The following is a 56587-nucleotide window of genomic DNA, read 5'->3' on the forward strand; positions in this document are numbered from 1 at the left end:
GGAACAGGTAGCCTGGAAACGCCCATGCAGCCGTAGCCAGATGCCGCTCGTCACTGTTCTCGACCACCAGCACCTGAAACATGCGCGGAAGGCAGATCACTGCGGTTGCAGAAAGGAAGGTCAGGGTCACCCAGCGTGGCGTGAACACAGTGTCTTCCAAGTGTGCGTACGTAGACAGTTCACTGCTGTCAGGCATCGCTTTCAGGCCCCAAACGACAAAAATGCCGACCGCAAGTACCGCGACGAGTTTGATCACCGCTTCCACGGCGATAGCGGTCACGACCCCGTGGTGCCGTTCGTTGGCGTCGATGCTGCGGGTTCCGAACAGGATGGCGAAGATGGCAAGGCCGAGGGCCAGCCAGAAGGCCGTCAGGCGCACGGCGTCGCTCGTTTCCGTTGTCGGGGTGGCCGTCAAGACCGAGATGGACAGGGTAAGTGATTGAAGCTGAAGGGCGATATACGGCGTTGTTGCGATCACCGCGAGCAGGGTGACGATAACGCCGAGTGTCGCGCTTTTCCCGTAGCGGGAGGAGATGAGATCGGCGATGGATGTGATCCGCTGCGTCTGGCCGATGCGCACGAGTTTGCGAAGAAGGGCCCACCACGCGAAGAAGACGAGCGACGGCCCGGTGTAGATCGTTACAAATTCCAGACCGTTGCGTGCTGCGGAGCCTACAGCACCATAGAATGTCCAGCCGGTGCAATAGACGGAGAGTGACAAGGTATAGACTGTCGGAGAGCGGATCCAGCCAAGCCGCCCCGCCGCCGCACGGCGTTCCGCCCAGAAAGCGATGGCGAACAGGAAGATCGCGTAGGCGAGGCAGACGGCCGCCAGCCCGTTCCACGTGAGCACTGGTCAGCGTCCGCCGGATCGTGGGGGGGTGCGCGAAAACCGGATCGTCAACAGGATAAGCAGTGCCCACGAAGTGAAAATGTAGACATAGTTCACCGGTACGCCCGCAATGGCTTCCAACCCGGTCAGGGCATTCATGACAGGCGAGGCGAGAAGGAACACGCCAAGAACCGGTATGGCGCGGGCGCGGTCTTCCCGTTTGCGTCGCGTAGCCTGTTCCGACTTCGGTGGTTGTGACATTTTACGCCTCAACCAGCTTGCGGACGGTCTCAATGACAGCCGCGTTCGAGAAAGGCTTGGTCATGAAGGCAGTGACGCCAAGTTCTTCCGCCGTCTTTCTGTCCTGCGACTGGCCCTTCGCGGTCAGCATCAGGACTGGGAGGCTCTGGAAAGCGCCCGCGCGCATGTCGCGAAGGATGTCGAAGCCGGAGCGATTTGGCAGCATGACGTCCAGGATAACCAGATCGGCGCGGCTTTTTGAAATTCGGCTGATAGCATTGGCACCATCTGCCTCCAATTCAACGTCGAAGCCGGCGTGCCCCAGAAGAAACTCCAATGCACTCGCGATATTGGGTTCGTCCTCGACAATAAGAACCCGCCTGTTCACTCCACACTCTCCCTTTTCCTGCGGCTATTCTGCCGCATGGTTGCTGAACGATAGCGATTGAGGTGCAGGTTTGTCACGGTTTTTCACGCCTTGATCAATTGGGCGGAAATGCGGGACTGGCAGTTGGTTCTGGTGCAGATACGGCATGCTGTGCCGACCGATCGGGAACTGGCGGGAAGTGTTCCGAATGGATTGTTCTCGGCGCTGACGAGAAGCATGGAAGATATGAGATCGCCGGGTCCCCCCAGGGTGCTGCTCGGGCGCGGCGAAGCATGGGTGATTGCCACGAACGTCTGGCCGTTGTCATGAGCAATTGTGGAGGCCTGAACCTGACCTGTCTGGGCGAAGGCCGCGAAAATCGGCCAAAGCGGGCAGGCATTGCCGTGGCGTGGCATGGCAAATCCGGGCAGAGGTTGCCGAAACAGCGGATAGCCGGAAGCACTGACCGTAAGCAGTCCGAAACGCGGCGCCCCTATCCATGTCCGCCGGAGACATGCCAGCCGCCTGAATACGGCATGCAGCGGTGCATTGAACCGCATCGACAGCGAAAGCGGATCATAGGCGCATTCCGCCGCCGCCGCCGCAAATACCTGCAGTGGCATGGTGTGTGCATCGACAGCATATGTGCGCAGGAACGAGACGGCGAGGTCATGGGAAATGTCCGTCAGACCCGGCTCCTCGACCATCATTGCGGAGATGGCGACATCCAGTTCCGCGGCTGCCGTCGTTGCGTTTTTCTCTGTCAGCGCTTCGGCGGCCTCGTCCAGCGCCTCGAATGTGAAGGCATTTCTCGTCAGGAATTGGTCCACCGCCTCCTCAGCTGTGGCAGCACCGGCGACGCCGGAGCCTGCACGCGCAAGATAGTCTGCAAGATCCTCGGCCGTTGCTGACAGCCGGATGCTTTCGGCATGCAGGTTTGCGTAAAAACTTTTCCGCTGATCCTCCGGAATGGTATCAACTTGCGTCAGGATCGCAGCTGTGGACCGGATGGCCGTAACGTTGGAAAGTATTCCGTGCACGGTTTCCGAGAGGAAGGGATCGTGGGTGAGCCGGTCCGACAGCGCGGTGATCACGGCCTCCTGATCACGAATTCGGCGGGTGAGTTCGGTAACGTGCTCTGCCCAGACTGGAAAGCGTGCCGCCAGATCTTCTGGCGGTTCCAGCGTCTGTGAGGACGCGGACACGGTCTCCTGCAATTCGGTCAGCAGCCCGGGGTTTCCACCTTCTGCCAGCGCCGAGGAACGGGTTTCCAGCGCCTCGGCGATCGCATTGAGAATCTGGCCGCCGATGGAGCGCTTGTTGTGTTCGATGAGGTTGAGGTAGGACGGCGAAATACCCACCGCATGCGCCAGAGCGGTCTGGCTCATTCCGGAACGACGCCGGACTTCCCGAATTCTACTACCTACGAGCGAGTTTGCCACGAGCGATTTACTCAATCAAAACAAGGCGAAATTCTGACAATTGTGCGGCGCAAGGTAAAAAATTTACATTTTTGCATTGCGATATGGAAAAATATTTACAAAAAAAATTAGTATTTGCAATGGTTTATTGCGAAATTTACGTTTTGCCGCCATCCTATCCATGGGTAAAAATGCCCGCGCCTTCGGGTGAATAGACTTTTCCTTGGGAGGACCCATATGTCTGATTTCAAACTGAACCGTCGTGGCTTGCTCAAGTCCGGCGCCGTTATGGGCGCTGGTCTCGCAATGCCCACGGTGTTTGCAGGCCGCCTTGCCGCAGACAGCCATGCTTATTTGAACGCGCCGACGGGAAACACCGTGACGCTCGGTTTCAACGTTCCGCAATCCGGCCCATATGCCGATGAGGGCGCTGACGAACTCCGCGCCTACCAGCTCGCAGTCAAACACCTGAATGGTGAAGGCGACGGCGGCATGATGAGTACGTTCTCTTCGAAAGCCCTGAAGGGCAACGGTGTTCTCGGCAAGAAGGTCGAGTACGTCACGGGTGACACGCAAACCAAATCAGATGCGGCCCGTGCTTCCGCCAAATCCATGATCGAAAAAGACGGCGCCATCATGATCACCGGCGGTTCGTCGTCCGGCGTGGCTGTTGCCGTTCAGGGGCTTTGCCAGGAAGCCGGCGTGATCTTCATGGCCGGTCTTACGCACTCCAACGACACGACGGGCAAGGACAAGAAGGCGAACGGTTTCCGTCACTTCTTCAACGCCTACATGTCCGCAGCCGCACTGGCCCCCGTGCTTGCCAGCCGCTACGGCACCGATCGCAAGGCCTATCACCTGACGGCTGACTACACCTGGGGCTGGACTCAGCAGGAGTCGATCGCTGCTGCGACCGAAGAGACTGGCTGGGAAACGGTCAACAACGTACTGACGCCGCTGACCGCGACGGACTTCTCTTCCTACATTGCGCCGGTCCTGAACTCGGGTGCCGATGTGCTGGTTCTGAACCACTACGGCGGGAACATGGTGAACTCTCTCACCAACGCCGTACAGTTCGGTCTCCGCGGCAAGCAGGTTAACGGCAAGAACTTCGAGATCGTCGTTCCGCTGTACTCGCGTTTGATGGCACGTGGTGCCGGCGCTGCGGTCAAGGGCATCCTTGGTTCCACCAACTGGCACTGGTCGCTTACGGATGAGGGCTCTCAGGCCTTCGTGAAATCCTTCGGCACCGAGTACGGCTTCCCGCCGTCACAGGCGGCGCACACCTGCTACGTGCAGACGCTGCTCTATGCGGATGCGGCGGAACGTGCGGGCACGTTCAACCCGTGCGGCATCGGCGAAGCGCTCGAAGGCTTCACCTTCGATGGCCTCGGCAACGGTCCGACCGAGTATCGCGCCGAAGACCACCAGTGCTTCAAGGATGTTCTGGTTGTGCAGGGTAAGGAAAACCCGACCTCGGAGTTCGACGTTCTCGAAGTCGTCGAAGTCACCCCGCGTGCACAGGTCGAGTACCCGGCCGATCACCCGATGTTCGCCGGTGGCGATCTCGGTAGCTGCAACCCGGGCGCTTGATCACAGAGATCTGAAACATGGAACCCGGCCAGTCTTCTGGCCGGGTTTCTGAACCATATAATAATCGGTTGGAGGAAGAGACATGGACGCGGTCCTGTTGCAGGTACTGAACGGGCTCGACAAAGGCAGCGCCTATGCGCTTATCGCGCTTGGTCTGACCCTGATTTTTGGCACGCTCGGCGTGGTCAACTTCGCCCATGGGGCACTCTTCATGATCGGTGCCTTCTGCGCCGTCACATTGAACCGCATCCTGAATATCAACTCGATCACACTGGATCCAGAGAGAACGGACTTCCTCGGCAATCCACTTCAGATCAAGACACCTTATGTCGAGAAGTGGTTTGGCAGTTTCGGATCGTGGATGATCGAGTATTCGGTACCGCTCGCAATTCTTCTGGCCATACCTGTAATGCTCATCGCCGGCATGGTGATGGAGCGTGGGTTGATCAAGCACTTCTACAAGAGGCCACATGCGGATCAGATCCTCGTAACCTTCGGTCTGGCCATTGTCCTTCAGGAGATCGTCAAGTCGTACTTCGGCGCGAATCCCATCAGCCAGGCAGCGCCGTCTGCGGTCGCCGGATCGATGGACCTGGGTGTCCTCATTGGATTTGCCGAAAACGCAATCATCTATCCCTACTGGCGCCTGATCTACTTTGCATTTGCAGCCACTCTGATCGGAGGCGTGTTCTGTTTCCTGCAGTTCACCACGTTCGGAATGGTTGTCCGTGCCGGCATGGCAGATCGAGAAACGGTCGGACTGCTCGGCATCAACATCGATAAACGGTTCACATGGATGTTTGGCCTTGCCGCTGTCGTCACGGGTGCTGCCGGGGTGATGTACACGCCGATCCTGCCACCCAACTACCATCAGGGCATGGATTTCCTCGTGCTCAGCTTCGTCGTGGTCGTCGTCGGCGGCATGGGCTCTCTGCCCGGTGCTGTACTTGCCGGTTTCATGCTGGGAATCCTTGAGAGTTTCGCATCCATGCCGGAGGTCAAGGGCTTCTTCGAGGCGATCTTCCTGCCATCGATCGACCAGATTATCATTTATCTCGCGGCCGTGTTCGTGCTGCTTACCCGTCCCCGCGGCCTGCTTGGTCGCAAAGGTGTGATGGAGGACTGAGACATGTTTTCATCGAAACGCAACGACACGATCCTGATGATCGTTTTCACGATCATGGTTCTCGCTGGTCCGCTGATCCTCGCACCCTTTGGTGCGGGCTACCCGGATCTTCTGCAACGGTTCGCGATCTACGGCATCTTCGCTGTGGGCTTCAACATCCTCTTTGGCCTAACCGGTTATCTCTCGTTCGGCCACGCGGCGTTCCTCGGTGTCGGTTCCTACGCGGCGGTGTGGATGTTCAAGCTATTGAACTACAACGTCATCCCCGCCCTGATCCTTGGAGTGCTGGTTTCGGCTGTGTTCGCGCTGATCATAGGCTACATTTCGCTGCGTCGTTCAGGCATCTACTTCTCGATTTTGACGCTGGCGTTCGCGCAGATGAGCTATGCCATGGCCTACTCTGTCCTGACGCCAATCACCAACGGCGAAACCGGGCTTCAGGTTTACACTTCGGATCCACAATATCTCATGAGCGAAGGCAGCAAGCAGGTTCCGAACCTCTTCGGTCTGGCGATGAACAGCACCCAGAAGGTCGAGTTCCTTGGCATGACGCTCCAGTTCAATGTCGGCTTCTACTTCGCCTCGTTCTTTCTGATCGCTTCTTTCTATCTGGCGATGCGAATATTCCGTTCGCCGTTTGGAATGATGTTGCGCGCAATCAAGACGAACCAGAATCGTCTGAACTACACCGGCGTCAACACCAAGCCGTACACACTGGCGGCCTTCGTCATCTCCGGCATGTATGCCGGCCTTGCCGGAGCACTGCTGGCATGCATGGATCCTCTTGCCGGGGCGGAACGGATGCAGTGGACGGCCTCAGGCGAGGTGGTGCTGATGGTGATCCTTGGCGGCGCGGGTACATTGCTTGGCCCGGTACTCGGCGCTGGGTTCATCAAGTATTTCGAAAAGATCTTCTCGCGTATCGGTGACAACGTCCTTGAAGGCTGGTTTGCCTTTCTGCCGGAACCCATCGCCAACGCATTGGTCTGGCTTCTGGGCAACTTTGTCGGCGAAGGCTGGCACCTGACCCTGGGCTTGTTGTTCATGCTGATCGTGATCTTCCTGCCCGGCGGCCTGATCGACGGTGCTGCACGTCTCTGGCGGTATGCCACCGGGAAGTCGAAGTCGTCCAAATCCGCGGCGGATGGTTCCGCACCGGCGCCGGCAGAGTAAGGAGACAGGACAATGGGAATTCTCGAAGTCCAGAACGTCAACAAGCGTTTCGGCGGCTTGCAGGCGCTGAACAACGTCAACCTCAACGTTGAGGAAGGCAGCGTTCATGCCATCATCGGCCCGAACGGTGCGGGCAAGTCGACCTTGCTCAACTGTTTTGTGGGCCGTCTGACGCCCGACACCGGCAGTGTGATGTTCAACGGCCAGAGCCTGCTTGGCATCAAGCCGCATGAAATCAACCAGACGGGCGTTTCCCGTGTTTTCCAGACACCCGAAATCTTCACGGATCTTACCGTGCTGGAAAACGTCATGATCCCGGCGTTCGCCAAACGCGATGGCGCCTACAAGCTTAACCCATTCAAGCGCGTCCGCGAGGAAGCCGAAGTCCGCGATGCCGCAGAGGAAGTGCTGGTGGATGTCGGACTTCAGGACAAGAAAAACATGACGGCCGCAGAGATGAGCCGGGGAGACAAAAGGCGGCTGGAAATGGCCATGTGTCTCGTGCAGGATCCCAAACTCCTGCTTCTTGATGAACCAACTGCCGGGATGGCGCGGGCAGATACCAACCGCACCATCGACCTGTTGAAACACATCGGCGAGACGCGTGGCATTACCAAAGTCGTCATTGAGCATGACATGCATGTTGTCTTTTCTCTGGCCGACAAGATCAGCGTGCTGGCGCAGGGGACTGTGCTGGTCGAAGACAAACCGGAAAACATCAAGGGCCATCCAAAGGTCCGCGAAGCCTACCTCGGGGAGGCACAGGTATGAGCATAGTGGAAGACGAGTTCGCAACGGCCCGCACGGACAGGCTTGAAAGGCAGGAGCCTGCCTACTTCTCCATTCACGACGTACACTCGTACTACGGTGAGAGCTATATCGTTCAGGGCGTGACGTTCAACGTTCACGAAGGTGAAATTCTTGCCCTTCTGGGGCGCAACGGTGCAGGCAAGACGTCCACACTTCGTTCCATTGCCAGAGTGGACAGCCCCCTCGTCACCAGAGGTGAAATCTGGTTGGATCACAAGCCGCTGCACGAAATGAAGGCTTATCAGGCAAGTCAGGAAGGCGTGGCCCTCGTACCGGAAGACCGGCGGATCATTGCGGGCCTGACCGTAGAGGAAAATATCGAGCTTGCGCAGATCGCCCCGCCAAAGGGCTGGTCGGTGGAGCGAATCTACGAATTGTTCCCCCGGCTCGGCGAGCGCCGCAAGCAGGAGGGCGTGACGCTTTCCGGCGGTGAGCAGCAGATGCTTGCGATCGGTCGCGCCCTGGCGAGAGATGTCAAACTCCTGCTGCTCGATGAACCCTATGAGGGATTGGCTCCTGTGATCGTGCAGGAAATCGAACGGACGTTGGCGGAAATCAAGAAGCTGGGCATGACGACGATCATCGTCGAGCAGAACGCCGTCGCAGCGTTGAAACTTGCAGACAGGGCCGTCATTCTTGACATGGGGCAGGTGGTATTTGACGGAACGGCACAGGAAGTGCTCGATAACAAGGAATTGCGCGAGGAATACCTCGCCATCTGACAATCGGAAGATCGGCCCCGGCCCTGCCGGGGCATTCGAACAGACAAGAGCGAAAGCGCTCGCAAGATCTAGGGGGAAAGAATGCCCGATACAGCCCAAGCACCCGCCTGGCACGTCGATGCCGCCAAATACGAAGAGATGTACAAGGCATCTATCGCTGACCCGGAGGCATTCTGGGGCGAGGAAGGCAAACGACTGGACTGGATCAAGCCCTATTCAAAGGTAAAGAACGTCGATTTCGGCTACCCGGATGTCTCGATCAAGTGGTACGAGGACGGCACACTCAATGTTGCTTCCAACTGCGTGGATCGGCACCTCGAAAAACGCGGAGACCAGACGGCGATCATATGGGAACCGGACGATCCGTCTGCGCCTGCCCAGCATATCCGCTACAGCGAGTTGCACGAAAATGTTTGCCGCATGGCAAACGTGCTCAAGGCACAGGGCGTGGGCAAGGGCGACCGCGTGGTTATTTACCTGCCGATGATCCCGGAGGCTGCCTATGCCATGCTCGCGACAGCCCGCATCGGCGCCGTCCACTCGATCGTGTTCGCGGGTTTTTCACCGGATGCGCTCGCCAACCGGATCAATGATTGCGACGCCAAGGTGGTGATCACTGCCGATGAGGCCCCGCGCGGCGGACGCAAGACTGCGCTCAAATCCAACACGGATGCGGCCCTATTGCACTGCAAGGACAGGGTGAAGTGTCTCGTCGTCAAGCACACCGGGGGCCAGACAACCTGGACGGAAGGGCGTGACATCGATGTGAAGGCGGAAATGGCCGCTGCGTCAACCGACTGCGCACCGGAGGAAGTCGGCGCCGAAGACCCGCTGTTCATTCTTTATACCTCGGGCTCCACCGGTAAACCGAAGGGCGTCGTTCATACATCGGGTGGCTATCTCGTCTACGCGGCGATGACACATCAGTACACCTTCGACTACCATGACGGCGATATCTTCTGGTGTACGGCCGATGTCGGCTGGGTGACCGGCCACAGCTACATAATTTACGGGCCGCTCGCCAATGGCGCGACAACACTGATGTTCGAGGGCGTGCCGACTTACCCGGATGCCAGCCGGTTCTGGCAGGTTTGCGAAAAGCACAAGGTCAACCAGTTCTACACAGCGCCGACTGCCATTCGTGCGCTGATGGGGCAGGGCAGTGAGTTCGTTGAGAAGTGCGATCTGTCATCACTGCGCCTTCTCGGTACAGTTGGTGAGCCAATCAACCCCGAGGCATGGAACTGGTACAATGATGTCGTTGGGAAGGGCAAATGCCCGATCGTCGACACATGGTGGCAGACCGAGACCGGGGGCCACCTCATCACGCCGCTGCCCGGCGCGATTGAGACAAAGCCCGGCTCCGCCACCAAACCGTTCTTCGGTGTTCACCCGGTCATTCTCGACCCGACTTCGGGCGAGGAAATCACCGAGACGGAAGCCGAGGGCGTACTCTGCATCAAGGACAGCTGGCCCGGCCAGATGCGCACCGTTTACGGCGATCACGAGCGCTTTGTCAGCACTTATTTCGAGCAGTACAAGGGCTACTATTTCTCGGGCGATGGATGTCGCCGCGATGCCGATGGCTACTACTGGATCACCGGGCGCGTTGATGACGTAATCAACGTCTCGGGCCACCGTATGGGCACTGCTGAGGTGGAAAGTGCGCTTGTCGCCCACTCATCCGTCGCCGAAGCGGCTGTTGTCGGTTATCCGCATGACATCAAAGGGCAGGGGATCTATGCCTATGTCACCCTCATGAACGGGATCGAACCGACAGAGGACCTCCGCAAGGAACTTGAAAAATGGGTCCGCTCCGAAATCGGCCCCATCGCCAAGCCGGATCTCATTCAGTGGGCACCCGGACTGCCGAAGACCCGCTCCGGCAAGATCATGCGCCGCATCCTGAGAAAGATCGCGGAGGACGATTTCGGCGCGCTTGGCGATACCTCGACCCTCGCTGAACCCGCGGTAGTCGAAGACCTTATCGACAACCGGATGAACCGCAAGGGCTGACCACGGGTTCTTGACCGCCTACCGCGCGCCGCATACTGCTGGCAAAACGGCGCGCGGGGAGGGCGCTTTGATGCAGCCTTCTATGTGGCGCGCAATCGGCCTGATGGCGCTTTCCATGAGCCTGATTCCGGCGGGGGACGGGGTCGGCAAACTGATGATGGAGGACTACGGCGTCGCGCCGTTCTTCATCGCCTGGTCGCGTTTCTCGATCGGGGTGATCCTGGTTCTGCCGTTTCTTAACCAGCGCAACTTTGCCCCGCGTGCTCTGATGGACTGGCGGGTGCTGCTGCGCGGCGCGCTGATCGGAGGCACCGTTGCGCTTATCCTCACCGGTGCTCGAACCGAGGGACTGGCCACTGTCTTCGGTGCGTTCTTCATCGGGCCGATTCTTTCCTATTTCTTGTCTGCCCTCTTCCTGAAAGAGCCGATCCGCCCGGCACAGACAGCCTTGTTGTTCATCGGGTTCGTTGGTGTTCTGCTGGTCATCAAGCCCGGTTTCGGGATGACGCCGGGCATTGCTTTCGCCGCACTGGCTGGCGTCGGCTACGGGATGTATCTCGTCACCGGCCGCTGGCTTGCCAATGCGGCCCCGGCTATGACGCTGCTGTTTGCGCAAGTTGGCGTCGCAGCTATTGTTCTGATTCCCTTCGGTATTTCGGACATTCCACCGATGCGGGGATATCTGCCGATGTTGCTGCTGATCAGCGCCTTCACCTCTACCCTCGCCAACTTCCTTTTGCTCTTTGCCTATCGGGAGGTTCAGGCCACCCGCCTGGCCCCCTTTGTCTACCTGCAACTGGTGGCGGCCACGCTCTACGGCTTCCTGCTGTTCGGCGACATCCCCGACCTGCTGACTATTGCAGGATTGCTGCTGTTGGTGAGTTCCGGTTTCAGCTCCCTTGCGCTGAAACGCGGCCCGTGATTCACTCCGGACAACAAACGATAAAAATATCGAATTGAGCGAGAGCAGGAGACTGAAAATGGGACGGATCATTCCCTTCGTCTTGACGGCGTTGGTCATGGTGAGTTGCAGCAAGTCGGAAGAGGTTGAAGCCCCCGAACCTGTGAATGAGTGCGGAGCGCTGGAGGCTCAGGAGCTTGTTGGCAAGACGGTGGAAGACCTCGCCGCGATGACCTTTGCCGCCGAAGTTACACGCTTCATCAATCCCGGTGACGTGATCACTCAGGATTTCCGGCCGGAGCGGATGAATATCGTCTTCGATGAAGACGGAGCGATCACCCGCGTTTACTGCGGCTGAGCCTGTTCAGGCGAAACGCATCATGCAGAACAGGGAGGCCATGGCAAAGACGATGCCGAGGCCTTCCCGCGGTGTCAGCTTCTCGCCGAAGACGGCGACTCCCAGAAATGTCATGAACAATATCGTCAGCACGGCATAGAGCACGCCGACCGAGGCGAGTGTCATGTGGCGCATGGCAAAGAAGAAGCCGATGCCGGAAAGCATGTACATCATCATGCCGCCGGCGAGTTGAGCGCCGCCTTGCGCGCCCGGCTGCATGGACGCGAGTTTCAGGAACCAGTCACCGATGATGGTGACGACGACAATGCCGATCATGGCCAATGCGGGTGCGACGGACATTTCATTCTCCCTTTTGAATGCTATCCTGCCGAAGCCTTGCAGTCCGCGCTGTGCCGTTTGCTACATTTCCTGCGTGTCCTCCGCCCGCCAGCCGGGGGTGAGATACTGGCGTAACAGTGCCATGGGGTGCGCGCGCAATGTCATGCGCATGGCGGAGTAATCCTCGACGACCTCCTCTCCCTCACTCATCCGAGGCAGGCTTACGGGTGGCTCGACGATGCCCTCGCCATCGATGTCCTGCGCGAACAGTGGTAGAGGTTCGGCACTGCGCAGCGCCTGCGTCTGCCACTGTGCCTCGCGCCGGTTGTGGCCGAGACTGGCGAAGACATCGGCTTCCGCCAGAATGGTCAGCACCCGCGCCGGCGTACCGGCACGTCGCCATACATCCTCCACCGCGCGGTAGCCGTTGCCACGGGCGGAAGTGATCCAGATCGCCTCGTCCTCGCGCATCGACTTGATCTGGCGGAAGCCCAGCCGCAGCGCCAGCCCACCGCGCCCGTCCGGCTCCATCACATTGTTCCAGTAGCTGGCATTGATGTCGATGGGCCGCACCTCCACCCCGTGCTGGCGGGCATCGCGCACGATCTGGGCGGGGGAGTAGAAACCCATAGGCTGGGAATTGAGCAAGGCGCAGGCGAAGATACCGGGGTGGTGACGCTTGATCCATGCGGAGGCATAGACCAGCAACGCGAAACTGGCTGCGTGGCTCTCGGGAAAGCCGTATTCGCCGAAACCCTCGATCTGATTGAAACATCGTTCCGCGAAATCGGCCGGATGACCGTTGCGGGCCATGCCCTCCAGAAATCGTTCCCGGAACAGATGAATGGTACCGTTTTTCTTGAAGGTGGCCAGCGCACGCCGCAGCCTGTCCGCCTCCTCCGGAGAGAAACCCGCGCCGATGATGGCAATCTGCATCGCCTGCTCCTGGAACAGCGGCACTCCCAGGGTTTTGCCCAGCACATCGCCGAGCGCGTCGGACGGAAAGTCCACCTTCTCCTCTCCCCTGCGTCTGCGAATATAGGGATGGACCATGTCGCCCTGAATGGGGCCGGGACGGATGATGGCGACCTCGATCACCAGATCGTAGAAATTGCGCGGGCGCATCCGGGGCAGGAAGTTCATCTGCGCCCGGCTTTCCACCTGGAAGACACCGATTGAATCGGCAACACAGAGCATGTCGTACACCTTCGGATCCTCCGCCGGCAGCGTGGCGAGGGTGTAGTCCAGGCCGTGATGCGCCTCCAGCAACTCGAAGGCCTTGCGGATACAGGTGAGCATGCCGAGCGCCAGCACGTCGACCTTGAGGATGCCGAGCGCGTCGATATCGTCCTTGTCCCAACAGATGACGGTGCGGTCCTCCATCGCCGCGTTCTCGATCGGCACCAGCGCATCTAGCCGCCCCTCCGTCATGATGAAACCGCCGACGTGCTGCGACAGGTGACGGGGGAAGCCGCGGATCTCCTCAACCAGCGCGATGGTCTGCTGCAGACGTCTGTCACCAGGGTCGAGCCCGATTTCGCGCAGGCGCTCCTCGGTGATGCCGCCGCCGCCCCAGCCCCAGAGCTGCGAGGACATGGCGGCGATCGTGTCCTCCGACAGGCCCATCGCGTGGCCAACCTCCCGGATCGCGCGCTTGCCGCGATAGTGAATCACCGTGGCGCAGAGCCCGGCCCGGTGACGCCCGTAACGCTGATAGATATACTGGATCACTTCCTCGCGGCGCTCATGCTCGAAGTCGACGTCGATGTCCGGCGGCTCGTCGCGGGCCTCGGAGACAAACCTCTCGAACACCATGGTGCCGATCTCCGGACTGACGGAAGTGATGCCGAGAGCGAAGCAGACGACGGAGTTGGCCGCCGAGCCGCGGCCCTGACAGAGAATGCCGCGGGAACGGGCGAAGCGAACGGTATCCTCCACCGTCAGGAAATAGGGGGCGTAGGCCAGCCGGCCGATGAGAGCGAGTTCATGTCCGGCCTGTTTGCGCACCTTTTCAGGCGCACCCTCCGGGTAGCGCCAACGCAGGCCCTCGTGCGTCAGGCGTTCCAGCCGTGCCTGCGGGGCCTCGCCCTCCGTCACCTCGGAAGGATATTCGTAGCGTAATTCCTCCAGCGAGAAGCGACATCGTCCGGCGATGCGCCCCGTTTCTGCAATCGCCTCCGCGTAGCCGGGGAAAAGATGAACCATTTCGTCCTCCGAGCGCAGCCTCTGCTCCGCATTGGCCTGGGCCTGACGGCCAAGCGTGTCGATGCGCCGCCCCTCGCGGATGCAAGTGAGTACATCGACAAGCCGCCGCCGCGCCCCGTGGTGCATGACGGGTGCTGCAGTGAGGGCAAGAGGAACGCGAAGGCTTTTGGCAAGTCGGCGGCAGACGTGGAAGCGCGCATCATCGAGACCATCATACCTGGGGCTGGCCAAAAGGGTGCACTGGGTCTCGTAGCGCCGCGACAACTGCCGTGCCTCCTGCAGCCACGAGCCCGCGGCGGCATCGGCGGGCAGCGACCTTGGCGGGTGCAGCAGCAGTTCCTGCCCGGCACCATGGTCCAGCAGGTCGTCCATGTGCAACTCGCACTCTCCCTTTGCCGCCCTTCGCCGCCCGAGAGTGAGAAGCTGACACAGCCGTCCCCATGCGGCCCTGTCACGTGGCAGTACCGTCACTTCCGTGCCGGACGTGAGGCAGACACGCGCGCCGGGCAACAGCCGGGGGGCGACGGTGCCATGGGGGAGGTCGAGGCCGAGGGTGGAGAGCGTTTGCGCATCGCCTGCCTGCCGTGCCTCAATGGCGCGGGCAATCTCGCGCAGTTTCACATGGGCCCGGACGATGCCGGAGACGGAATTGCGATCCGTCACTGCTATGGCGGGCAGACCGAAGAGTGCTGCCCGCAACGCATATTCCTCCGCGTGGCTGCCGCCGGTGAGGAAGGTGAAGTTGGTGGTGACCGCAAGTTCCGCAAAGGCCATGAGCGCCTGCCGTGTTGGCTCGACCCGCTGTGGGGCGACTCAAAAGTTCATGATTTGTTCCATGATATGGAGCCTCTCGTAAAGAGTCAAAGAGGCCATGGACGCGATTGCGGCCATGGCCTCTTGTCATGTCGCGATCAGTTGACGAGCGCGAAGACCTGTGATGAGCAGCCCTTGCACTCGACCTCCGCCTTGGCGAGGGAGACCTTGCCGAAGCGGGTTTCGATGACAATCTTCGTCGCATCCTCTTCCACGACCCGGCCGACGAATACGACCGGGCTGTTCGTTACGGAGACTGTGACAACGTCCGCGGCGACTGCCGTAGAGAAGAATGTGAGAGAGAACGCCAGCACTGCCATCCGGCAGATTTTTTTCTGGAGGGAAACCATTGTTGTGTCCTTCGTTACAAGTCTCAATCGTTACACGTTGCCTGTGCGCTTTCCCGCGAACATCCGGGAGACAGGCCAACAATGAGTACGTATCAAGTTTTGTTCGAGTTTTATCCTAATACGTACATTACATTCTTGCAGCTAAAAGCTTTCTGTTTGGTTAACAGACATCAACCAAGATATTGTTCTTAAGGTGACAGAAAATGGCAACTAATTGAACGTGCCCTGAATGTACCAGTTTTGCCACGCCTGTTTGTCCGGCGTCCGGAAAATCCACAGCCGCGTTCCGTCCACCGTCTCAATCCGCCAATAATCACGTACCCCGCTGCGCCAGGCGGGATCGTCCAGCCACCATTCCGGTGCAATCCGCTCCGGCCCGGCGGCATTGGCCAGTTCGAATGCCCGCCGCCGCCAGCGAAAACGGCGGGGTGGCGTGTGATTGTCGCCGCCCGTCAGCGGTTCAGGTGTGAACAGACGCAGCGGCCGCGGGCTCGCGGGCAGGGGCCAGTCGGGTGCGGGCGGAGAGAAGGCCGCGGCCATCACCGTGCCGGCCTTCTCCGGGATGTGGCTGTCCGCCGGGTGCAATCGAGTCATAGCCTCGGTGCCCAGACGCGCACCGATCCTGTCCATCAGCGCGTGAAGGGCAGTATCCTCCGGCATGTCCTGACGGCTGCGGGCCGCGCCTGTCGCTTCCATGTGGCCCATGTGCTGAATGGCGGCCAGCGGCTCTGTCACATGCGCTTGCAGGCGCAACCGCTCGATCCCGAAACCGGCCTCGATCCGGCCGGCCTGCAAAGCAAGCAGGGGACGGATACGCTCCGCGTCATGGGTGGCGCTGGCCAGTCCCACCTCTACCGTCTGGCTGCTGTGATCCGTGCGTGTGGCGCTGAGCCGCAGCCGCCGCGCCCCGCGCCCGGCCGCTTCCAGCCGTGCGGTCAGCGGCGGCAGCAACCGCTCCAGTCCCGCAAGGATATCCGCCTCCAGCCCGATCGGCTCCGGCAGGCTGATCCGGGTGGCGAAATGCAACGGCGGACCTTGGGGCGAGATCGGCTCTGGCTCCGCACCGAAGGCCTGATCCAGCCGGCGCATCACCTCTATGCCGAAGCGGCGGGCCAGAGCCGCTCGCGGTAGGCCGGCCAGATCCTCTACCCGCCGCAGACCGAGACGGGCAAGGCCCGCCGTGGTTTCTGCATCCAGGCGCAACGCGGCGACGGGCAGCGGCCCCAGCGCCCGGCGCGTGCCGTTCGGCGGAACGATCCGCACCGACTGCTGCTGCGGCTCCGGTACTGCCGCCCGCCGCCGTTTCACCGCGCGGGAACGCGTGGCCCGCGCCTCCTGGTCTATTGCATCTCCACTGCGCAGGCTCTGGCCGCCGCCAGCCGTGTAGCGTGCCGCCGCCCAGGCTGCGCCCCGGGTGTTGGCAATGCCGATCTGTACGGAAAGCCCGAAATCGGCGCAGTCGAGACAAAGCTCTTCGGCCAGCGCCGCCTCGCCGCCGAAGAGATGTGCACAGCCTGTCAGATCCACCAGCAGTGCCGCTTCGCCGTCGATGGCGACCCAGGGGGAAAATCGTCCGGCCCAGCGGCACAGCGCGGTAAGGAAACCGGCCTGCCTTGCCACATCCGCACCGCGTGTCACCAGGTCGGGGCACATCGCCCGCGCATCCGTGACGCCCATTCCGGCCGTCAGCCCCGCTTCGCTCGCCATTGCCGAAAGGCTGGTCAGCACCTGCCGGCCCATCCGGTCTTCTGTTACAGCAAAGACGGTTTCCGCCAACTCCGGCTCCCGCCGCAGGGCGATGTCTGCGGCAAGGCGTGGAAACCAGAGTGAAAGGGCACGGCGCTGGGAAATATTGGACCTCGGGACTCATGTGTTCACTTTTTGTTCTAAAATACTCCGTGAACGTGCGGAGTCGAGTCCCAAAGCCACCGGGTTCAGTCGCCGGTTTCCTCTTCGATAAGGGTGATCTTTCCGACCTTGGCCATCTCCTGAATCTGGCGGACGACATCCTGCTGGGCCGACTCACCATCCCTCTGGGAGACCTCCGGCATCGCCTCCAATTCCTCGCCCAGACGCTCGGACAGACGCTTGGAGATATTCTCCAGAATGAACTCCGCCGAGGTGTTTTTGGTCTGCTGAGCGAATTTCAGGGCCTGCAGAAGCAACGGTTCGTCGATCTCCTTCGGCAGCGTCGCCACGTCGCGGGCTTCCACCCGATGGCGAATATCGGCAAAGGTGAACATCGTGCGCACCACCTCCGCGGCAAGGGCGCCGTTATGCTCCTCCAACTGGCTGAGGAATTTCTCGCGCGTGTCTGAAGTGAGGTTGTTGAGCAACCCGGCGATAACGTCCGACGGCTTGCGGGAGCGTTTCGTGCTCTGGATCGCGGAAAGGAAGTCGCGCGTGATCACGCGTTCCACCATCTCGGCGACATCCGTATCCAGCGCGGGAACCCGCGAAAGACGGAAGATCGAAAGCTGTGCAAACTCGCTGTCCAGTCGCTCTATCACCCGAGCAGCCTTGTCCGGCCGCAACTCGGAGAGGACGACAGCGGCCGTTTGTGGATGCTCTGCCCCTATGAATCCAGCAAGCTGCGCCGGGGTGCATTCGTTCAGTTTCTTCCAGGCAGCACGGGAATCGCCGCCCTCCACGTCAAACATGATTTTCTCGACCGCGTTGTCGTCCAGCACTTGGGAAAGCAGCGTCCGGGCGGTGTTGATACCGCCGAGAATTTCCTCGTCCGTACCGATGGAGAGCAGGAACTCCGCGATCACCGCGTCAAGTTCTTCTTCCGGAATCCGGTCGAGCTGCGATATTGCCATAGCCATACGGGTCAACGTCGTCTCGTTGAGATCCTTCAGGAAGTCCCCGGCCATTTCCGGGCCGATCGCCGTCAGGATAATCGCGGCCTTGTGCAGCGGGGACATGTCAACGGAGTTGCGGGACAGGTTGGTTTTCGCCGCCTCCCACTGTTGGGCAGAGTCCCCGCTGTCGGCCACCTGAGGCAAGCCCGTTCCATCCGTTTCCAGGTTCATGCCCCGTAACTCCGAACCATTGCTCCCGCCAGCAGTGTCCACCCATCAGCGAGCACGAAGAAGGCGAGTTTGAAAGGCAGGGCAACCACGGCGGGAGGAACCATCATCATCCCCATCGACATCAGGATTGCCGCTATCACCAGGTCGATAATCAGGAATGGTAAAAAAACCAGAAATCCCACCTCAAACCCACGCTGAATTTCCGACAGCAGGAAAGACGGTACAAGCACGGAGAGCGGCGCAGCCTCACCTTCGCCGCCGCGTTCCGGGGCCATTTCGCTCAACATGGCATAAGTATCCGGATCGACGCGACCTTCCATGAACACACGGAATGGCTCGAGCGTTGCCGTGAACGCGGTTTCCGGCTCCATCTCACCATCCAGCATGGGCTGCACCCCAGCCGTCCAGGCCTCACGAAAGACCGGTTCCATCACGAAATACGTAAGAAACATCGCCAGGCTGACGATCATCATGTTGGGAGGGGCCTGCTGCACGCCGATCGCCTGTCGCAGGATTGAAAGAACCGTTACCATGAAAGGAAAGCAGGTGATCATGATGGCGAGGCCGGGCGCCAGGCTCAGCAGAGTGAGCAACACGAATATCTGCACAGTCCGCAAGGTAAGGGAGCCGCCGTCGCCGAAGGAGACGGAAACCTCCTGCGCAAAGCTGGCGTCAGGTGCCATCAGTGCGACTAAGGCCAGCGCCCATATGATCCCCCGGAAGGAGATGTCAGACTCCGTTGGAAAGGTCGGCAACTTCCGTCAGCCGAACACCCAACTGCCCGGAACCGTCGTCCATCTCCTGCAGTTCCCCGCGTGCGATCAGCCGTTCTCCGATATAGAGTTCCACAGGGTCGTCTATCCGGCTGTCCAGTGTCAGCACGCTATCGCGGCGAAGCTGGACAAGTTCGCTGACAAGGGGTTTTGCGCGCCCGACGGAAATCATCACGTCGATCGGCACGCCCATGAACGCGGCCTGACGTCTAGAAAGGCCGCCGCCGGTTTCGGTCAATTCTCCTTCCCGGGCTGTCAAAGCCTCGTCGATGGGTGTGAGATCCGATGGTTCGGCTTCATCCGACATCCAATTGCTCCTCTTTCGTGGGGGTTTCCGCCGTCACCGACCTGAATTCGTCGATCTGCAGGGTGATGGCTTCGAGGCATGACGTGAAGTCGATCCGATCGAAGCCGTCGTCCCAGGCAAGCCGGGCCTCCAACGGAGTCAGCCGCGGGTCGGGCCGCAGGGTAAATTCTCCGCTCATGCCAGTCAGCGTTGTACGGATCCCGCTTTCCAGTTCCGGCGCGCAGGTGATCACGGGTTCTAGGTCCGGTCGGCTTGCCAGCACGTCGCGCAGCCTGCTTTCGACCTCGTGCAGCAGACCGGCCTCGGCCAGATGCGGTGCCAGCGTTTTCAGAAATGTTTCGATCAATGGAAACACACTCTGCAGCACATGTTGTTGCGCGGCGACCTGTTGCAACTGCGCATCCCTGAGCGCTTCGATGAACTGCAGGCGCAACTGATCCTGTGCTTCCGCATGTTCTCGCGCGGATTGCTCTGCCCCCTGCGCGAAACCGCGGGCCTGTCCCTCCCGATACGCCTCGGCCACCTTCTGGGCGAGATTTTCCCGTTTGGCCATCGCCGCCTCGGAACCGGGTGAGAAAACTTCCAGCTGAACGCGACTCATGATGTGCTCTGCCTTGTGTTTTCAGGAGCTTCTATCCACCGGCGCAGAACCGCTGCCGATTCCTCGCTGCGATCCGAGATCACATTGCGCAGGTTCTTCAGTTTGCTTCGCTCAGCGTCCTCGATCTCTTCGTTCGCCGCCATTTCGATATCGGCAGTGACGTCAGCCCCTTCCGCGAGGATCTCCACCTGTTGTCCTGCCAGTTCCGGTTCGCTCATCTCCGGGGCCTTCGACAGCAGCGGCCGCACCACGAATAGGCCGAGGATGATTGCAACCAAGCCCAGCACCGCGGTCTGCAACAGCCGGATCATGTCGCCCGATAGAAATCCGCCGGAACCGTCGCTCATCAGCGTGCCCTCTCCGCCTGTTTCGGGGAATTTGAGAGTTTCGAGTGTCACCACGTCGCCACGCGCCGGATCGAAGCCGACGGCGCTCTCCACCAGTGCGCGCAGGGCGGTCAGTTCCTCCTCCGGGCGCGGTTTCCAGGTTTTGCTACCGTCTGCCGCCGTTTCAGATATTCCGTCGACGATGACAGCAACGCTGATCTTGCGGATCTGGCCCGGCAACGTCACTCTCTCCCTGCGTGTTTCGCTCACTTCGAAATTGAGCCGTTCGCGGGTCAGCGCTGAACTGGAGTTGGAACTGCCACCAGTTGCGTCCGTGTCGCCGTCCGGCAGGTTGCTGGCGACGGTCACACCTCCGCTGCCGGAGCCGCTGGAACTGTCGGATTTCTCCTCGGTATCGCTGCTAACGGTCACCCGGCTTGTCGGGTCCACGATCCTCTCTGAAATGGTCTCACTGTCCATGTCGGCGTCAATGTTCACCTCAACCACCGCTCGCCCGGGTCCGACGCGCGCCGCCAACAACCGTTCGATATTCGACTTCATCGTTTCCGCACGTGCCATTGTGGCATTTTGCGCGGCGAGCCCTGCAACCTCCGACTCCCCCGCCCCGAGGATCACGCCCGCCTCGCTGTCGATCACGGCGACTGAGCGGGGCGGAAGGCCGGAAACGGCGGCGGAAACCAGGTGGCGGATTGCTTCCGCCTGTTGGCCGGAAAGCTGACCGCGCGCCATGGTCACGGTGATGGAAGCGGATGGTTCCTCCTTCCGGCTGAAAGGCTGATTCTGCGGATTTGCGATGTGAACGCGTGCGGCCCGGATCTCGCGTGAGGCTAGGATTGTCCGAGCCAGTTCGCCTTCCTTCGCACGCCAGTACGCGGCATCGAACATCTGGCTCGTCGTGCCGAATCCGGTCATTGAATCGAGCAGTTCATAGCCGACGCCTCCGGCCGTCGGCAGGCCTTGTCCCGCCAGCGTTAGTCGTGTCTGGTCCCGATCCGTGCTGGGCGTAAAAATCGCGTTTCCCCGCACTTCGTACATTGTGCCCTGCTGTTCGAGCGCGGCAATCACCTCACCGGCGCTGGCCGGATCGAGACCGCCATAGAGCAGCGCCATGTCTGGCTGACTCGCGATGCGGCCGATGCCGACCATGGCCAGAATCGCGGCGGCAACGGAAAGGACGATCACCAGTTTCCGGCGCCCGTCGAGCGCATCCCAGTTGGACAAAATCTGAGTCACTGCAAGCCTCTTGTCATTCACCGAGCCCTTCTGGCGCCGGTGTTTGTCGACGTGATGAATGCGCTGTCAGGCTTAAGAATTGGTTAGCCCTGCTGTGGTTAAAACGCTGTCATCGAAAGAATTTCATGAGTTGGTTATCCGATGGCAGAGATCACCGATCCGGACGCAGAAGCGCAGGAACAACCACCAAAATCTGGGCTGAAGGGCCTTGTCGTCGCGCTCGTGGGCGCTGTCGTAGCGGGGGGGATCGGGTTCGGTGCCAGCTATGCAGGCCTACTTGACGGTTTGCTCGGCGGCGGAGCGGATTCGCATGTGGTGGTCATGGAGACCGATCACGAGTTCGTTCCGTTGGAGCCGATCATCGTCAGTCTTGGCCCCAGAGCCCGCGCCGGGTCTCTCAAATTCACCGCACAGCTGGAAGTTGAGTCGGACTACACGGAAAATGTCGTCAGCATGATTCCCCGGATACAGGATGTGCTGAACACCTTCCTTCGCGCCGTAGAGGAATCTGAACTGGAGGATCCGGGTGCCCTTCCGCTCCTGCGGGCACAGATGCTGCGTCGTATCCAGATCGTTCTGGGGGAAGGGCAGGTGCGCGACCTGTTGATCACCGAATTCATTCTCAACTAGGAGGCCTGAACATGGAACTTATTGCCGATGGATTGCTGATTGCCGCTGCAGGAACCGCGGCCTTGTACTGCTACGTCCTTTCGCGCCGTCTGTCGGCGCTGAAGGATCTGGACAAGGGGTTGGGCAACGCCATCGCCGGCTTGTCTGCGCAGGTCGACGAAACCCGCAAGTCGCTCGCCTCCGCCAAGTCATCCGCCGCCACACAATCTCGGGAGATGCGCACTCTGACCGAAAGAGCCGAGGCCGCGGCCGCGCGTTTGGACATGATGCTCGCGGCCTTGCCGGAACACCGCGAGAGGCCACACCGACGGCCTGCGGCGACCCCGCAAACACCGGCGAAGCCCGAACGTCTCCGAACTTCGAAAGTACCGGACCCGCGCATTGCTCCGGCTGATTCGGTGTGGGACAACGGACCGTCGGCTGGCATCGAGACCGACACGCAGGAAAAGCGGGCGACGGCGGGTGGAACCGAGATCAAATCGGCACTCATCGCCCGCCTGCGCGGCCTCGCACAGGCCTCGGCGACATGACACACCGCCGCATTGTCCTGCGCACGCCGCCACGCACACATACGCTGACGATCATTGTCGCCTGTTTTGCTGTTTCCGGCCTGCTTCGCCTTTCCATCGCCGGTGTGGCCTTTGGTCAGCAACTCGGCCAGACGCAACTGGCGCAGGCAGAAAGCGCAGCACCGACGCCGGACACAACGCGAGACGAACTTCTCACCGCGATACAGGAGCGGGACGGCCAGTTGCGAGATAGGGAAAAGCGGCTGGAGGAAAGGCTGGCGCTGCTGCGCATCGCCGAGGAGGAGTTCGAAAAGCGCCGTCAGGCCCTGATCGACGCGGAGGAACGCCTCGCCGCCACCCTCGCACTCGCTGACGACGCTGCGGAAAAGGACATTCAGCAACTCACCGCTGTCTACCAGAACATGAAACCGAAGAAGGCGGCCGAAGTGTTCAACACGATGGACCCGACCTTCGCAGCGGGCTTTCTCATCCGCATGGCACCGGAGGCCGCTGCGGACATACTGACGGCCATGGATACCGGTCCGGCCTATACTGTCAGTGTCCTCATGGCGTCCCGCAACATGAATGCGCCTACTGAATGAGGCAACGTTCGAGAAATGTTAAGAGCTCTCCCGCTAATCCGTAGGCAACTCCGCGTGCAAACGGCTCGCTGCGCCCGTCTCTCTCGCCCGTGATGCAGGGAGCCACGCGAGAAACGCTGAATTGGAACAACCGGTCTCATCTGAGGTGAACGAACGAGATGTTTGGATTTCTGGGTATTGGCATCGTGTTCGTCATGGTCTTCGGCGGCTACATCATCGCCGGGGGCAAGATCGGCATCATTCTCGCCAGTCTGCCGTTCGAAATGATCATGATCGGCGGTGCGGCGCTCGGCGCTTTCGTGATCTCCAATGACTCCCACAGCGCGAAGCAGACGATGAAGGATATTGGCAAGGTCTTCAAAGGTCCGGCCTGGAAGGCCCAGGACTACGAGGATCTTCTCGTACTCCTCTTCCGTCTGATCCGTATTGCCCGCCAGAACCCGCTGGAACTGGAAGGGCATATAGAAACCCCCGGGGAGAGTGACATCTTCGCGGAGTTTCCGCGCATCCTCGCGGATCATGAGGCCATAGACCTGATCTGTGACACCTTCCGTTCCGCGTCGATGAACTACGACGATCCCCATCAGGTCGAAGAATTGCTCGATAAGCGGATGGAAGCACAACAACATCATGCGGAACACTCCTCCCATGCCCTTCAGGCGATTGCCGACGGATTGCCGGCGCTGGGCATCGTCGCGGCCGTGCTCGGTGTGATCAAGACGATGGCTTCCATCGACCAGCCGCCGGAAGTGCTGGGCAAGATGATCGGCGGCGCTCTCGTTGGCACCTTTCTGGGTGTCTTCCTCGCCTACGGTCTGGTCGGTCCGTTCTCCGCTCGCGTGGCGGCTGTCGTTGCCGAAGACCAGCATTTCTACAGCCTCATTCGCGAGGTGCTGGTCGCGAATCTCCACAAACATCCGCCAAACATCTGTGTCGAGGTGGGCCGGCAGAACACACCGCACGATCGCCGCCCCAGCTTCAACCAGTTGGAAGAAGCCCTGCGCAGCGGAAAGAAGGAGGCGGCATGAGACTTGTTTTATGGCTCTTCGCCTGGCTTACATTTCTCTTCTCGACCGTTGCCCATGCCCAGGACACCATGCTCGTCCGCTCGGCCGAACATCCAGAGTATTCGCGTCTCCTCGTCACCGTACCCTCGGGCAGCAGCTGGGCGCTGGTTCGGGAGGGACGAACCGCCACCGTGAGTTTCCCCGGAATACGCGCCGGTTTTGCTCTTGGTGCGATCTTCGACAGGATGCCGCGCACCCGCATCGTCGCGGTTGAGGGGCGGGACGCCGTTCTCGGCTCTGCGCTCGACATTACACTTGCCTGCTCATGTGATGTGGAAATTTCTCGCTTGGGAAATCGCTTCATCGCCATCGATGTTCGCCGCGCCGCGAAGGAGACTGCGGCTCCTTCCACACGACGCTTGCTGTCAGGGAACGCCGGAACGAAGGTTTCGGAAGCGGCCACGGAGCCGCTCGAGAAGGAAGACCCATCTGCCCGTCCTGCGCAAATGGCGGCCGAGCCTGCTGACTCCTCCATGGAACGCCCCGATACAACATCGGCACCAGCGAAAGATGAACTGGTACCAGCTCGGCCTTCCGGTCGGTCGGATGATCAGGACATGGCAGAGCCGATAACAGATTCGCCCCAGATCGCCGCGCTTGAAGCGGCGCGGGAAAGTCTGGTCACACAGTTGAACCGCGCGGCTGAAGAGGGATTACTCGACCTTGCCGATCCTCCGGCGCCGGAGTTCTTCGTACCCACAACGCCGAATGTGACCACCCGAGAAGAGGCTCACGCAGACCTCGAGATGATGCCAGCCAATCAGGATGGCTCGCCCATCTCCGACCAGGACTTGCCTCAGGTGAAAGCCGAACCTTCGGAAAGAGAAAAACAGAAAAGTGCTTTGGCGCCACCCGGCCCAGGCCATGCGAAAGCTGAAAAAGTGGCGACCGAACCAGCGGAAAGCAGTGCGAAGCGAAACCCACAGCCGGAAATGGTGCCTACCCCCCCGACGGGATCCGCGGGTGCTCCCGTCAACCCGGATGACCAGATGGAGATCCGTACACCAATCCAGGATGTCGCGGAGGAGAATCGGCAGCGCGCTGCCGCCCGCGCCTGCCCGAACGACGCAGTACTCGATGTCCGGAGCTGGCAGGCGGAAACCGCTGTGTCCGAAGAAATCGGTCGTCTGCGTCGACTGATGGTTTCCGACTACGGAACGCTGGATGCGGCCGTCGTTCGTGACCTCGCCCGCTTCTACATCAGCCTCGGGTTCGGGCGGGAGGCCGAGTACGTCACCCGTCTGCTGCCGAGCCCTTCGGCAGAGGAAGCAGACCTGCTGATGGAAATCGCCCGCATCATCGAAGGCCGCCCACATACGGATGATGGTGTACTCGCCAAGGGGGCAGATTGCCATGGTCGCTTCACTCTCTGGAGGGCCGTGGCCGGGTTGGAGCATCTTGAGCCCGGAGAAGACAGGACGGAGGCCATCATAGGTGCCTTTGCCGAACTGCCCGCCGGCCTCCGCCGTCTCGCCGGAGCGGAGATTATCCGCCATGCCCTCGCCAACGACGGTGCTGAACATGCCGAACTCATCACACGTATCCTCGACCGCACACCTGGAGAGCAGAGCGCTAGCGAGAAAGTCGTCCGGGCCCAGGTCACTGCCGAATTGGGCCAAGCTGCAAAGGCTGTTGCCAACCTGGATCTCAGCCCCACGGAGGCCGGCGCGGAGGCGGAGCGTCTGAACGTCATGATGCTCCGTGCCCGGTCGCATATCGAGAGCGGTAACACCGTGTCAGAAGAACTGATCGCCGATTTCGAAAGCCTGCGCCGCCAATATCGTGGAACCGCGTCCGCGACGGATATTGACCTTACGCTTGCCCGTCTGGAATTTCTGTCGCGGCATCCCGACCGCGGATTCAAGCGGTTGCGGGCTATCGTCGATGCCAATCCGGATCAGGCAGAGGAACTGCGGCAAATCGGCCGCGATGGCTTGCACTTTCTTGACGAGGAGATGATGCGACCAAGTGAATATCTCTCGCTCGTCCTCGCCAATGCTGACATGCTGGACGGTGGCGCAGAAAGTCTCGCTCTGCGCAATGCGCTCGTGCGCAAATTGATGGACATGTCGCTTCCCAACGCTGCGCTCGACCTTCTCGAAGCGGAGCCGGTGTTGCCCCGAAAAGCCGATCGGCTCCTCCATGCCGAGGCGCTTATCGATACCGGACGCGCCGCTGATGCATTGTCAGTACTCGATGGTGTTTCAGACCAGGCAGCAGCCCGCTTGCGCGCCGACGCATACCTCCAGCTTGGTGCCCTCGAAAGCGCATATGCCTCTCTCGAGCCGTTGCCCGAGGAGGACCGTGATCGCAATACACTGGCCCTCCTGACCCGCGATGGCGCCGGCGTCTCCGAGATCGGCCTTGATCAGGCACTGGCGCCCCTGTCCGCGGCCCTGTTCTATACCGACGACGCTGCCGCTGCGACCGTTCCCACGTCAGAGTCCGATGCCGCCGATGCCTTGCTGACCTTGGCAAAGATGCAACGGCAGCTTCGGGAATCCTCAATGCTGCGTGAAGCTCTGAATAGCGCCGAAACCGTTTTGCCAACGCTTCCCTGACGACTTCCCGAGCCATCGGTTCATCTGCATTTCCGGGGACTGAAGGCGACAGCCAGTTTGGCGGCAGGCGGAGGATCCGCGATCCCTGCGCATCGCTTCCAAAGCATGCCAACAGGCCTGCAGTTGCCAAACTACGCCGTGGCCATGGACGAAAATTCCCCGATGAAACAATCGGGCGGATTTTTGCTGTGTTCGGATTTCGGGCAGAACTGTCCGAAACTGGTGCGGTAGGCACCACTTTTCGCCATGTTCCATCATTCTTCCGAAGTTTCAGCCTTTTACCTGCACTAGAATCCTGCCTACACTCGGTTCAAGTGAAGCAAGAGGTGGCATCATCACAGTCTTCAATGAAATGTTCAGCGGAAAGGATATCCGCGACACCTACAAGGTTCTGGCCGAATGGTCGGAAAAAATGGGGCCGGAAGACCTCGAACTCAAGAAGGCCGAGGCCGAGGCTATGTTCCGTCGCATCGGCATCACTTTCGCCGTCTATGGCGAAGGTGGAGACACGGAGCGGCTAATCCCGTTTGATCTCGTTCCGCGCCTGTTCACATCTTACGAGTGGTCGCGGCTGGAGCGTGGTGTCAAACAACGGGCCGAGGCGCTGAACTGCTTTCTGCGCGATGTCTACCACCGTGCCGAAATCGTTCGTGCCGGCCGAATCCCCGCTGAACTCGTGTTCCGTAACGCGGCTTTCGAACCTTCCGTCGTTGGCTTCAACCCACCCGAAGGTGTTTTCAGCCATATCGTCGGCATAGATCTCGTGCGCACCTCCGCCGACGAATTCTTCGTTCTGGAGGACAACTGCCGTACGCCCTCCGGCGTATCTTACATGTTGGAAAATCGCGAGATCATGATGCGCATGTTCCCCGATCTCTTCCGCACCATGCGAGTCGCACCGGTGGAGGATTATCCTGACCAGTTGCGCCGCACGCTGGCATCCGTCGCGCCGCAGAAATGTACTGGCGATCCCAACATAGTCGTTCTCACCCCCGGATCCATGAACTCCGCCTACTATGAGCACTCTTTCCTGGCCGACCAGATGGGCGTGGAACTGGTCGAGGGTCAGGATCTGTTCGTTGAGGGCGACTTGCTGTTCATGCGCACGACCCGTGGCCCGCAGCGCGTCGACGTCATCTATCGACGCATAGACGACCCCTTCCTCGACCCGCTGCACTTCCGGCCCGACAGCATGCTTGGCATTCCCGGCCTGATGAACGTTTATCTAACCGGCGGCGTCTCCATCTGCTCTGCCCCCGGTGCGGGGGTCGCAGATGACAAGGCGATCTACACCTACGTCCCCGACATGATCCGTTTCTACCTCGGCGAGGAACCGATCCTGAAAAATGTGCCGACATGGCGGTGCGGCATTCCGGAGGATCTCAAGTATGTTCTCGCCCATCTGCCAGAACTGGTTGTGAAGGAAGTTCACGGTTCCGGCGGCTACGGAATGCTGGTCGGCCCAGCCTCCACGAAGGAGCAGATCGCCGCCTACGCGGAGCGGATCAAGGCCAACCCGGCCGAATTCATCGCCCAACCGACGCTCAGCCTGTCCACATGCCCGACTTTCGTGGATCAGGGGCTAGCCCCGCGCCATGTGGATCTGCGGCCCTATTGCCTTGTCGGCAAACAGGTTACGCTCGTCCCAGGTGGGCTGACACGTGTCGCCCTGCGCGAGGGGTCGCTTGTCGTCAACTCGAGCCAGGGTGGTGGCGTAAAGGACACCTGGGTCATAGCCGATTGAGGAGGCACCATGCTGAGCCGCACGGCTGAAAACCTGTTCTGGGTCACCCGATACATGGAGCGCGCCGAAACCATGGCGCGCCTTCTGGAGGTGGGTTACCGCATCGCACTCATGCCCTCGACTGGCGAGGGCAATCGCAGCGATTGGGAATCGATCATCGCTGCATCTGGCGACGAGGGGGCCTTCGCCGAGGCCCATGGCGTGGCCGATGAGAAATCCGTCGAACACTACCTGATGTTCGATTCCGAGAATCCGTCATCCATAGCCAGTTGCATCGCACGTGCGCGGGACAACGCCCGCATCGTCCGCACCGCCGTGACCAGCGAGGTATGGGATGCCTTGAACTCCACATTCCAGGAGTTCAAGCAACTGCGCCCGGGCAACCTGCCAGAATTGTGTGACTGGACGAAGAAACGCGCAGCCTCCGTCCGCGGAAGTATCGAGAGCACACAATTGCAGCATGATGGCTACGACTTCATGAATCTCGGCTACTATCTGGAACGGGCAGACAACACGGCCCGTCTGCTCGATGTGAAATACTACGTGCTGCTGCCGACGACCCAGCGCGTTGGCGGCAGTGTCGACAACTACCAGTGGATCACGCTCCTGCGCTCGCTTTCGGCATTGCGATCCTTCCACTGGACCTACGGCGGCGACTACAGCCCTAACAAGATCGCGCACTTCCTCATTCTCAACAAGACCAACCCGCGTTCGCTGCTTCATTGCGTGGAAGAAGCGTCCTATCACCTCAACCGTCTCGCCCGAGCGTATGGCCAGTCCACACGCGCGCAAACGCAGGCAAATGCCCGTCTTGCCCGCCTCGCGGAGGCCCGCGTCGATGACGTCATCGCCGATGGTCTTCACGAATTTCTTGGCGAGTTCATCGCCGAAAACGCCATTCTCGGCCAGTCCGTGGCGGACGGCTACCTGTTCGGATCGAACTGATGCATCTCAAGATAGAACACCAGTCAAAGTACCGCTTCGAGGAACCAATTCGTTACGTGGTACAAAGCCATCGTCTTTACGCCAGCAATTTCGAAGGGCAATCCGTCGTCGCTTGGGACGTTGCCGTCGAGGGTGCCATCTTCGGCCAGTATTTCACGGACTCGGCCGGCGATCAGGTGCGCACCATGACCTTGCAGGGTCCCGTCGACGAGATCGCCATCAGCGTCACCGGCGAAGTCATCACGACCGACCTCAGCGGAGTGTTGCGCAACCACGTCGAACGGGTGCCGCCGCTGGCCTACCTGCGGGCCACTACCCTGACAAAGGCCGACAACGCCATTGCCGAACTTGCCAGATCTGTATCAGGAACGGGAAGTCAACTGGACACGGCACACGCGCTTTCTACGGCCATTTCCGAGGCAATCACCTACACGCCGGGTGTCACCTATTCGCACACGAGTGCCGCCGAGGCGCTGGATCAGGGGCAAGGTGTCTGCCAGGATCACGCCCACGCCCTCATTGCTGCCGCCCGGACGCTTGATCTACCGGCCCGCTACGTCTCCGGCTACCTCTATGCCACCGCGGATGGCAAACAGCACGAGGCTGGCCACGCATGGGCGGAAATCCATGTCGATGGTTTTGGCTGGATCGGCTTCGATGCCGCCAATGCGTGTTGTCCGGATGAAAACTATGTCCGTCTGGGTTCCGGCCTCGATGCCAACCATGCCGCCCCGATCCGTGGCGTCACCCATGGTCTTTCTGAGGCGGAGCTTGAAGTCACTGTTGCGGTTGCCGCAGCGCAGCAGTAGCTTGGCGCGTATTTTCTGATTTCAGAGCCCCCGATGACATACTGTGTAGGCCTCCTTCTCAATGAAGGTATTGTTCTCCTCTCCGACACCCGCACCAACGCGGGCATCGACAATATATCTAGCTACCGCAAGACGTTCCTGTTCGAGGAACCGGGCGAGCGCGCCATCGCGATCCTGACGGCAGGCAGTCTGTCCGTCACCCAAACGACGATTGCCCGACTGCGCCATGCAATAGAAACGCCGGAAGGCGAGGGCAAGGACCGTTCGATTCTTCGCGCAGATACCATGCTCGAAGTGGCGGAAATCGTTGGTGAAACGCTGAGTCAGGTCTCGACGGACATCAGCCAGAAGATGTCCCGCATGGGTCAGGCGGCATCTGCCACCATGCTTGTGGCAGGCCAGCGCAAGGGTGGGGCGATGCGGCTTTTCCTCCTTTACCCTGAAGGCAATTTCATCGAGGCCACGGAAGATACCCCTTATCTTCAGATTGGCGAACACAAGTACGGCAAGCCGATTCTCGACCGCGTCGTAACGATGGAGACGACACTATCGGATGCGAAAAAGGCCGTGCTTCTGTCGATGGACTCGACCCTGCGGTCGAATCTCTCCGTCGGCATGCCCCTCGACCTGACCGTGATCCACAAGGATACGTGCCGGATCGACGAATCCGTCCGCATCGAAGCCGGTGACGAAGTCTTCAACGCCATGTCGGAAGCTTGGAGCCAGGCCTTGCGCAATGGGTTCACCGCCATTGATATCTGACCTCGCCGACGCTGGCGTGAAGATTAAATAAACAGCACCACCCTGAGCAATTGGCTAAAAATTCCGCAACGCGGCGGAATTGCGATGCCTGCCTGCGCGATTTCTTTGCCTCCCGCGCCTCCACTGCCGGAAATGGCGATGCACAACGTGGCCGATGGAGCGGCTATCCCGTGCTTGAGGGCCGGGGGGTTCTCATTAAATCGCAACAACAAGCTGCGCCGCAGTCAGTGGTGTCGGGCCAATTGGTCAAGGCCCGGACCGGCAAGCGCAGCGCAAATCAGGGATACAGTAAATGTCATTCAAGAAATCCATGATCGCAGGGCTCGGCCTTGCCGCCATGCTCAGCGGCACATCCGCGCTCGCTCAGGAAACCATCAAAGTCGGTATCTTGCACTCACTCTCCGGCACGATGGCAATTTCCGAAACCACGCTAAAGGACGCCATGCTGATGCTCATCGAAGAGCAGAACAAGAAGGGCGGCGTAAACGGCCAGATGCTGGAAGCAGTCGTTGTCGATCCGGCGTCCGACTGGCCCCTGTTTGCCGAAAAGGCCCGCGAACTGATCGAAGGTGAAGGCGTCGCTGCCGTCTTTGGCTGCTGGACATCCGTCTCCCGCAAGTCAGTCCTGCCGGTCTTCGAGGAACTCAACTCGCTGCTCTTCTACCCCGTCCAGTACGAGGGTGAGGAAAGCCAGCGCAATGTCTTCTACACCGGCGCCGCCCCCAACCAGCAGGCCATTCCCGCCGTCGACTACCTGATGGAGAACGAGGGCGTCGAGCGCTGGGTTCTGGCCGGCACCGACTACGTGTATCCGCGCACCACCAACAAGATCCTTGAAGCCTATCTCAAGGGGCTCGGTGTCGCTGAAGAAGACATCATGATCAACTACACGCCCTTCGGCCATTCCGACTGGCAGACCATCGTCTCCGACATCAAGACTTTCGGCTCCGCCGGCAAGAAGACGGCCGTTGTCTCCACCATCAACGGCGATGCCAACGTGCCGTTCTACAAGGAACTCGGCAACCAGGGTATCTCCGCCGAGGATATCCCCGTCGTCGCCTTTTCCGTGGGTGAGGAGGAACTCGCAGGTCTCGACACCGAACCGCTGGTCGGCCACCTCGCCGCGTGGAACTACTTCATGAGCGTCGAAAGCGATGCCAATGATGAGTTCATCGAAGCATGGCAGGCCTTCATCGGCGATGAGGACCGCGTGACCAACGACCCGATGGAAGCCCACTACATCGGCTTCAATATGTGGGTCGAAGCGGTCGAAAAGGCCGGCACCACGGATGCGGATGCCGTGATCGACGCCATCGTGGGGATCTCCGTGCCGAACCTCTCGGGCGGCTATTCCGCGATGATGCCGAACCACCACATCACCAAGCCGGTGCTGGTTGGCGAGATCCAGGATGACGGCCAGTTCGACATCGTTTGGGAAACCTCCGGTCTGGTTGTCGGTGACGAATGGTCCGACTACCTGCCCGAGTCCGCGGTGCTGATCTCCGACTGGCGCGCGCCGATGTCTTGCGGAAACTTCAATACCGAAACCGGCCAGTGCGGCGGGTCCACGAACTGATCTGATCCGATCATACGGGCGCGCGGGATCATCCGCGCGCCCATTCAGGGGATACCTATGCTCTTCCGCGCTCTCATCCTGTGCTTTGCCTTCTGCGCATCCATTGCCAGCGCCCAGTCATTTTCCGAACTGGCGGCGCAACTGCCCGAAGGGGATTACGATGATCGCGCTGCCGTCATCGCCGATATCGCCGCGACGGGTGACCCTGCAGCGGTGCCATTGTTGGAGGCCCTCGCCGAAGGCGACTTGCAGACACTGAAGGCAGACGGCCGCCTTGTGCGCGTCACCAAGGAAAACAAGGACACAATTGCCTTCGATGCCGTCACAGGTGAACGCATCGGCGAAATTGGCCGGCGAGACGGCTCCAAGGTGCGCGTCAACAACAGCCTGCGCCGCTCTATCCGCGCGGCGCTCGGCATTCTCACGCTGCGGGATGCCAACCCCTTCAAACGCCTTGAGGCCGCCAATGCCGCCTTCAAGGCCGCGGATCCGGAGCAGCTCGAAGCCCTTCGTGCCGCCCGCGAGGCCGAGGAAAATCCCGGCGTCGCCAGTGCCCTCGACAGCGCCATCGCAGCGGTGACTCTTGTCTCCGATGAGCCGACGGAGGCGAAGATCGAGGCCATCGCCCTCATGCGCACCAAAGGCGATCAGGACGCACTCTCCGTTCTTACGCCGCTGATGGCAGATGACGAACTGGGCGATGCCGCCACCAAGGCTGTCACCGCCATCGAGCGCGCCCAGCAATTCTGGACCGTTGGCCAGAACGTCTGGTACGGCCTCTCGCTCGGCTCCGTCCTCTTGCTCGCGGCCATCGGCCTTGCCATCACCTTCGGCGTGATGGGGGTCATCAACATGGCGCATGGCGAACTGGTGATGCTTGGTGCCTATACCACCTTCTTCGTGCAGGAAATCATCCGCAATTCCGCACCCGAACTCTTCGGCTATTCGCTTGCCATCGCCGCCCCCCTCGCCTTCCTCGTGGCCGGCGGTGTCGGCGTCGGTATCGAGCGTGGAGTGGTCCGCTTCCTCTACGGCCGCCCGCTGGAAACACTGCTGGCGACATGGGGTATCTCTCTCATCCTCCAGCAGACCGTGCGTTCGATCTTCGGCCCGAACAACCGCGAGGTCGGCAACCCGCAATGGATGTCCGGCGCGTTCGAGGTCGGCCAGCTCACCATCACCTACAACCGCCTCTGGATCCTCGTCTTCGCGCTCATCGTCTTCTTCGGCCTGCTGCTGGTGCTGAAGCGCACGCCGCTCGGCCTGCAGATGCGGGCGGTGACGCAGAACCGGGCGATGGCCGCGAACATGGGCATCCGCACCGGCTGGGTGGACGCGATGACCTTCGGCCTCGGCGCCGGCATCGCCGGGCTGGCGGGCGTGGCGCTCTCTCAGATCGACAACGTCTCCCCCAACCTCGGCCAGTCCTACATCGTCGACAGCTTCATGGTCGTGGTCTTCGGCGGCGCGGGCAACCTCTGGGGCGCACTGGCGGGGGCGTTCAGCCTCGGCATCGCCAACAAGTTCCTCGAACCCTACACCGGCGCGGTGCTGGCGAAGATTCTCGTGCTGGTGGCGATCATCCTCTTCATCCAGAAGCGGCCGCGTGGGCTCTTCGCGGTGCGCGGACGGGCGGTGGAAGCATGACCTCGGTCGCGCCGTTTGAGGCATTTCAAAACGAGGGGCCGGCCCATCGTTGTCATTGGTCCTCGGATCAATGGCACACCAATGACGATCCCCGGGATATTTTTGGAAAAATGAAGGGGCGCGCATGTTGGGTCTAATCGACAAGCGGATGGGGATCTTCCTCGCCGGCCTTTTCGTGCTGACGGTGGCGATCCCCGTCGGCAACCTCGTGCTGGCGGGCCAGCCGGTGCCATCCTATGTCGTCTCGCTGCTCGGCAAGTACCTCTGCTATGCCCTGCTCGCCGTCGCGCTCGATCTCGTGTGGGGCTATTGCGGCATCCTCTCGCTCGGCCACGGCGCATTCTTCGCGCTCGGCGGTTACGCGATGGGCATGCACCTGATGCGCGAGATCGGCGACCGCGGCGTCTATGCCAACCCGCTGCTGCCCGACTTCATGGTGTTCCTGAACTACCAGGAACTGCCGTGGTTCTGGTACGGGTTCGACAGTTTCCTTTTCGCCTGCCTGATGGTGCTGCTGGTGCCGGGCCTTCTGGCCTTCGTCTTCGGCTGGTTCGCCTTCCGCTCCCGCGTTACCGGCGTCTACCTCTCGATCATTACCCAAGCGCTGACCTACGCCCTGATGCTCGCCTTCTTCCGCAACGAAATGGGCCTGGGCGGCAACAACGGGCTGACCGACTTCAAGGACGTGCTCGGCTTCAACCTGCAATCGGACACCACGCGCGCGGGGCTGTTCATCCTCACGGCGATCGCCCTCGCCGCCGGGCTGCTGATCTCCAAGGCGATCACCTCCTCTAAGCTCGGCAAGATCCTCGTCGCGATCCGCGATGCCGAAAGCCGCACCCGTTTCATCGGCTACCGGGTGGAGGAGTACAAGCTGTTCGTCTTCGTCGTCTCCGCCATGATGGCCGGTGTGGCGGGCGCGCTCTACACCCCGCAGGTCGGCATCATCAACCCCGGCGAATTTTCGCCCGCCAACTCCATCGAAATCGTCATCTGGGTGGCGCTCGGCGGGCGCGGCACGCTGGTGGGGGCCGCCATCGGTGCGATCCTCGTGGCGCTGGCCAAGACGCTGCTGACGGGCTGGCTGCCGGAAATCTGGCTCTTCGCACTCGGCGCGCTCTTCGTCTTCGTCACCATCTTCATGCCGAAGGGCGTGCTCGGCGTGATCGAGAACCTCAAGCCCGCGGCCAAGCCGCAACCCGTACCGCAGGAGGCCGAGGCATGACCAGCCAGATTTATCTCGATGGCGTCAACCGCTCCTTCGACGGCTTCAAGGCGATCAACAACCTCTCGCTCACGGTCGACAAGGGCGAGCTGCGTGCGATCATCGGCCCCAACGGTGCCGGCAAGACCACGATGATGGACATTATCACCGGCAAGACGCGCCCCGACTCGGGCGAGGTGTTCTGGAACGAAAAGGTCGACCTCACCCGCATCGACGAGGCCGGCTCCGCCCGGCTCGGCATCGGCCGCAAGTTCCAGAAACCCACCGTGTTCGAGACGCTGACGGTGGAAGACAACATCGCGCTGGCGCTGAAGGATGATCGCTCCGTCTTCGCCACGCTGTTCCACCGCCAAACCGCGGCGGACGCCACCAAGATCACCGAACTGCTGGAACTGGTGAAGCTGGAGCCCGAACGCGCCCGCCTCGCCGCCGACCTTTCTCATGGCCAGAAGCAATGGCTGGAAATCGGCATGCTGCTGGCGCAGGACCCGGAGCTTCTGCTGGTGGATGAACCCGCCGCCGGCATGACCGATGCCGAAACCATGCGCACCGCCGACCTGCTGAAGGATATCGCGGGCCAGCACACCGTGATCGTGGTGGAACACGATATGGAGTTCGTCCGCGCGCTCGACTGCAAGGTCACCGTGCTGCATCAGGGCCACGTGCTGGCCGAAGGCAACCTCGATCATGTCTCCGCCAATCCGGAAGTGATCGAAGTGTATCTGGGCCGATAGACCATGCTGAACATTTCCAATCTCAACCTTCATTACGGCGCCGCGCAGGCCCTGAAGACCGTTTCGCTCACCGCGAAACCCGGCGAGGTGACCGCCGTGCTCGGCCGCAACGGCGTGGGCAAGACTTCGCTGATGCGCGCCATCACCGGCCGCCACCCGATCAGCGGCGGCTCCATCGAGTGGCAGGGCGCCGATATCTCGCGCCTGCGGTCCGACCGCCGGGCACAGGCCGGCATCGCCTCGGTGCCGCAGGGCCGCGAGGTGTTCCCGCTGCTGACGGTGCGCGAAAACCTCGAAACCGGCTTTGCCACCCTGCCGCGCACAGAGCGCCGGATCCCCGACGACGTGTTCAACCTCTTCCCGGTGCTGCGCGACATGCTCCGCCGTCGCGGCGGCGATCTCTCCGGTGGCCAGCAGCAGCAGCTCGCCATCGGCCGGGCGATGGTGACGCGGCCCAAGCTCTTAGTGCTCGACGAGCCGACCGAAGGCATCCAGCCCTCGATCATCAAGGATATCGGCCGCGCCATCGACTTCCTGCGCGAGCAGGGCGACATCGCCATCATCCTCGTCGAGCAGTATTTTGAGTTTGCCCGCGACCTCTGCGACACCTACGCTGTGATGGACAGGGGCGAGGTGGTACTCACGGGCCGCCGCGAAGACATGAACGAGGAAGATGTTCGACGCTGGCTTACAGTCTGATCTTCAGCGCGCCCGGGGACGGGGCTTCGTCGGCTGGCGGGCGGCGAATGGCCGCACGAAACTGGCTGATCTCCATCAGTCCGGCTGCGCCAAGATCCTCCTGCCCCAGACTTATGGAGCCCCGCCGGAAGCCGTAATCATCAACACCTCCGGCGGCATCACCGGCGGCGACAGGCTGACCTACGGGGCCGAGGTTGGGGCAGGGGCCAGCGCCACCGTCACCACCCAGGCGGCAGAGCGGATCTACCGCGCGAGCCACGGCACAGCCCGGATCGACACGCATTTGCGCATCGGCGCGGGCGCCAGCCTCCACTGGCTACCGCAGGAAACCATCCTCTTCGAGGGCGCCGCGCTGGCCCGCACGCTCACGGTCGAGATGGCCGAAGACGCCACCGCCCTTCTGCTGGAAACGGTGGTTCTCGGCCGCGAGGCGATGGGCGAAACCCTCGCGCAGGCCAGCCTGACGGAGACATGGCGCATCACCCGCGATGGCCGCCTCGCCCATGCCGAAGCCCTGCGCCTCGGCCCCGAGATGGCGGCACTGCAAGGCGCGGCCACGCTCAACGGCCACCGCGCGCTGGCAACCCTCGTCTATCTCGCTCCGGATGCGGAGAACAGGCTGGAGGAGGCCCGCGCCCTCCTGCCGGAAGGCGCCGCCGCCTCCGCCTGGGGCGGCCGGCTTGTCTGCCGCTTTCTCGGCGCACCCGCGATGCTGAAACCCGCAATCGCCCAGTTTCTCACCCGTTTCCGCGCCGCACCGCTGCCGCGCGTCTGGCACTTGTAAGGAGGCCCCATGAACCTCACCCCCCGTGAAAAGGACAAGCTGCTTGTCTCCCTCGCCGCGATGGTCGCCCGCGGACGGCTGGAGCGCGGCGTCAAGCTGAACCACCCCGAGGCCATCGCGCTCATCACCGATTATGTTGTCGAGGGCGCGCGCGACGGCCGCTCCGTCGCCGAGCTTATGGAAGCCGGTGCGCATGTCATCACGGCCGAGCAGTGCATGGACGGAATCGCCGAGATGATTCACGATGTGCAGGTAGAGGCGACCTTCCCCGACGGCACCAAGCTCGTCACTGTCCACGCGCCTATTCGCTGAAGCCCGACCGAAACATTCGCAATACCGAACCCGCCCGAAAACCATACCGTTTCCAGCCTCTCATATTTCCTCAAATATCCCCGCCGGAGGCATCCGACGCCAGCAACAGGAGACACGCATGATCCCCGGAGAACTGATGCCCGCCGCGGGCGATATCACGCTGAACGAAGGCGCCGACCAGATCACTCTCACCGTCGCCAACACCGGCGACCGCCCGGTGCAGGTCGGCTCCCACTACCATTTCGCGGAGACGAACCCGGCCCTAGACTTTGACCGTACCGCCGCCCATGGCATGCGCCTCGACATCGCCGCCGGCACCGCTATCCGGTTTGAGCCGGGCCAGTCGCGCGACGTGCCGCTGGTGCCCTATGGCGGCGCGCGCCGGGTCTTCGGCTTCAACCAGAAGGTCATGGGCGACCTCTGACCCTCAGCAACAGGAGAGACTGACATGTGTGATGCCTGCGTGATGAATGCCGTCCGCGACCGGATGCTGAGCCGCCGCGATCTCTTCCGCGGCAGTGCCGCCGCCACGGCCGCCGCGGCGCTGGCCACCGTCGCCGCCCCGCCCGCGCTCGCCGCCGGGCACGGCGGCGTGGCGGACATGACCCATGCCTATGACGAGAGTTTTCCAACCTTCTCCGGTGCGCCCGGCATCACTTACGACAAGAAATATGACATCGGTTCAGATGGTTACAACCTCTATGTCCTCTCGATAGACGAGCATACCGGCACCCATATCGACGCGCCGCTGCACTTCTCCGCCGATGGCGCAAGCGTCGATCAACTCCCCGTTGCCGATCTGGTCGTGCCGCTTGCCGTCGTCGATATCCGCGAAAAGGCCGCCGCCGACCCGGATGCGCAGGTAACCCCCGACGATCTGAAAGCCTGGATCGAGGCCAACGGCGCGATCCCGGAAAGGGCCTGCGTCGCCATGCTGTCTGGCTGGGCCGAGAAGGTCGGCACCGACGGCTTCCGCAACGCCGACGACAGCGGCGCCATGCACTTCCCCGGCTTCCACCCAGAAGCCGCGCAGATGCTGCTGGACGAAACCACCGCCGCCGCCATCGCAGTCGACACGCTGTCGCTCGACCACGGCATTTCGGCCGATTTCGCAACGCACTACCTCTGGCTGCCGGCGGGCCGCTACGGCATCGAATGCCTCGCGGGCCTCGACGCCATGCCAGCCACCGGCGCCACGCTCATGGTCGGCGCGCCGAAGCACAGGCGCGGCACCGGCGGTCCCGCCCGCATCTTCGCGTTGTCGTGATGCGCAACGGAACGCCCTTCGATTTCTTCCGCCTCGGCGTCGCACAGGCGAAGATGATGGGCGAGGCGCAGGCCGTCATCGCCATGCGCCTCGCCGGCATGGCGGGTATCTGGTCCGTCCTGCCGTCCGAAAACATGCGCATGATCACCGAGAAACAGGCCGCCTTCACCCGCGCGTGGTTCGCCGCGGCGGGCAGCGCTTCCAAGGGCCAGTCCTCGACCCAGATCGCCACCGCCGCACTCCGGCCGGTGGCGAAGACGGCGAGCGCCAACCGCAAGCGCCTCGCCCGCCGAGGGCTGAAATGATCGCCGTGCGCGAACTTACCCTCACAACCGTCCGCACGGCCGAGGACATCGCCGATGTCACACGCCTGACATGGGCGTTCTTCGACTACATTGTCACGCGATACCCCGCCAAGAAGGCGATGATCGACAACTACATCGCCCTGCAGGACGTGGCCGGCAAGCTTCGTGACTTCGCCACGTACTTCAACCCGCCCGCCGGCGAATGCCTATTGGCGCGGCTGGATGGCACCGCCGCCGGCATCGTCATGCTGCGCCCTGAGGGGCCGGGCCTGTGCGAACTCAACCGTATGTACGTCACCCCCGAGGAGCGCGGCAATGGCGTCGCCCGCGCTTTGTGCCTGCGCCTGATGGCGGAGGCCCGCATGCTCGGCTACTCCGAGATGCGCCTCGACGCGGTGGACGAAACCGTCGAGGCCGTGCCGCTCTACCGCAAGCTCGGTTTCGAGCAGGATTGGGATCCACCCGAGTGGGTAAAAATGGATCCGGACATCGTCTCTCTCAGGCAAAGGCTCTGAATGTCTGCATCGGCCTTCACATCACCCCCCATCCGCCAGCGGTGGCAGGCTCCTCAGATAGAGGATGATCGCCGCAAGATCGTCGGCGCTCATCTGCGACAGGTAGCCATATGGCATCGGCGGCGCCATTGGGCTGCCATCGGGGCGCACGCCCTTCACGATCATGTCCGCAATCTCGGCATCTGTGTAGTCCGCCAGTCCGTCCTCGTGGCTGGTCAGGTTCGACGCAACGGAAGTGCCCCATGGCCCGTGAAACTCGAACCCACCGCGCCCGAGGTCCGTCTCCAGCATCGGCCCCTGCGGCCCCATTGGCGTATGGCACTCCATGCAATGTGCCAACGGCCCGGCGAGGTATTCCCCGTATTCCACAGTCACGCCTGCCGGTACGGTGGCCACGCCCTCGACGGGCGGGCCGTAGGCAGGTGGCAGCGGGATGCGGTACTCGGAGGGTGGAACCTCCATGTCAACAGCGGGCACTGTCCGCAGAAATGCGACAACGGAGGCAAGATCGTCATCCGACAGGCTGCGATACATCGCGAACGGCATCGGCGGTCCGATCAGGCTGCCGTCGGGCCGGATGCCTTCGCGGATCGCACGGGCAAGCTCCGCATCGCTCCACTCCGCAATCCGGCTGGCGGGTGTGATGTTCGGCGCATAAGCGGTGAAGGCATCGTTATCTTCCACCAGCCTGCCGCCCATCTCCTGATCCATGATAAATCCATCCGGGCCCATGGGCGTATGGCAGTTGCCACACCCCATGATCCCGCGCACAAGATATTCACCGCGCCCGAGGTCGGGCTCGGCTACGGCAGGCACGGCGAAAAAGCTGGCTGCCGCCAGAAAAACAACGCTACGCATGATGGAAAGCACCTCCCCAGGGCCTTGTGTGATCTATGCTGAAGCTACGCCCGCTGCGACATTCTGTCAAAGAGTCGCTCCGGCCCACTGGGGCCCGAAAGCCGTATTCGAAGCCTTCAAATGAGGGCGTTGTCCCCCGTTTCTCCACCGTCAGAGGAGTCTGAACCCATGCCCACGAGCATCCCCCGCGCCGCCTATGCCGACATGTACGGCCCCACCACCGGCGACCGTCTGCGACTTGCGGATACGGATCTTATCATCGAGGTGGAGCGGGACCTGACCACCTATGGCGAAGAGGTGAAATTCGGTGGCGGCAAGGTCATCCGCGACGGCATGGGCCAGAGCCAGGCCACGCGGGCGGAGGGTGCGGTTGACACCGTGATCACCAACGCGCTCATCGTCGATCACACCGGCATCTACAAGGCCGATGTCGGGCTGCGCGACGGCCGCATCCACAAGATCGGCAAGGCGGGCAACCCCGACACACAGCCCGGCGTTGATATCGTCATCGGGCCGGGCACCGAAGCCATTGCGGGCGAGGGCCGCATCCTTACCGCCGGCGGCTTCGATTCCCATATCCACTTCATCTGCCCACAGCAGATCGACGATGCGCTCCACTCAGGCGTCACCACGCTTCTGGGCGGCGGTACCGGCCCCGCGCACGGCACGCTCGCCACCACCTGCACGCCAGGCCCGTGGCACATCGGTCGGATGCTGCAATCGCTCGATGCCTTCCCGATCAACTTCGGCCTGTCCGGCAAGGGCAACGCCTCCCAGCCCGGCGCGCTTGTCGAAATGGTCAAGGCGGGCGCCTGCGCGCTCAAGCTGCACGAGGATTGGGGCACCACCCCCGGCGCCATCGACTGCTGCCTTTCGGTGGCCGACGACATGGATGTGCAGGTGATGATTCACACCGATACGCTGAACGAGAGCGGCTTCGTGGAAAACACCGTCGCCGCCATGAAAGGCCGTACCATCCACGCTTTTCACACCGAAGGCGCGGGCGGGGGCCACGCGCCCGACATCATCAAGGTCTGCGGCGAAAGCTTCGTGATCCCCTCCTCCACCAACCCCACGCGCCCCTACACCGTGAACACGTTGGAAGAGCATCTCGACATGCTCATGGTCTGCCACCACCTCGACAAGTCGATCCCAGAGGATGTCGCCTTTGCGGAATCCCGCATCCGCAAGGAAACCATCGCCGCCGAGGATATCCTGCACGACATGGGCGCCTTCTCGATCATCGCGTCCGACAGCCAGGCGATGGGCCGCATCGGCGAGGTGCTGATCCGCACTTGGCAGACCGCCGACAAGATGAAGAAACAGCGCGGTCGCCTCGCTGAAGAAACCGGTGAGAACGACAATTTCCGTGTCCGCCGTTACATCGCGAAGTACACCATCAATCCCGCGATCACCCATGGCATGAGCCAACACATCGGCAGCATCGAGGAAGGCAAACGCGCCGACCTCGTGCTCTGGTCACCGGCCTTCTTCGGTGTGAAGCCTGAAATGGTGCTGGTAGGCGGCACCATCGCCTGCGCCCAGATGGGCGACCCCAACGCCTCCATTCCGACGCCACAGCCCGTCTACACCCGCCCAATGTTCGGCGCCTTCGGCCGAAGTCAGGAGGCGAGTTCCGTCTCCTTCGTCTCCGCAGCCGCAGCGGCCGAAGGTATCGGCAGCAGCCTCGGCCTGCGCAAACAGACGGTGGCGGTGGAAAATACCCGCGCCATCTCCAAGGCGTCGATGGTGCTGAACGATGCGACCCCGGAAATCGACGTCAACCCGGAAACCTATGAAGTTCGGGCCAACGGCGAATTGCTCACCTGTGAACCGGCGAAGGAACTGGCAATGGCGCAGCGCTATTTCATGTTCTGAGCAGCCTACAACCCCTCGGCCACGGCCACTTCCGGCACTGTCACATCCGGTCCCAGCGTCTGGTGAGTCCTGACCGAGACAACCTCATGTAGGGCGTAATACCGGGTGTCGTCGCGAATCTCCGGAGGGAGCAGTCGTTCGTCGAGCCTGCGACTGTGGCGGCGGTGCAGCGTCACGCTGTAGCGCTCGCCATGGCAACCGGACCCGTATTCGGAAATGATCCTGTCGCATATTTCCCGTTCCCGCGCCTTCAATCTGCCAATCTGTTTCCGGATTTCTCCCAACTCATCAATGGGGTGGCAATTTTTAATCATGGAAAACCTCCTCTGCCCCGGAACGTAGGAAGAACTGGTTAACGGAAAGTAAAGCTCTGCGTGCCGGTGCAAACCCGCAACATCAACACTATCAAAAACGCTTTGGCGCTGGCCACGCGCCACCCCTTCCGTTCTAATTCGAACAACTTTTACGGGAGGTTCTCCTTGCTCCGCCTAGCAAATCTCTGTCTCGCAATTCTTGCCCTCGCCGCCCCGGCCGCCGCGCAGGAAGACTCATTGCCACTATGGGAAATTCGAACCGGCGCCTTCGGTCTCTATGCCCCGGATTACCCGGCTTCGGGCAACTATCGGCTGAATGGTCTGGCCTATCCCAACATCCAGTACAGGGGTGAGTTCATCCGCCTCGGCGGTTCCGCCGCCGCGCGCCTCGTGCCAGTGGACAATCCACGCTACGAGATAGGCATCTCGCTGGATGCATCCTTCGCCGCCAACAGCGACGACAACGAATTGCGTGAGGGCATGCCCGATCTCGGCTACCTCTTCGAACTCGGGCCCGAATTCATCCTGCATGGCCCGACCTTCAATACTGGTAGCATCAGCGGAAAACTTGATTTCGCCCTTCAGGGCCGCGCCGTCTTCTCGGCCGACCTTGATGAGGGTATTGGCTACGAAGGCCTCGTACTCGAACCGGCTGTAAGGTACGAAGTCCTCGATCTCCTGGGCGAAGGCTCCCGCATCCGCGCGTCCATCGGCCCGATCTTCGCCACCGAGCGTCTGCACGACTACTTCTATGAGGTCGCGCCGGGCTTCGCAGCCCCCGGCCGCCCTGCCTATGATGCCGAAGGCGGCTATCTGGGCACCGAGGCCAGCCTTGGCGTCTCCCTGCCGCTGTCCGACCGTTTCCGCCTCTTCGGCGGGCTCGGCCTCGGCTACTACGCTGGTGCCGCCAACACCGACAGCCCGCTCTACGAGGAGGATCTCAACGGCTATGTCTTCTTCGGTGGCAGCGTCACCCTGTTCGAGAGCAGGCGCAAGGTGGTCCGCTAGATGTTTCGCCTTTTCGCCGCGGTAGTCCTCTTGCCCGCACCCCTCTGTGCGGCCTGCCCGGTCGCGGGCGATCTTGATGGCGGCATATACGTCACCGACAATGATGGCGCCTTCACCCGCTTTACCCGTGAAGGCGATCTGATTGTCGAGCAGACGGAATTTTTCGAGACCGGCGAGGCCTATCGCTACACCGTCGCCCGTGGCCTGTTCATCCGCTCGTACGCTGACGTGGTCGATGACGCACCGGTAGAAGATACACAGGAAGCATACGGCTATAGCCGCGATCCCGGAACTGCCGAGATCGGCGAGAACGCCCTCTGGCAAACGCGCCTGATCGTCACCTTCGCAGACGGCAGTGATCCGGTGACCGAGAACTACACGTTCTCGTCGGGCACCGCTCGCGACGTTGCGATCGGCGCCTGCAACTATCGCGCCATCCCGGTCGCACATACGACCCTGCGACGTGACGAGGGCTCGTTCATCTTCGTGCAGAACTACCTTACCGATCTCGGCATCGCCGTCGCCACCGGTTACTATGACATTCCGGGCGGTTTCAGTTTCACGCCCTATCGCAGCATCGAAATTTCGACGGAACGCCCGAACGGCCCCTGACGTCTGCCCCTTCTTTTTGCACCTGCGCTGCTTTCCGACAGCCAACGCTGCATGACCCCTTGTTTCCACCGCGCCCGCGCGGTTTGATGCCGCAAGACAGAGGAGAAGGCCATGCTCAAGGCACAGAATGTTGTCAACGCCCCAGCGCCTGCAGATGCGACAGTGACACTCGCCTATGATGACAGGTTCCGCCGCCGTATGGCCATGCAAACCGATCAGGGCACACCGTTTCTGCTGGATTTGCCTGAGGCACGGGAACTGCGAGCAGGCGAAGCGCTGGAACTCGAAGATGGCACCTGTATCACCATTCGCGCCGCTCCGGAGGATCTGATGCGCGCCGAAGCCCAGGATCCTAATCACCTCGTCCGCACCGCTTGGCATGTTGGCAACCGTCACCTCGCCTGCGAGATACACCCCGGCCATCTCATCCTCCGCTGGGATCATGTGATTGCCGAGATGCTCGAAGGTCTCGGCTGTAGTGTCAGCCGCATCGAGGCTCCGTTTCAGCCGGAAGGCGGCGCTTACGGCCATGGCCGCACTCACGGCCATTCCCACGATCACGGCCATCACCATCACAGCCATGCCTGATCCTCGCGAAGACCAGATTTTCCAGAGCTGGTTCTCTCCCGCCTATCCCGTGGGTGCGTTCAGCTACAGCCATGGGCTGGAGCAGGTGATATCTGAAGGCAGCGTTGTTGATAGCGCGGGCCTGATGGACTGGATCGCCGATATTCTGCGTCACGGGGCGGGGCGCACCGATGGCATCCTCCTCTACGCCGCTGCCATGCCAGGCGCGGATGCCCAAGCGCTTTCCGATCTGGCCGCAGCGCTCGCGCCCAGCCGCGAACGCCATCTTGAGACGATGGCACAGGGCGAGGCTTTCGCCCGCACCACATCAGATGTCTGGGGCACCGATGCGACGCCGCGCGTTTACCCCGTAGCCGTCGGAATCGCCGTCGCCGCGCTCGGCCTCTCGCCCGCCCGTGCCGTCCGGCTCTATCTGCACGCCTTTTCGGCCAACCTCGTCTCCGCCGCCGTCCGCTACATGCCGCTGGGCCAGACCGACGGGCAAAAATGCCTTGCGGCTTTGCTGCCCGTGATCGAGGAAGTCGCAGCCGAAGCTGCCAAGTCCACGCCTGACGAAATCGGCAACGCAACGATGGCCGCCGATATAGCCGCCATGCACCACGAAACCCTGCCCACGAGGATCTTCCGTACATGAGCACCAACGGCCCCCTCCGCATCGGCATCGGCGGCCCGGTCGGCGCCGGCAAGACGACGCTGACGGAGAAACTTTGCAAGGCGATGCGACAGCAGTACTCCCTCGCCGTCATCACCAACGATATCTACACCGCCGAAGATGCCGAGGCGCTGATGCGCGCGCAGGCATTGCCGCTGGAGCGTATTCGCGGCGTGGAAACCGGCGGCTGCCCGCACACCGCGATCCGCGAGGATGCCTCGATCAACCTCGCCGCCGTGGCCGAGCTATCGGCGGCCTTCCCGGATCTTGATGCCATCTTCATCGAGTCGGGTGGCGACAACCTCGCCGCCACCTTCTCGCCCGAGCTTGCCGACATCACGATCTACATGATCGACGTGGCGATGGGCGAGGAGATCCCGCGCAAGGGCGGCCCCGGCATCACCCGTTCGGACCTGCTGATCATCAACAAGACCGAACTGGCACCCTATACCGGCACATCGCTCGAAGTGATGGAGCGCGACGCCCGCATCCAGCGCGGCCCCCGCCCCTTCCTCTTCGCCGACCTCCGCTCCGGCAAGGGCGTGGAGGCCATCGTCGCCGAGTTGGAACGCCTCGGCGGGCTGGTGCCGAAAGCGGCGTGAGGAGTGCGCCGGCTCGGCCACGCACTGGCGATTGTCTTCCTGACACTCCTCACTCAACTCGGCGGTATGGCCTGGCTGCTATCCCTTCGTGCAAAGGGCTTCCCGCTCCTTCCACATCTCAGCCACGACGACGGACGGAAGCTCGATATCGCGCTCTGGAACGTCGACGAGAGTGGCAGCTACCAGGCCGGGCGACATCCCTCGCCTATCGGCTACTGGGCCTTCGATCCGCGTGTGGACAACGCCCCTGACCCATGTCGCGAAACGCGTGGGCTATCGCTGCGCTGGGATATGGCATGGCTCCAGCCCTACGTTCGCAAGGGGCTGGCGCTCGATCCCGAACGGCTCGGCGCGGCGCTTCGCTGGCTGACGCGGGAGGGCCCGGAAGCCGGGCTCGGCAAGGTCTTCGTTGAGCCGCATATCGCGCAGCGGTCGGCGATATCATCCACCGTCATCCGCTTTCAGGGCTGTCGCGCCACCCGGCATGACGACCACATCCATATCGAACTGGCGAACTGACGGCGGCTGACGCAGCGCCGAAATCGCCTCCCAGCCCGGAAAAATGCGAAACGGCCTCGGGATTCGGCGCGGACAGCGGAAAGCACAGATACTCGACTTCCATCGCCGGTACGTGACCGGCCGAAACCTTTGTGCGGAGGCTTACGAGATCATCTGCGCCCCGGTGCTCGGCATCCCGTCGAAATCCACGATGCCGTGACCGAAGCGGCCGTTCCAGCCGTCTTGCGTCGGTTGCCGGGCGCCGGACTTCAGCATCCCGAAGATCTCCGAAGGCGGCTCGGTGCGGTAGACAGTGCGCAGCCCTGCCACCATTCCGGCCACAACCCCGCAGGCGGCGGAAGTGCCGGTGCAAATCGTGCCCGGATCGTCATTTTCGCCGAACCAGCTTGGTGCCGCCACGTCCGGCTTTCGGTTCGGCTCGCCTCCATTCAGGCTCGCAGGGCCCAGCCCATGCGAGGCGTTGCCGATCCATTCTCCGTTTGTCGTCACCGCGCCTACAGTCAAGACATCGGGCAGGGCGTTCACACCTTTTATCGAGCGGCCGTTACCCCGGTCATACACACCGGCGGAAACATCCGGGCCGAAGGCACCGAAATTCCCGGCAGCGAAGATGATGTCGAACTCCGCCGCCATCTCCCGCACCAGCTTGTTCAACGGATGGTCCGGCCCGTCGCTGAAGCGCTCGTTCGTCGGAAGGTCCAGATCGTACTCCTGGATCGTGTCGGCCACCGCCCAGGCATTCACCAATACCCATGGCTCGTCGGCATGCGGCCCGTTGGCCTTTGCCTCGCGGATGCCGTTATACAGCAGTTCCGCATCCTCGGTGAAACCGTCCACCTGCGTCACCCTGCTTGGCAGCAGTGGCGCATCGTAGAGTCGCGCCTCCGGGGCCAGGCGCAGCACGTTTCGGGCAATCATGTTGCCATGCCAGGCGCCGGGTTTGCCGCCGATGTCCACGAACTCTCCCGGTTTGTGGCGGCGCGGGTCCCGGTCGATGAAGCCGCCGCCGTAGTTCATGCCGGGCATCACGGCCCGCAGGTAGTCCAGCGTGAAGCCCACGTCGATGATCACGACGTTCACGTTCGCGCCCGTCCACTCCGGATGCCGGTGGCCCAGATGGCCGTTGCTCCAGTCCGCCCCGATCAGCGTCATGGCTTCGCCCGCCGTACCGAAGCTGGAGGCGCCGTTCTTGGCCGGCGTCCAGTGAAATTTCGGCGACGGTATCTGGGCAGATACCATCGGCAGGCTCACCGCCACCGCCTTTCGCTCGTCCTTTGCTGCCGCTGGTTTTCGCGGCAACACGCAGTCCTGCCCCCCACACTCCAGATGACCGACCTTGCGCTTGGCCTCGGACACATCCGCATCCTCGATCAGGGTCACCACCTCGGCTTTGTCAAGCAGATTGGAACGAACCGTATTCACGTCGTCTTCCGGCCCTACCAGCCCCCAGACCTGAGCGGTTTTGCCGGCTGCATCCACCATGGCCGAACCGGCAAGGGATTCGGCCGCTCCGGTGCCGCTGCGGGCGTCGAGTGTGGCCTTCACGCTGTCGGTAAGTGTTACGTTTTTGAGCAATCTTTTGCGTGCTTCCGGCATTCCCCGTCCCTCGTGACTACAGCCAGCACACTATTTCCGGCTGACGTTGCGGCAGTGATATTTATCACTGTAAACGATAGTTGGCGCCGTTAGGCAAAAAACTGCTGACAGACGCGCTCCGCATTACCTATACTTGGGATTATTGGGGTCCTAAAGATATGTCGCGTACCATGACGTCTTCGGCCGAAGGGCTGGAAAGACCAGACATCGCCTCCGCAACGGCGCGCCAACTGATGTGCGTCGTTTTTGCGGATATGGCTGGCTATTCCGCGCTGACGTCCCGCGACGAGGCGGGCACCCACGCGATGTGGATGAAGTTCGTCAACCAGATCGTCATTCCCAAGACGCGAGAGCAGAACGGCACCATCATCCGCACGCTCGGCGATGGCATACTCATGACATTCGAGAGCGCCTCGGCCGCCGTGAAATGGTCCCTCGACGTGCAAAAGGCGATCAAGGACGCCCGCGTCGAGAGTATCAATCCCTATCGTGGCCTTGCCCTCCGCATTGCCGTCCACATCTGCGAGGCGATCTGTGACGGTGCCGACGTCTACGGTGACGGCGTCAATATCACCAAGCGCCTGCAGGACAGCACTGCGCCCGATGGCATCATCGTGTCGGAGGAACTCTATTTCGCAGTGCGCAAGGCGATCCCACTGCAGGTTCGCAACCTCGGATTCCTGAACCTCAAGAACATCTCGGAGCCGGTTCGCGCTTTCGAGATCATCCAGACGGCAGCCCTGCCGGCCTCCGGCTTTCTCGAGATCCAGAGCAATCTGCCGTCCATCGCCGTATTGCCGTTGCAGAACCTCTCCGGCAAGGACAGCGACACCTATTTCTCCGATGGTGTGGTCGAGGATATCATCATTTCGCTCTCCGCCCTGAAGGAGCTGTTTGTCATCAGCCGCGCCTCGGCGCTCGCCTTCGGCACCGGCCCGACAGACCCACGAGAGGTCGGCCGAATCCTCGGCGTTCGCTATGTTTTGCAAGGGACGATGCGCCGCTCGGAAGCGCGGATTCGTGTGTCCACAACCCTGTCCGATACGCAGTCCGGAGAGACCTTATATTCAGAAAAATGTGAATTTTCCCACAGCGACTTATTCGAGGTGCAAGATAGGATCGTGGAGCGTGTGGTGTCCCGCATTGCGCCCAATGTCCGAGCATCTGAAAGAACGCGTGCCTTGCGAAAACCTCCAGATAATTTCACCGCTTACGACAATTGTCTGAAAGCGCTGGACCTCATGACTTCGCTCGACAGGGCGCGGTTCGATGAGGCGATGGATTATCTGAACAAGGCAATGGAACTCGATCCGAACTTCGTCATGCCGGTCGCCTACGCCGCTCGTTGGCACTGCATCTACATCGGCCAGGGCTGGGCCGAAAATCGGGATGCCATGGTTGCCTCTGCCCGCGAGTACGCTTCCCGTGCCGTCAATCTGGATCGTCAGAACGCGCTGGCGCTAGCCGCCTACGGCCACGTGAAATCGTATCTGGAACGGGACTACGACAGCGCCATCGTCTTTCTCGACCGTGCCCGTGAACTCGCACCGTCCCATGCCCTTGCCTGGATCAACTCCGCCGCCGCCCTTTCCTATGTCGGACGCGCGGAGGAGGCGCTTGCCCATGCCGAGTTCGCTATCCGCCTCTCGCCGCATGACCCGGACATCTACATGTATTACGACGTGCTTTCCGGCGTGTACTACTGGAACGACAGGTTCTCCGAAGGCATTCTCTGGGCCAGCCAGGCTCGCGCGCTTAACGGATCCTATACATCAAACCTTCGCCAGCTTGCGGTCAACTACGCGGCCCTCGGCCAGAAGAAGGAAGCCAGGCGCGCAGCCGATGAACTGCTGCGCCTCGACCCGGACTTCCGGGTTTCAACCTATGCAGAAAACAGTTGCCCCTTCCGCGAACCAGAGAGCAAGGAGCGGTTTCTGAACCACCTCGCAGAGGCGGGTCTGCCCCAATAGCGCCTTCAGGGAGAAGTCGATGCCGGTAAAACCGAGTAACTATTCCAACTATTCCAATTATTCGAACTACTCCAATTACTCCAACTACTCCAATTACTCGAACTATTCTAACTACAGCTCCGGCGGTGCAGGCGGTGGCGCGGGCCGTGGCCTTGGTGCCAGTCCGGACAGGACGGCCGCCAATCCGACGGACAAGGTGAAGGATCGCTACTGGCACGCCAACGAATGGCCGCACGCAAACCCGCTTGCCTTTACAGGACCTTATGAGGAAGACGGCCCGGCCCGCCTGCACGAAATCTACGGGCAGGTGAAGGCACCCCTCCATTCCATGCGCTTCTGGTCCGCCACCAACTGGGCGGACAGCCTCGTGCCGGAATATTGCACCTTGTTCAACTGGGATCTGGAACTGCGCCCCGAATGGGCCATCGATGGCAACGATCCGGCAAAGAGCAAATGGGACGGCCATAAAACCGATAATGAACTCATCGAACTCACCCGTCTGATCGAATACCGCCCCGGCATGCTGCCCGAGGGTCTGGCCCAGGTCGGAGCGATGGTCGAATTCTTCAGCGGTATCCTCACTTTCAATCCCTCCACCCATCCGAAGACGACCCGGCTGATGTGGACGGGCCTGACCTTCGCCACCATCTCCGTGATGTTCTACAAACGCCGCTATGCTCGGCCGCGCCCCAGCGCCCTGCAACCAGCACTGATGCCGCCGATCGACCCTCCGGCACACGCGGCCTTTCCCAGCGGCCATTCCACTCAGGCGCACCTGATGGCCAATATTCTGCGCAAGGTCATGCCCGACATGACAACCAAGAAATACGGCCCGTGGAAGAATGGCGGTCGCGAGGAGCTCACGCGCGACCCCCTGGCCGACATGGCCGAACGCATCGCCCGCAACCGCGAGGTCATGGGCCTGCACTATCCCAGCGACAGCGATGCCGGCCGCAAGCTGGCGGACGCGATTTTCGGCGTCATGGATGGCTGGGACCAGCTTGGCGACATGTGGCTAGACGCCAAGAAGGAATGGGAAGTCTGAGAGGAAGCGGCCCGGCCACTGTGCCGGGCCTGCATCCTACCGACTGTGGGCCGACGACCGGCTGACCGTCTTGCGGGTAAAGAACTCCAGCATCATCCCGATCACCAGCCCGACGGCACAGAAAATCGTGGGATACTCCAAGTTGGAATTCTGCGGAACATAATTGACGAACATCGCGCCCCGCATCTGATCAATGCAATGAAACAGCGGGTTCCATGCGAAGAACGGGATGACGGCGGCAGGCAACATGTTGGCCACGAAAAACTTGCCGCTGGTGAAGAAATTAGCGCGTTGATAGACGGTCGCCAACAGTTTGACGAGATCCGGTGCAAACGGCTTCACGCCCAGGAACAGCAACCCGATCGATACACCGCTCAGCCAGGTCAGCATGAAGGGCGCGATCAGGCCCCCCCAGTTGTAGACGTCGATCTCACCCTTGAACACGAACAACCCGAGCAGGATGACCCCCAGCGCGAAAACATGCAGGTACAATTGCTTGATCGCGCCGGCAACGATCATCAGGGCAGGGGTCACAGGTGCATGCTGTTGCAGGGCGCCGACGGAACTGCCCGAGGCCAGTACCCCGCTTATCGCTCCGACATGCAGGAAGAAAAGCAGAAAGCCGCTGACAAGATAAAGCACAGCGTCGCCGCGGATCATCGCCGACCGTGCGCCAAGGACCTCGAACATCACATAAAAGATGCCCACCATCAGCAATGTCCGAGACGCCGCCATGAACAGTCCGACCACGGGGTTACGCGAATTCTCGTGCCGGACTTCGCGCACCACTGTGTGGAAGACGAGTTCCTGGAACGTGAAGAAATCCATCAGCAGGGATTGCCTGCGTTCGATCATGCCTTCGGCCCTTCTTCTGCACGTTTCCATGCCGGATCGGCGGCACCTCGCCGCGCCTCTCGCACACGCACAATATGGCTGTTATACCAAGAAAATAGTCCGTGCAAATCACACCTCCTTGCCATAGACCCTGCCACCAAAGCCAATTTCCGTGAAGGAGCCCCCCTTGGATACTGCAAACATCTGTTCCGTGTTCCGACGCCTTGCCCTCGAAGCGGGTGCGGAAATCATGAAGGTTTATAACGCGGAAGAGATGGGTGTGCGCTCCAAGGCCGACGAGAGCCCAGTTACCATTGCCGACGAGACGGCCGACAAACTCATCTTCGCGGGCCTCACGGCCGCACTGCCGGACATCCCGGTCGTCACCGAGGAACAGGCAGCCAGCCACGATCTCAAGGCCGCGACCTTCATCATCGTCGATCCGCTCGACGGCACGAAGGAGTTCATCCAGCGCCGCGGCGATTTCACCGTCAATATTGCCCTCGTCGTCGATGGCGTGCCCACCCGCGGTGTCGTCTACGCTCCCGCCAAGAACCGGTTGTTCTATACTGATGCAGAGGGCCGCACGGTGGAAGAAAAGGGTGCCTTCGACCTCGATACACCCGGTGAAACAACTCCGCTGAAAGTGCGTGACGCCGACAACACTGCGCTCGTCGTCGTCGCCTCCAAGTCTCACCGCGATGCCGCGACCGATGAGTACATCAACAAGTACGAGGTGGCCGATTCCACGTCTGCCGGTTCCTCTCTGAAATTCTGCCTTGTCGCCGCCGGCGAGGCCGATCTCTACCCCCGTCTCGGCCGAACGATGGAATGGGATACCGCCGCCGGCGATGCCGTCCTGCGCGGCGCAGGCGGGGCTGTCGTCCGCTTCGACGATCACACGCCGCTTACATACGGCAAGCCGGGGTATGAGAACCCGTTTTTCATCGCCTACGCGCCCGATGTGGCCCTGAAGCCCGCCTGAACCCATGCGAACTCTGATTGTTGTCCCGGCGCGTTACGCCTCCACCCGCTATCCCGGCAAACCGCTGGTGGAACTCACCGGGCCGGATGGGGAAAAACGCACTCTGATCCGTCGCAGTTGGGAAGCCGCAACGCAGGTAGATGGCGCGGATCGGGTCGTTGTCGCCACGGATGACGACCGTATTGCCGATCATGTGCGCGGTTTCGGCGGCGAAGTGATAATGACATCCGAGGCCTGCGAGAATGGCACCGCCCGTTGCGCCGATGCCCTGAACGCGCTTGGCGAACAGGCTGACATCATCGTCAATCTTCAGGGCGATGCCCCGCTGACACCACCATGGTTTGTCGAGGCACTGATCGATGCAATGAAGGCCGATCCAGGTCTCGCCGTCACCACCCCGGTGCTTCGTTGCGACGCTGCCGCACTCTCCGGCTTTCTGGAGGACCGGCGCGAGGGTCGCGTCGGCGGCACCACCGCCGTGTTCGCTGCAGATCGCACAGCGCTCTATTTTTCCAAGGAAGTCATACCCTATACCGGCAAGACGCTGACAGATTCCGATGACATTCCCGTTTTCCATCACGTCGGGGTCTATGCCTACCGTCCTGACGCACTCGCCCGCTACATTACCTTTCCCACAGGCCTGTTGGAGAAATGGGAAGGGCTGGAACAACTTCGCTTCATGGAGAATGGCATCCCGGTCACCTGTGTCGAGGTGGAGGCCCGTGGCCGCGAATTCTGGGAACTCAACAATCCGGTCGATGTTGCCCGCATAGAGGCCATTCTCACCAAACAAGGGCTCTAATGAGCGCGGCGCCCCCCGTCAGCCTCGTTATCGTCAATTTCGACAGGGAAGTGTCGCTTGCCCTGCTTCTGAAGAGTCTCGAATATCAGCGCTACCCGAATTTCGAGATTATTCTCGTATCCAACCTGCCACCCGAACGCCGCCCGGATAGCCCGCTGCCGATCCGTTGGATCACCTTCACCCAGCGCAACATCTCGGCGGCCCGCAACATCGGGATCAATGCCGCACAGGGCGAGATCATCGCCTTCTGCGACGATGATGCCGTGCCCGAATACAGCTGGCTCGGCACGCTCACCAGGGCCTTCGAGACGCCGTCCGTCGGCAGCGCCGGTGGCTTTGTCCGTGGTCGCAATGGCGTGGCATTTCAGTGGAAATGCGCATTGATCGACAGGCTCGGCCGGGACAAGCGCATCGGCCTGCCAGACCAGTCCATCCGGGTGTTCCCGGCCAGCAGCGACAGGGCACTGAAGACTGTTGGCACCAATTGTGCGTTCCGCGCCAAGCCTCTTCGTGACATCGGCGGTTTCGACGAGGCGTTTCACTTTTATTTGGACGAGGCCGACGTCAACATCCGCCTCGCGGATGCCGGCTGGGATGCAGCGATGGTGCCGCTGGCGGAGGTGCACCACGGCTATGCCGAAGGCCCCTATCGCAACAACCATCGTGTGCCCAAGACCCTGTTCGAGATCGGCGCCAGCGAAGCCTATTTCGTCAACCGCCACAGCCCGGACGCGGCGCTGGACGCGCATCTTGCCAGCTTCACGGCCAATCAGTTGAAGCGCCTCCGTGTCCTGTTCCAGAACGGCCTGATCACGGAGCGCAGGCTGACCTTTCTCATCGCCTCGCTTGCCGAAGGATTCGAGGAAGGCAAATCCCGTCAACAGCGGCTTCTGCAGCCCGCGCCGCCGCCGAACGCGGCCTTTGCGCCGGTGCCCCGCAATCCGTCACCGCAACCGCCTGTCCTGCTGGTCGCCAGACCCTATCAGCCCCGCCCGGGCATCCGTCGTCGCGCGGCCGCCGCTGCTGCCGAAGGCCGCGAGGTGACGTTGATCGAACCGGAATACAGTCATCGCAATCTCAACGTCCGCTATGATGTGCAAGGCTTCTGGGTCCACCGCTTCGGCATCGCCGGATTCGCCGAAAGGGATGCCCCCCGCCCATTGCTTCCGCTCGCCGGACGTATCAAGGCGGAAATCAATCGTGTTGCAGTGCAGCGAGGACTGGATTGCGGTTCACTGTAACATCTGTCACACTTGTTTCGCGTGATATGGGTAATGGCTTTGTCACCGAATCCGGGAACATTCCGGCAGCCCGTGCGTTTCAGCGTTGGCGCGAGAGAACTGGTGTCAGATGTACAGGAGCACATATTCCTGTCCAACTTTAACCATCAAGTTCTGTTTCTAGGAACGGTGTAAAGATTTTATCCGTAATGCGCTCTACTGATATGAGCCACACTTGGGGGACACTAAATGCAGCGGAAAGTAACGAAGGCAGTATTTCCAGTAGCCGGTCTGGGAACACGCTTTCTGCCGGCGACCAAATCCATTCCGAAAGAAATCCTCAATTTGGTCGACCGACCGCTCATTCAGTATGCGATCGACGAGGCCCGTGAGGCCGGCATCCGCGAATTCATCTTTGTCACCTCGCGCGGCAAGTCCGCGCTGGAGGATTACTTTGACCGCGCCCCCGAACTCGAACAGAAGCTCAAGCAGAAGAACAAGACGGAGCTTATCGACGCCCTCAAGCAGACGAATATGGACAGCGGTGCAATTGCCTATGTCCGTCAGCACGAAGCGCTCGGCCTCGGCCACGCCGTTTGGTGTGCCCGCCGCCTGATCGGCAACGAACCCTTCGCCGTGCTTCTGCCCGATGACGTCATCTCCTCCGATGTCGGGTGCCTCGCACAAATGGTCGAAGCCTATGCCGAAACCGGTGGCAACATGGTCGCCGCGATGCAGGTGTCTGATGCCAATATTTCTTCCTATGGCGTCCTGGATGTGAAGGAAGACAAGGGTTCCGTTGTCTCGGTCAAGGGGATGGTCGAGAAACCGAAAGTGGAGGACGCACCCTCCAATCTCGCCGTTATCGGT

The 56587-nt window shown here is 61.3% G+C and carries 58 protein-coding genes (2 of these 58 only partly in view); 41 read left to right on the forward strand and 17 right to left on the reverse strand.

The window, feature by feature from the left end; all coding sequences use genetic code 11:
- The 4 genes from GO499_RS17160 to GO499_RS17175 form a co-directional block, all read right to left on the reverse strand.
- On the reverse strand, positions 1 to 853 hold the beginning of the coding sequence (locus tag GO499_RS17160) for a sensor histidine kinase (RefSeq protein WP_161863330.1). It extends 1847 nt beyond the left edge of the window; the window shows 853 of its 2700 coding nt (coding positions 1-853); its start codon is at positions 851 to 853; its stop codon lies off the left edge, out of view.
- A gap of 3 nt (positions 854 to 856) precedes the next feature.
- Entirely contained in the window at positions 857 to 1093 is a 237-nt protein-coding gene (locus GO499_RS17165) for a hypothetical protein (RefSeq protein WP_161863331.1), read from the reverse strand.
- A gap of 1 nt (position 1094) precedes the next feature.
- Complete coding sequence (locus GO499_RS17170; protein ID WP_161863332.1) at positions 1095 to 1460, reverse strand: response regulator transcription factor; 366 nt, start codon at positions 1458 to 1460, stop codon at positions 1095 to 1097.
- 83 nt (positions 1461 to 1543) lie between these two features.
- A complete protein-coding gene (locus GO499_RS17175; RefSeq protein WP_161863333.1) occupies positions 1544 to 2827 on the reverse strand; it encodes a short-chain fatty acyl-CoA regulator family protein in 1284 nt (427 codons plus the stop codon).
- 270 nt (positions 2828 to 3097) lie between these two features.
- On the opposite strand from GO499_RS17175, the gene GO499_RS17180 reads away from it, so the two are divergent.
- From GO499_RS17180 to GO499_RS17215, 8 genes are all read left to right on the forward strand, one after another.
- Complete coding sequence (locus tag GO499_RS17180; protein WP_161863334.1) at positions 3098 to 4453, forward strand: substrate-binding protein; 1356 nt, start codon at positions 3098 to 3100, stop codon at positions 4451 to 4453.
- A gap of 82 nt (positions 4454 to 4535) precedes the next feature.
- Positions 4536 to 5579 carry a branched-chain amino acid ABC transporter permease gene (locus GO499_RS17185; RefSeq protein ID WP_161863335.1) on the forward strand — a complete coding sequence of 348 codons (1044 nt, stop codon included), beginning with the start codon at positions 4536 to 4538 and terminating at the stop codon, positions 5577 to 5579.
- 3 nt (positions 5580 to 5582) lie between these two features.
- Positions 5583 to 6752 (forward strand): branched-chain amino acid ABC transporter permease, encoded by a 1170-nt coding sequence (locus GO499_RS17190; protein WP_161863336.1) that lies wholly within the window; start codon positions 5583 to 5585, stop codon positions 6750 to 6752.
- Between the two features lie 12 nt (positions 6753 to 6764).
- The gene (locus GO499_RS17195; protein ID WP_161863337.1) at positions 6765 to 7523 is read left to right on the forward strand and encodes an ABC transporter ATP-binding protein; all 759 of its coding nucleotides are present in this window, start codon (positions 6765 to 6767) and stop codon (positions 7521 to 7523) included.
- The gene (locus GO499_RS17200) at positions 7520 to 8284 is read left to right on the forward strand and encodes an ABC transporter ATP-binding protein (protein WP_161863338.1); all 765 of its coding nucleotides are present in this window, start codon (positions 7520 to 7522) and stop codon (positions 8282 to 8284) included. Before GO499_RS17195 ends, GO499_RS17200 begins: the two co-directional genes overlap by 4 nt.
- Positions 8285 to 8365: 81 nt before the next feature.
- On the forward strand, positions 8366 to 10300 hold the full coding sequence (acs, locus tag GO499_RS17205) for an acetate--CoA ligase (RefSeq protein ID WP_161863339.1): 1935 nt from the start codon (positions 8366 to 8368) through the stop codon (positions 10298 to 10300).
- A gap of 70 nt (positions 10301 to 10370) precedes the next feature.
- Positions 10371 to 11222, forward strand: a complete 852-nt coding sequence (locus tag GO499_RS17210; RefSeq protein ID WP_284154796.1) for a DMT family transporter — start codon at positions 10371 to 10373, stop codon at positions 11220 to 11222.
- A gap of 58 nt (positions 11223 to 11280) precedes the next feature.
- On the forward strand, positions 11281 to 11559 hold the full coding sequence (locus GO499_RS17215) for an I78 family peptidase inhibitor (protein WP_161863340.1): 279 nt from the start codon (positions 11281 to 11283) through the stop codon (positions 11557 to 11559).
- 6 nt (positions 11560 to 11565) lie between these two features.
- Here the strand turns inward: GO499_RS17215 and GO499_RS17220 are convergent, their stop codons facing one another.
- The 9 genes from GO499_RS17220 to fliF form a co-directional block, all read right to left on the reverse strand.
- Entirely contained in the window at positions 11566 to 11898 is a 333-nt protein-coding gene (locus GO499_RS17220) for a transporter (RefSeq protein ID WP_161863341.1), read from the reverse strand.
- Positions 11899 to 11958: 60 nt separating this feature from the next.
- Positions 11959 to 14856 carry an error-prone DNA polymerase gene (locus GO499_RS17225; protein ID WP_161863342.1) on the reverse strand — a complete coding sequence of 966 codons (2898 nt, stop codon included), beginning with the start codon at positions 14854 to 14856 and terminating at the stop codon, positions 11959 to 11961.
- Positions 14857 to 14993: 137 nt separating this feature from the next.
- Positions 14994 to 15245 carry a hypothetical protein gene (locus tag GO499_RS17230; RefSeq protein ID WP_161863343.1) on the reverse strand — a complete coding sequence of 84 codons (252 nt, stop codon included), beginning with the start codon at positions 15243 to 15245 and terminating at the stop codon, positions 14994 to 14996.
- A 210-nt stretch (positions 15246 to 15455) separates the two neighbouring features.
- Complete coding sequence (locus GO499_RS17235) at positions 15456 to 17021, reverse strand: Y-family DNA polymerase (RefSeq protein WP_348520786.1); 1566 nt, start codon at positions 17019 to 17021, stop codon at positions 15456 to 15458.
- Between the two features lie 158 nt (positions 17022 to 17179).
- Positions 17180 to 18280 carry a flagellar motor switch protein FliG gene (locus GO499_RS17240; RefSeq protein ID WP_161863344.1) on the reverse strand — a complete coding sequence of 367 codons (1101 nt, stop codon included), beginning with the start codon at positions 18278 to 18280 and terminating at the stop codon, positions 17180 to 17182.
- Positions 18277 to 18963: a flagellar type III secretion system pore protein FliP gene (fliP, locus tag GO499_RS17245; RefSeq protein ID WP_161863345.1), complete on the reverse strand. Its 687-nt coding sequence runs from the start codon at positions 18961 to 18963 to the stop codon at positions 18277 to 18279. The genes GO499_RS17240 and fliP overlap by 4 nt, the downstream gene beginning before the upstream one ends.
- A gap of 46 nt (positions 18964 to 19009) precedes the next feature.
- Positions 19010 to 19246 (reverse strand): FliM/FliN family flagellar motor switch protein, encoded by a 237-nt coding sequence (locus GO499_RS17250; RefSeq protein WP_284155002.1) that lies wholly within the window; start codon positions 19244 to 19246, stop codon positions 19010 to 19012.
- A gap of 103 nt (positions 19247 to 19349) precedes the next feature.
- Positions 19350 to 19961, reverse strand: a complete 612-nt coding sequence (locus GO499_RS17255; protein WP_161863347.1) for a FliH/SctL family protein — start codon at positions 19959 to 19961, stop codon at positions 19350 to 19352.
- Positions 19958 to 21541, reverse strand: a complete 1584-nt coding sequence (gene fliF / locus GO499_RS17260; RefSeq protein WP_161863348.1) for a flagellar basal-body MS-ring/collar protein FliF — start codon at positions 21539 to 21541, stop codon at positions 19958 to 19960. The genes GO499_RS17255 and fliF overlap by 4 nt, the downstream gene beginning before the upstream one ends.
- A 141-nt stretch (positions 21542 to 21682) precedes the next feature.
- On the opposite strand from fliF, the gene GO499_RS17265 reads away from it, so the two are divergent.
- The 20 genes from GO499_RS17265 to GO499_RS17360 all read left to right on the forward strand — a co-directional run bounded on the left by GO499_RS17265 (position 21683) and on the right by GO499_RS17360 (position 40234).
- On the forward strand, positions 21683 to 22171 hold the full coding sequence (locus tag GO499_RS17265) for a flagellar basal body-associated FliL family protein (protein ID WP_161863349.1): 489 nt from the start codon (positions 21683 to 21685) through the stop codon (positions 22169 to 22171).
- A gap of 11 nt (positions 22172 to 22182) precedes the next feature.
- A complete protein-coding gene (locus tag GO499_RS17270; RefSeq protein WP_161863350.1) occupies positions 22183 to 22701 on the forward strand; it encodes a hypothetical protein in 519 nt (172 codons plus the stop codon).
- Complete coding sequence (locus GO499_RS17275) at positions 22698 to 23282, forward strand: MotE family protein (protein ID WP_161863351.1); 585 nt, start codon at positions 22698 to 22700, stop codon at positions 23280 to 23282. The genes GO499_RS17270 and GO499_RS17275 overlap by 4 nt, the downstream gene beginning before the upstream one ends.
- Positions 23283 to 23440: 158 nt before the next feature.
- A complete protein-coding gene (gene motA, locus GO499_RS17280) occupies positions 23441 to 24310 on the forward strand; it encodes a flagellar motor stator protein MotA (RefSeq protein ID WP_161863352.1) in 870 nt (289 codons plus the stop codon).
- Positions 24307 to 26910 carry a chromosomal replication initiator protein DnaA gene (locus GO499_RS17285; protein WP_161863353.1) on the forward strand — a complete coding sequence of 868 codons (2604 nt, stop codon included), beginning with the start codon at positions 24307 to 24309 and terminating at the stop codon, positions 26908 to 26910. The genes motA and GO499_RS17285 overlap by 4 nt, the downstream gene beginning before the upstream one ends.
- A gap of 412 nt (positions 26911 to 27322) precedes the next feature.
- Entirely contained in the window at positions 27323 to 28654 is a 1332-nt protein-coding gene (locus tag GO499_RS17290) for a circularly permuted type 2 ATP-grasp protein (RefSeq protein ID WP_431309905.1), read from the forward strand.
- Between the two features lie 9 nt (positions 28655 to 28663).
- Positions 28664 to 29599, forward strand: coding sequence for an alpha-E domain-containing protein (locus GO499_RS17295; protein ID WP_161863355.1), 936 nt, complete (start codon positions 28664 to 28666; stop codon positions 29597 to 29599).
- Positions 29599 to 30408, forward strand: a complete 810-nt coding sequence (locus GO499_RS17300; protein ID WP_161863356.1) for a transglutaminase family protein — start codon at positions 29599 to 29601, stop codon at positions 30406 to 30408. Before GO499_RS17295 ends, GO499_RS17300 begins: the two co-directional genes overlap by 1 nt.
- Before the next feature lie 33 nt (positions 30409 to 30441).
- Positions 30442 to 31170: an Ntn hydrolase family protein gene (locus GO499_RS17305; protein WP_161863357.1), complete on the forward strand. Its 729-nt coding sequence runs from the start codon at positions 30442 to 30444 to the stop codon at positions 31168 to 31170.
- A gap of 292 nt (positions 31171 to 31462) precedes the next feature.
- On the forward strand, positions 31463 to 32746 hold the full coding sequence (urtA, locus tag GO499_RS17310) for an urea ABC transporter substrate-binding protein (protein WP_161863358.1): 1284 nt from the start codon (positions 31463 to 31465) through the stop codon (positions 32744 to 32746).
- A 57-nt stretch (positions 32747 to 32803) separates the two neighbouring features.
- Positions 32804 to 34393 (forward strand): urea ABC transporter permease subunit UrtB, encoded by a 1590-nt coding sequence (urtB, locus tag GO499_RS17315; RefSeq protein WP_161863359.1) that lies wholly within the window; start codon positions 32804 to 32806, stop codon positions 34391 to 34393.
- A gap of 124 nt (positions 34394 to 34517) precedes the next feature.
- Complete coding sequence (gene urtC, locus GO499_RS17320; protein ID WP_161863360.1) at positions 34518 to 35618, forward strand: urea ABC transporter permease subunit UrtC; 1101 nt, start codon at positions 34518 to 34520, stop codon at positions 35616 to 35618.
- On the forward strand, positions 35615 to 36352 hold the full coding sequence (gene urtD, locus GO499_RS17325; protein WP_161863361.1) for an urea ABC transporter ATP-binding protein UrtD: 738 nt from the start codon (positions 35615 to 35617) through the stop codon (positions 36350 to 36352). The genes urtC and urtD overlap by 4 nt, the downstream gene beginning before the upstream one ends.
- A 3-nt stretch (positions 36353 to 36355) precedes the next feature.
- Complete coding sequence (urtE, locus tag GO499_RS17330) at positions 36356 to 37051, forward strand: urea ABC transporter ATP-binding subunit UrtE (RefSeq protein ID WP_161863362.1); 696 nt, start codon at positions 36356 to 36358, stop codon at positions 37049 to 37051.
- A complete protein-coding gene (locus tag GO499_RS17335; protein ID WP_161863363.1) occupies positions 37026 to 37835 on the forward strand; it encodes an urease accessory protein UreD in 810 nt (269 codons plus the stop codon). The genes urtE and GO499_RS17335 overlap by 26 nt, the downstream gene beginning before the upstream one ends.
- Positions 37836 to 37844: 9 nt before the next feature.
- Entirely contained in the window at positions 37845 to 38147 is a 303-nt protein-coding gene (locus tag GO499_RS17340; protein WP_161863364.1) for an urease subunit gamma, read from the forward strand.
- A 118-nt stretch (positions 38148 to 38265) separates the two neighbouring features.
- On the forward strand, positions 38266 to 38571 hold the full coding sequence (locus GO499_RS17345) for an urease subunit beta (protein ID WP_161863365.1): 306 nt from the start codon (positions 38266 to 38268) through the stop codon (positions 38569 to 38571).
- Between the two features lie 24 nt (positions 38572 to 38595).
- A complete protein-coding gene (locus GO499_RS17350) occupies positions 38596 to 39414 on the forward strand; it encodes a cyclase family protein (RefSeq protein ID WP_161863366.1) in 819 nt (272 codons plus the stop codon).
- A complete protein-coding gene (locus tag GO499_RS17355; protein ID WP_161863367.1) occupies positions 39414 to 39719 on the forward strand; it encodes an antifreeze protein in 306 nt (101 codons plus the stop codon). The genes GO499_RS17350 and GO499_RS17355 overlap by 1 nt, the downstream gene beginning before the upstream one ends.
- Positions 39716 to 40234, forward strand: a complete 519-nt coding sequence (locus tag GO499_RS17360) for a GNAT family N-acetyltransferase (RefSeq protein ID WP_161863368.1) — start codon at positions 39716 to 39718, stop codon at positions 40232 to 40234. The genes GO499_RS17355 and GO499_RS17360 overlap by 4 nt, the downstream gene beginning before the upstream one ends.
- A gap of 21 nt (positions 40235 to 40255) precedes the next feature.
- Here GO499_RS17360 and GO499_RS17365 read toward each other — a convergent pair whose 3' ends face one another.
- The gene (locus GO499_RS17365) at positions 40256 to 41092 is read right to left on the reverse strand and encodes a cytochrome c (RefSeq protein WP_161863369.1); all 837 of its coding nucleotides are present in this window, start codon (positions 41090 to 41092) and stop codon (positions 40256 to 40258) included.
- 168 nt (positions 41093 to 41260) lie between these two features.
- Here GO499_RS17365 and ureC point away from each other — a divergent pair, with 168 nt between their 5' ends.
- Positions 41261 to 42970 carry an urease subunit alpha gene (ureC, locus tag GO499_RS17370; RefSeq protein WP_161863370.1) on the forward strand — a complete coding sequence of 570 codons (1710 nt, stop codon included), beginning with the start codon at positions 41261 to 41263 and terminating at the stop codon, positions 42968 to 42970.
- A gap of 5 nt (positions 42971 to 42975) precedes the next feature.
- On the opposite strand, the gene GO499_RS17375 is transcribed toward ureC, so the two are convergent.
- Entirely contained in the window at positions 42976 to 43284 is a 309-nt protein-coding gene (locus GO499_RS17375) for a hypothetical protein (protein ID WP_161863371.1), read from the reverse strand.
- Between the two features lie 165 nt (positions 43285 to 43449).
- Here GO499_RS17375 and GO499_RS17380 point away from each other — a divergent pair, with 165 nt between their 5' ends.
- The 6 genes from GO499_RS17380 to GO499_RS17405 all read left to right on the forward strand — a co-directional run bounded on the left by GO499_RS17380 (position 43450) and on the right by GO499_RS17405 (position 47265).
- Positions 43450 to 44292 carry a MipA/OmpV family protein gene (locus GO499_RS17380; RefSeq protein WP_161863372.1) on the forward strand — a complete coding sequence of 281 codons (843 nt, stop codon included), beginning with the start codon at positions 43450 to 43452 and terminating at the stop codon, positions 44290 to 44292.
- Entirely contained in the window at positions 44293 to 44904 is a 612-nt protein-coding gene (locus tag GO499_RS17385; protein WP_161863373.1) for a hypothetical protein, read from the forward strand.
- Positions 44905 to 45015: 111 nt separating this feature from the next.
- The gene (ureE, locus tag GO499_RS17390) at positions 45016 to 45492 is read left to right on the forward strand and encodes an urease accessory protein UreE (RefSeq protein WP_161863374.1); all 477 of its coding nucleotides are present in this window, start codon (positions 45016 to 45018) and stop codon (positions 45490 to 45492) included.
- Positions 45485 to 46126, forward strand: coding sequence for an urease accessory protein UreF (locus GO499_RS17395; RefSeq protein WP_161864044.1), 642 nt, complete (start codon positions 45485 to 45487; stop codon positions 46124 to 46126). Before ureE ends, GO499_RS17395 begins: the two co-directional genes overlap by 8 nt.
- A complete protein-coding gene (gene ureG, locus GO499_RS17400) occupies positions 46123 to 46746 on the forward strand; it encodes an urease accessory protein UreG (RefSeq protein WP_161863375.1) in 624 nt (207 codons plus the stop codon). The genes GO499_RS17395 and ureG overlap by 4 nt, the downstream gene beginning before the upstream one ends.
- Positions 46747 to 46749: 3 nt before the next feature.
- Entirely contained in the window at positions 46750 to 47265 is a 516-nt protein-coding gene (locus tag GO499_RS17405; RefSeq protein WP_161863376.1) for a hypothetical protein, read from the forward strand.
- Between the two features lie 141 nt (positions 47266 to 47406).
- Here GO499_RS17405 and GO499_RS17410 read toward each other — a convergent pair whose 3' ends face one another.
- Positions 47407 to 48861 (reverse strand): S8/S53 family peptidase, encoded by a 1455-nt coding sequence (locus GO499_RS17410; protein WP_161863377.1) that lies wholly within the window; start codon positions 48859 to 48861, stop codon positions 47407 to 47409.
- A gap of 158 nt (positions 48862 to 49019) precedes the next feature.
- On the opposite strand from GO499_RS17410, the gene GO499_RS17415 reads away from it, so the two are divergent.
- Positions 49020 to 50831, forward strand: coding sequence for an adenylate/guanylate cyclase domain-containing protein (locus tag GO499_RS17415; RefSeq protein WP_161863378.1), 1812 nt, complete (start codon positions 49020 to 49022; stop codon positions 50829 to 50831).
- Between the two features lie 19 nt (positions 50832 to 50850).
- Positions 50851 to 51876, forward strand: a complete 1026-nt coding sequence (locus GO499_RS17420; protein WP_161863379.1) for a phosphatase PAP2 family protein — start codon at positions 50851 to 50853, stop codon at positions 51874 to 51876.
- 36 nt (positions 51877 to 51912) lie between these two features.
- Here the strand turns inward: GO499_RS17420 and GO499_RS17425 are convergent, their stop codons facing one another.
- On the reverse strand, positions 51913 to 52731 hold the full coding sequence (locus GO499_RS17425; RefSeq protein ID WP_161863380.1) for an ABC transporter permease: 819 nt from the start codon (positions 52729 to 52731) through the stop codon (positions 51913 to 51915).
- Between the two features lie 166 nt (positions 52732 to 52897).
- Between GO499_RS17425 and cysQ the strand changes: the two genes are divergently transcribed.
- The 4 genes from cysQ to galU form a co-directional block, all read left to right on the forward strand.
- Positions 52898 to 53695, forward strand: coding sequence for a 3'(2'),5'-bisphosphate nucleotidase CysQ (cysQ, locus tag GO499_RS17430; RefSeq protein WP_161863381.1), 798 nt, complete (start codon positions 52898 to 52900; stop codon positions 53693 to 53695).
- Positions 53696 to 53699: 4 nt separating this feature from the next.
- The gene (locus GO499_RS17435; protein ID WP_161863382.1) at positions 53700 to 54497 is read left to right on the forward strand and encodes a 3-deoxy-manno-octulosonate cytidylyltransferase; all 798 of its coding nucleotides are present in this window, start codon (positions 53700 to 53702) and stop codon (positions 54495 to 54497) included.
- Positions 54497 to 55738: a glycosyltransferase family 2 protein gene (locus GO499_RS17440; RefSeq protein WP_161863383.1), complete on the forward strand. Its 1242-nt coding sequence runs from the start codon at positions 54497 to 54499 to the stop codon at positions 55736 to 55738. Before GO499_RS17435 ends, GO499_RS17440 begins: the two co-directional genes overlap by 1 nt.
- Before the next feature lie 228 nt (positions 55739 to 55966).
- Positions 55967 to 56587, forward strand: the 5' portion of a protein-coding gene (gene galU / locus GO499_RS17445) for a UTP--glucose-1-phosphate uridylyltransferase GalU (RefSeq protein ID WP_161863384.1). 273 nt of this gene lie beyond the right edge of the window; the window shows 621 of its 894 coding nt (coding positions 1-621); the start codon lies at positions 55967 to 55969; its stop codon lies beyond the right edge, outside the window.

Source organism: Algicella marina (genome assembly GCF_009931615.1).
Taxonomy (GTDB): domain Bacteria; phylum Pseudomonadota; class Alphaproteobacteria; order Rhodobacterales; family Rhodobacteraceae; genus Algicella; species Algicella marina.

Excerpts from the sequence above, each read along its gene's own strand:
- GO499_RS17385 (WP_161863373.1), top strand. The coding sequence starts at position 44,293 with ATGTTTCGCCTTTTCGCCGCGGTAGTCCTCTTGCCCGCACCCCTCTGT.
- GO499_RS17295 (WP_161863355.1), top strand. The coding sequence starts at position 28,664 with ATGCTGAGCCGCACGGCTGAAAACCTGTTCTGGGTCACCCGATACATG.
- GO499_RS17435 (WP_161863382.1), top strand. The coding sequence starts at position 53,700 with ATGCGAACTCTGATTGTTGTCCCGGCGCGTTACGCCTCCACCCGCTAT.
- GO499_RS17365 (WP_161863369.1), bottom strand. The coding sequence starts at position 41,092 with ATGCGTAGCGTTGTTTTTCTGGCGGCAGCCAGCTTTTTCGCCGTGCCT.
- GO499_RS17225 (WP_161863342.1), bottom strand. The coding sequence starts at position 14,856 with ATGGCCTTTGCGGAACTTGCGGTCACCACCAACTTCACCTTCCTCACC.
- GO499_RS17270 (WP_161863350.1), top strand. The coding sequence starts at position 22,183 with ATGGAACTTATTGCCGATGGATTGCTGATTGCCGCTGCAGGAACCGCG.
- urtC (WP_161863360.1), top strand. The coding sequence starts at position 34,518 with ATGTTGGGTCTAATCGACAAGCGGATGGGGATCTTCCTCGCCGGCCTT.
- GO499_RS17425 (WP_161863380.1), bottom strand. The coding sequence starts at position 52,731 with ATGATCGAACGCAGGCAATCCCTGCTGATGGATTTCTTCACGTTCCAG.
- GO499_RS17410 (WP_161863377.1), bottom strand. The coding sequence starts at position 48,861 with ATGCCGGAAGCACGCAAAAGATTGCTCAAAAACGTAACACTTACCGAC.
- GO499_RS17255 (WP_161863347.1), bottom strand. The coding sequence starts at position 19,961 with ATGAGTCGCGTTCAGCTGGAAGTTTTCTCACCCGGTTCCGAGGCGGCG.
- ureE (WP_161863374.1), top strand. The coding sequence starts at position 45,016 with ATGCTCAAGGCACAGAATGTTGTCAACGCCCCAGCGCCTGCAGATGCG.
- GO499_RS17180 (WP_161863334.1), top strand. The coding sequence starts at position 3,098 with ATGTCTGATTTCAAACTGAACCGTCGTGGCTTGCTCAAGTCCGGCGCC.
- GO499_RS17305 (WP_161863357.1), top strand. The coding sequence starts at position 30,442 with ATGACATACTGTGTAGGCCTCCTTCTCAATGAAGGTATTGTTCTCCTC.
- GO499_RS17215 (WP_161863340.1), top strand. The coding sequence starts at position 11,281 with ATGGGACGGATCATTCCCTTCGTCTTGACGGCGTTGGTCATGGTGAGT.
- GO499_RS17195 (WP_161863337.1), top strand. The coding sequence starts at position 6,765 with ATGGGAATTCTCGAAGTCCAGAACGTCAACAAGCGTTTCGGCGGCTTG.
- GO499_RS17375 (WP_161863371.1), bottom strand. The coding sequence starts at position 43,284 with ATGATTAAAAATTGCCACCCCATTGATGAGTTGGGAGAAATCCGGAAA.
- ureG (WP_161863375.1), top strand. The coding sequence starts at position 46,123 with ATGAGCACCAACGGCCCCCTCCGCATCGGCATCGGCGGCCCGGTCGGC.
- acs (WP_161863339.1), top strand. The coding sequence starts at position 8,366 with ATGCCCGATACAGCCCAAGCACCCGCCTGGCACGTCGATGCCGCCAAA.
- GO499_RS17345 (WP_161863365.1), top strand. The coding sequence starts at position 38,266 with ATGATCCCCGGAGAACTGATGCCCGCCGCGGGCGATATCACGCTGAAC.
- GO499_RS17395 (WP_161864044.1), top strand. The coding sequence starts at position 45,485 with ATGCCTGATCCTCGCGAAGACCAGATTTTCCAGAGCTGGTTCTCTCCC.
- GO499_RS17360 (WP_161863368.1), top strand. The coding sequence starts at position 39,716 with ATGATCGCCGTGCGCGAACTTACCCTCACAACCGTCCGCACGGCCGAG.
- GO499_RS17230 (WP_161863343.1), bottom strand. The coding sequence starts at position 15,245 with ATGGTTTCCCTCCAGAAAAAAATCTGCCGGATGGCAGTGCTGGCGTTC.
- GO499_RS17210 (WP_284154796.1), top strand. The coding sequence starts at position 10,371 with ATGCAGCCTTCTATGTGGCGCGCAATCGGCCTGATGGCGCTTTCCATG.
- GO499_RS17285 (WP_161863353.1), top strand. The coding sequence starts at position 24,307 with ATGAGACTTGTTTTATGGCTCTTCGCCTGGCTTACATTTCTCTTCTCG.
- GO499_RS17175 (WP_161863333.1), bottom strand. The coding sequence starts at position 2,827 with ATGAGCCAGACCGCTCTGGCGCATGCGGTGGGTATTTCGCCGTCCTAC.
- GO499_RS17335 (WP_161863363.1), top strand. The coding sequence starts at position 37,026 with ATGTTCGACGCTGGCTTACAGTCTGATCTTCAGCGCGCCCGGGGACGG.
- urtD (WP_161863361.1), top strand. The coding sequence starts at position 35,615 with ATGACCAGCCAGATTTATCTCGATGGCGTCAACCGCTCCTTCGACGGC.
- GO499_RS17240 (WP_161863344.1), bottom strand. The coding sequence starts at position 18,280 with ATGAACCTGGAAACGGATGGAACGGGCTTGCCTCAGGTGGCCGACAGC.
- motA (WP_161863352.1), top strand. The coding sequence starts at position 23,441 with ATGTTTGGATTTCTGGGTATTGGCATCGTGTTCGTCATGGTCTTCGGC.
- urtB (WP_161863359.1), top strand. The coding sequence starts at position 32,804 with ATGCTCTTCCGCGCTCTCATCCTGTGCTTTGCCTTCTGCGCATCCATT.
- GO499_RS17300 (WP_161863356.1), top strand. The coding sequence starts at position 29,599 with ATGCATCTCAAGATAGAACACCAGTCAAAGTACCGCTTCGAGGAACCA.
- GO499_RS17265 (WP_161863349.1), top strand. The coding sequence starts at position 21,683 with ATGGCAGAGATCACCGATCCGGACGCAGAAGCGCAGGAACAACCACCA.
- GO499_RS17220 (WP_161863341.1), bottom strand. The coding sequence starts at position 11,898 with ATGTCCGTCGCACCCGCATTGGCCATGATCGGCATTGTCGTCGTCACC.
- GO499_RS17185 (WP_161863335.1), top strand. The coding sequence starts at position 4,536 with ATGGACGCGGTCCTGTTGCAGGTACTGAACGGGCTCGACAAAGGCAGC.
- GO499_RS17200 (WP_161863338.1), top strand. The coding sequence starts at position 7,520 with ATGAGCATAGTGGAAGACGAGTTCGCAACGGCCCGCACGGACAGGCTT.
- ureC (WP_161863370.1), top strand. The coding sequence starts at position 41,261 with ATGCCCACGAGCATCCCCCGCGCCGCCTATGCCGACATGTACGGCCCC.
- urtA (WP_161863358.1), top strand. The coding sequence starts at position 31,463 with ATGTCATTCAAGAAATCCATGATCGCAGGGCTCGGCCTTGCCGCCATG.
- fliP (WP_161863345.1), bottom strand. The coding sequence starts at position 18,963 with ATGGCACCTGACGCCAGCTTTGCGCAGGAGGTTTCCGTCTCCTTCGGC.
- GO499_RS17190 (WP_161863336.1), top strand. The coding sequence starts at position 5,583 with ATGTTTTCATCGAAACGCAACGACACGATCCTGATGATCGTTTTCACG.
- GO499_RS17340 (WP_161863364.1), top strand. The coding sequence starts at position 37,845 with ATGAACCTCACCCCCCGTGAAAAGGACAAGCTGCTTGTCTCCCTCGCC.
- GO499_RS17290 (WP_431309905.1), top strand. The coding sequence starts at position 27,323 with ATGGGGCCGGAAGACCTCGAACTCAAGAAGGCCGAGGCCGAGGCTATG.
- GO499_RS17165 (WP_161863331.1), bottom strand. The coding sequence starts at position 1,093 with ATGTCACAACCACCGAAGTCGGAACAGGCTACGCGACGCAAACGGGAA.
- urtE (WP_161863362.1), top strand. The coding sequence starts at position 36,356 with ATGCTGAACATTTCCAATCTCAACCTTCATTACGGCGCCGCGCAGGCC.
- GO499_RS17355 (WP_161863367.1), top strand. The coding sequence starts at position 39,414 with ATGCGCAACGGAACGCCCTTCGATTTCTTCCGCCTCGGCGTCGCACAG.
- GO499_RS17420 (WP_161863379.1), top strand. The coding sequence starts at position 50,851 with ATGCCGGTAAAACCGAGTAACTATTCCAACTATTCCAATTATTCGAAC.
- GO499_RS17275 (WP_161863351.1), top strand. The coding sequence starts at position 22,698 with ATGACACACCGCCGCATTGTCCTGCGCACGCCGCCACGCACACATACG.
- GO499_RS17415 (WP_161863378.1), top strand. The coding sequence starts at position 49,020 with ATGTCGCGTACCATGACGTCTTCGGCCGAAGGGCTGGAAAGACCAGAC.
- GO499_RS17250 (WP_284155002.1), bottom strand. The coding sequence starts at position 19,246 with ATGGGCGTGCCGATCGACGTGATGATTTCCGTCGGGCGCGCAAAACCC.
- GO499_RS17350 (WP_161863366.1), top strand. The coding sequence starts at position 38,596 with ATGTGTGATGCCTGCGTGATGAATGCCGTCCGCGACCGGATGCTGAGC.
- GO499_RS17440 (WP_161863383.1), top strand. The coding sequence starts at position 54,497 with ATGAGCGCGGCGCCCCCCGTCAGCCTCGTTATCGTCAATTTCGACAGG.